Source organism: Spongorhabdus nitratireducens, from assembly GCA_947387575.1.
GTDB lineage: Bacteria > Pseudomonadota > Gammaproteobacteria > Pseudomonadales > Endozoicomonadaceae > CANDOC01.
In genome coordinates, this window is sequence record CANDOC010000001.1 from 629,984 (window position 1) to 687,654 (window position 57,671).

Here is a 57,671-nt window from a genome sequence, read left to right on the forward strand (position 1 = left end):
CAGGTACACAGCATGGAATTGCTGTACAGATTGATGCTGAAACAAAAACAGCGACTTACAAGCATTCCCGCCGCGCTGAATACGGAAACACTACAACAGGAACTCAAGTTCAAACGCTATGCCCTGTTAGAGGAGCATGCGCTTGAAACTGATACTACCCGCCAGCAGAAAATCGGTGATGCACTCGACGAAATAGAGCAGCTTATCTATCTCGGCAGAGAATTGAACCAGCTGGAGAAGGAGTTGCGGGCGCGGCAACAGCAGCTGCTGCTGTTACTGGAACAGAAACAGATATGGATGATCACGGCTCCAGCACTTGGCCCGGCGGGCATTCAATCCATGGCCCGGAATTTGACCGAACAGATTCCGGTTATTGTCCGGCTGATGTGGCAAAAAATCGTGAGTAATGGCTGGCTGTTGTTTGTCCTGATACCCGCGCTATTGATATCACGGTGGCTGGGAAAAGCCACCCGGTGCGGGCTAAGCCGGGTCAACAGGCCTGCCGATATCACTGGCAGTGAGTGGTTAAGGCTGATAACCGGACTGACTGGCAGAACAACACCGGTATTCATGTTGCTGCTGTTGATCATGCACATGGGACACCTGTTTGAAAAGCAAAATGCTGCGCTGGTGTACGGTTTGCTGCTGTTGAGCTTTTGCTGGATGCTTCTGCTTGATGCCACTCAAAAAAACGGTTTTATCGATAAGTGTCTGGACTATGACGGCGTTGACTACCTTCACCACCGACAACTTGCCATTCCCTCGCTGATAGCGCTGTGGGTTGTCGGGCTGAGCCTGCAGTGGTATGAGAATCCCTTTGATAACCGTCTGGGGCAGTTACTGCTCCTTGTTTGCAGTGGCTCCCAGTTGGGCATACTCTGGCACGCTGGCAATCATCGTCACAATAAAAGACATCACCGCTACAGCAAAGGAAACCATCGCCATAAAGAGTCTGTCACGGCTGAACTTAACTGGAGGAAGCAATGTATCAGGCTTGGCTGCATGTTTACCCTGTCGCTGGTTTTTATTTCCTCCGCTCTTGGCTACATTCAGTTATCCTGGCTTTTTTTCAGTCATCTGCAGGTTGTATTACTGGCCGGCAGTTTTCTCTGGATTATGTACCTGTTTTCGGTTCAGGCGCTTGAAATTCGTACCGCCAATCTGGTGATCCAGCAAGCTATCAAGCTCAGAAAAGAAGCCCGGCAACTCCTTTCATCACGGGATGCGCTGCAACAGTCACGCAATAATATGCACGAGATGGTCACCCAGGGCAGAGCAATTCTGTCGCTGTTGTTTATCCTGGTAACCGTGCTGCTGTTCATGCTGATATGGCACAATATCAGCCCCCTGCTTTCTCCCCTGTCAGAAGCCCGGCTGTTTTCATTTACCGGTGAAAAAACGGCTCTGACAATAGCACTTGGCGCCTTTACCGGTTTTGTGCTGACCATCGTTGTCACTTTTGTTACAGCCCATAACTTGCCGGGGCTGTTACAGATTCTGTTGTCGGAAAAAATGATGCGACAGCCCGGTACTGTTTACATTATCAACCGCATGTTGGTGTATTTGATCTGGGCGACAGGCTGCACCGTAGCACTTGGTCAGATAGGTCTGCCGTGGGAAAAGCTGCAATGGGTCATTCTGGCGATCAGTGTCGGGGTCGGCCTCGGATTGCAGGAAATTGTGGCCAACTTCTTTTCGGGACTGATTATTCTGATTGAACGCCCGATCCGGGTCGGTGACACCATCACCATTAATGAGATTGAAGGCATTGTGCGCCAGATTACAGTCCGGGCCACCATTATTGAAATTGTCGACCGCAAGGAATTTATCGTTCCCAATAAGGCCATTATTACCGGTCAGCTGACCAACTGGTCGCTCAGCTCCAACTTGCTCAGAATTCAGTTATGGTATGGCGTCAGTCACAGTACCGATAATGATTTGGTGATCATGCTGCTGCTGAGAGCCGCCGAGGAGAGCCCGATGGTATTGAAAAAACCGCCATCAGAAGCTGCATTTATAGAGTGCACCGAGCACTGCGATCGCTATGAGTTGAGGATTTTTATCGATGTCGATGACCGTTTTCAGGTTAAAAATCAGGTTAACCAGCGTGTCAGGCAATTGTTTGATGAACACTCGGTTCAAATCGCCCACTTGAAGCATGATATTCAAATAGAAGCTCTGGCATCAGCAGCGCAAGACAATCACACGCTAAGCTCGTAACTGTACCCTGTGAGTCCATAATCGGATGGTACCGATATACAAGGGACTGATCGCCAGTGACAGGGCGATAGTGGAGATTGTCATCTGATAAGAAAAATCACTGATAATGCCAGCTGTGAGAGCAATGGAGGCGAGAACGAACCCGAATTCTCCGGTTTGAGACAGCACGGCACTGCCATAAAGACTGTCTCGCCACGAAGTTCTGAATGATCGCAGGATTATCAGGTTGATCAGTGTGTTCATAACCACAGCAATCAGCACCAGACCACTGATCGCCGGCAGGTTTTCGAGCAGGAACTGCAGGTCCATCAGCATGCCGATGGACAGAAAGAAAAAGGCTATCAACAATACTTTCAGTGACTCCAGATTATGCTGAACCCAACCAGTCTCCTTCGCTGAACCAACGACCAATCCGGCCACAAACGCACCCAGTGCGGTTGATAAATGGGATATTCCAGTCAGCAATGCCAGGCTGAAGCAGATCAGTAATGCGGTGAACAACTGCATTTCCTGATCTTTTTTGAATTCCTGCAGAAAACGCAGATGAATCGTCTCCTTGACCGTAACCCACACCGCCAGCGCTGTAATGAAAATGCCACAGACAATTTGTGCCGTGTAAACCGCAGTAGAATCAGTCTGTTCACCAAAACGGCCCAGAATAATCATCATGGGTACAATGGCCAGATCCTGCACCAGCAGGATACCTAACAACCTCTGTCCCATCGGTGATGCCAGTTCATTCCATTCCTGCAGTAGCTTGATCACCACCGCCGTGCTGCTGATGGTCAACACAAAGGAAATCAGCAGAATACGCTCAATCGCCCAGTCAAACACCTGTCCCAGCAGCCAGACCAGCGCCAGGGTAAGAAAAATCTGCAACAGGGTGCCGATAACAATGACTTTCCAGATATCAGCCCAGTGCCGTGGCGAAACTTCCATGCCGGTGAAAAACAGCAGTAGCACTACCCCGATACTGCCAAACTGGGCAATCGCATCCTGATTTTCAATCAACCCTAATCCAAATGGCCCCAGAACCACACCGGCAATCAGGTAAGCGACGACTGATGGTTGATGCAACCGCCGCAGAATCCAGCCAATCACTACTACTGCCAGTGCAATCGCAACCAATACCGGCGTCAGGGCATCAAGGTGCATACTACATAGCCTCTAGAAGGAAGCCTCTTGAATTTTGCTTCTTGAACTGCCTTTCAAATCGCCACCTCAACTGCTTCTTCAACCACCGCCTTGCCAGCTTTTTGCAAGGCCCGGGTGGTATACCAGAGGCGCATGAATTCCTCAGTAATGATCTGTTCCATCTCCTCAACCTCGGGAGTCGGACAGAAAATACCGATGGTGACAACATTCTTACCCAGTTCAGAGCTTGAGATATGAATCACCGGGTCCGGGCCGGGAATGGCAATATCAAGTCTTTTTTCCAACATCTCATTGTAGCGTCTGCCAACTTTTCTGAAGTGCTTGCAGCTTTCATTAACCTTGACCAGCAGCTGCTCTTTCAGCTCGAACAGGTTGATATCCTCAGCCTCGCGCACAATGGAGAACGTGTGATAGGCAAACCGGCGGGTAAAGTTGAGGTTCTTGACGGTTCCTGTTACCAGCAGACTGTTCGGAATCATCAGGGTCTTGCCGGTATAGCCATAGTTACCGTGGGCTATGTCGACCTCATACAGCCTGGTCGACAGCATATCGATCGCCAGCACTTCTCCATAATTATTACCAATCTGTACCCAGTCACCGACGGCATAGGGTTTGGTTGACAGGTGATACAGTGAACCTGTCAGGCACTGAATAAACTCTCTTGTTGCCAGCACAAATGCAGCAACAAAAGCTGCAATCGACAGGGCGAAATGTCTCAGTTCCGGCAACCAGATGGTGATTAATAAAACGGCGATCAACAGATGACTACTGTTTCGTAACGAATTAGTGAGATTGCGACGGGTTTCGCTGTCGATATTGCGGGATCGGCGCAATAATTTCAGCCATAACATTCTAATAAGTAAAACGCTGCCGACCATCGCAATAGTGGCTAACAGTTGATTAGCCTGAAGCACCTGATCAAATTCCACCCGATTTATGACTCCAAATAAAATAAGGTCTGTTAAAGATTGTTTTATCGGTAAGGGCGAGAGAGGTCAGCCTCCAGAAATGAATACGTCGAGGCCATGAACAGGCGGGTTATATCACAAACAGATCGGCTGCAAATAGCGAAAACTGTGCCGTTTATATTTTCAGCAAAAGAGGCAAGAGAAAGGAGAACAAATACACCTGGCTAGCGACATGATCCTGTCATAACAACAGATAGATCAGGTGACAGCGCATTGCTGCCACCTCTAATTAATTTACTCCTTGACCACCTCACGCTCATAATTCAAACGCTTGGCTGCATCCAGCGTCAGCATCTGCATAAAGGTCTTGGTTTCATAGTCGTTGCCGACCGGGGCGCCATTACCACCACCGCCAAAGACGTTGGTCGGTACCTTGCGCTGGGCGTAGGCTTGAGCCCACAGCTTCTGAATCTGGATTTCAGCATCCAGCTTCTGGGCCAGTGCGTTATCCGCCTGCAGAATTACCTTCTTCTGATAGGCTTCCGCGTCAGCAAGAGTGCGCTGGGTCTGGGCTTCGATCTTGGCTTTATCCAGATTGATCTGCGCAGTTTCACGCTGAATTTGGGCTTCCGCTTTCAGCTTTTCAGCGCGGGTAATGGCCAGCTGCTTTTCGGTTTCCGCTTCAGTGGTTTTCTGGATCTGCTCTACCTTGGCCATGGCCTGACGTTCAGCCACTTCACGCTCACCCCGGGCAATTGCCAGCAACCGCTGTTCTTCTTCCTGAACTCGTTGTTCCCGAGCAATAGCACGGTCGGCAGAAGCCTTCTGTTTCAGCTGCATCCGCTCGATAAACTTCTGGTTCGGCTTCATATCGGTCACCAGGGCAGAGACGACAGTAATGCCATAGTCGGTAAAGCGCTGGGTTTTACGCATCGGCTGACCGGTCGCATCGCGTACTTTTTTAACCACGAATATAGTCTTGGAATCTTCGCCATACTCTTCCTGGTCGGTACCCAGTGCAGCATTGGCTGAAGCGCTGGCAGTCTTGTTGGTATTGACCGTTACTTCCTCCCGCTTGACCAGATAGATACCGTTACTCATCTGGTTTTCAAACTCGGAGTTAAACTCGGTCCGGCCACCGGCATAATACTCTTCCGCAGTCATCAGTGAGGCGTTAGCCTGCAAGGTTTCCTTGAAGGCTGGCAGCAGCGCGGTGCGCAGCAGGTTTTCCGGTGAACGGTATTCATGAGCCAGTTTCAGGAAAGCTTCTTCATCGGCAGGGATGGAAAAGCGAACGGTGGCCTGGGCATGAGCATCCACCTGATCCAGGAACATAATGCTCAGTGGTGGCAGCGATGCGGAAGCACTGTCCGGATCGCGCTCGGCAGTAATGGCATTGGTCTGGGAGCCGGAAACAGCTTGCACCGTCATGGCCCGTTTCCAGGCATTGTAGCGGCCGAACGGATAAAACTTGTAACCGATTTCAGTCACAACGGCTTCGTTACCGGTGACGGTTCTGACGTGGTAAATATATCCCGGCTCGGCATAGAAAAATGACTGCGACAGCACATAGACCAGCACCAGCGCAATCACCCCGCCGATAATGCCCTTGGCATTAATCCCGGCTTTGACTTTCGATACAACACCTTCATCCATTATGGAGACATCCTTTTAAACGACTAATTATGCTTATAAAGCAGCTATCTATATTTGTTAAGCAACTACGGATTTCACGGTAAGGTATTGCGGATTATGTCATTTTTTACAGGGCCGGAATATGCGCCGTATCAAAAAGTGAACGGCGATCACAAGCCTATTCTGTGAACTGCTCCATGGCATGGTTTATGGAGAAAACAGTCATTTCTGCCAATAACCGGTGACGAGGAATGACAGCTGTTGTACGGTGTCGGCTCTGACCAGTTAAATCAAATGTTTTGCTTTTGACTATGAGTGATATCAATTGGAAAGGGGTCGACCTGAATCTGCTGTTGACCTTTGATGCCCTGTTTAACCATCGCAGTGTTTCCCGGGCGGCAGAGCATATGCATCTGGGTCAGTCGGCCATGAGCTACAACCTGAACCGGTTGCGCAATCTGCTTCAGGATCCACTTTTTGAGCGACAGGGGCACACAATGGTGCCAACCCGCCGGGCTGAGGAACTGGCTCCCAGAATACAGGCGGTGCTCGGCACTATCCGCAATGATATTTTGCTGCCACTCTCGTTTGAGCCCCGGGATTATTGTGGAAAGATAATTATCGGCCTGAATGACTATACCGAAATGGTGTTTGGCCCGGTGCTGTTTGATGCACTGCTACAACAGGCTCCAGGCAGCCAGATTGTTTTCAGGGCGGTAGATAACAGCAACTATCAGCAGCTGTTCGAGCAGTGCCAACTGGATCTCGCCATCGGTACCTTCAATGAACTGCCGAGTCCCCTGACCCGGCATCAGCTTTACCGGGAGCGACATGTCTGCCTGTTTGATAACCGGGTTTTGAATGTGGAGCTGCCGATTTCGCTGGATGATTACCTGACTACTCCTCAGGCTATGGTGACCGCAACCGGTGAGCTTTTCAGTAGTGTCGATCAGCGTTTAAGTGATATGGGGTGTGAGCGGCATATGGTGCTGGGCTCTTCTCGATTTATCACGCTTCGCCACTTGTTGACAGGGCGTCAGTTGCTCTGTGTGATGGCAGAAATGATGGGACGCACCGAGTTTTTTGCCGAGAAGCTGACCATTTGCCCGCCTCCGGTTGAGGTGCCTGATTTTGATATCGAAATGATCTTCAGGAAAAGAGACAGCAATCACCCTCGAACCCAATGGCTGCATAGCCAGGTTCAGCAGGTGATCAAACAGCATATTGCCAATATTATTTCCAGGTCCGGCGAATATTGTGAGAAAAACCATAGCCGGGCTGAACAGCTTCAGCCCGGCTGATGGACTCAGACAAGGTGACAGGCAATCAGTCCCGAGTTGGCCTGAGGCTTTAATACAGGCTCTTTGGCGCTGCATTCCGGTACAGCTTTCGGGCAGCGGGTATGAAACCGGCATCCGGAAGGCGGTGCCATCGGGCTTGGCGGTTCACCTCTTAGAACAATACGTTGACGTGTACTTTCAGTGTTCGGATCGGGTGATGGTACGGATGACAGCAGGGCCTGAGTGTAAGGATGAGCCGGCTGCGCAAACAGTGGCTCAGTGTTGTTTGCTTCCATCACTTTACCCAGATACATCACCGAAACACTGGTGCAAACTTCCCTGACCACAGCCAGATCGTGAGTAATCATGATAATGGTCAGCCCCAGCTTTTGCTGCAGTTGAGAGAACAGACTGACAATCTGGGCCTGGATCGAAACATCCAGTGCACTGAGCGGTTCATCACAGATCAGAATAGAAGGTTCCAGCGCCAGAGCCCGGGCAATCGCCACACGCTGTCGTTGACCTCCTGATAACGACCGGGGCAGTCGGTCCAGTGAACTGAGAGGCAGACCCACCAGCTCGGCCAGTTCATGAATCCGCTGCCGGCGCCTGTCAGCATTGCCAACATTATGTATCAACAACGGCTCTTCGAGAGACTGGTAGACGGTCTGGCGACGACTCAGAGCCCCTAAAGGATTCTGGAATACAAACTGAACATCTTTTGCCAACAGCTTGCGGTTTTTCAGCAGGCTGTTGATGTTCTGATTGCGAATCAAAACCTCACCGGATGTCGCCTGCTGCAGACCAACCAGCGTTCGGGCCAGCGTGGTTTTGCCACAACCGGACTCACCGACCAGGGCGTGAAAGGCACCTTCCGGAATAGCAAAACTGATACCGTCTACAGCCCGTACCGGCTGATGTTTGTTTTGTCCCTGGAAATAAACAGTCAGATCCCGTACTTCCAGAAGGGTATTGGTATTAGCTGTCATTGCTTTGTCCCCATCCTTCACTAACGGCAATCGGGCAAGCGACTCTGTGCGCCTTGTTGACATCTGCCATCTCTACCAAAGCGGGCCGTTTTTCCCTGCATTGATGTTGTGCTGCAGGACAGCGTTCAGCAAACCGGCAACCTGGAAGCAGGCTGGACTGATCCGGTGGTGACCCGGGAATACCGGTAACGGGCTCTGTTCGCTGCCCTCGAAAGTCCGGCACCGATGACAGCAGGCCTTTGGTATACGGATGAATCGGACGGGTAAGCACATCTTCCATGGTGCCGTATTCGGCAACACGTCCGGCATAAAGAACAGCTACCCGGTCAGCCATCTGTGCCACCACGCTGATATCGTGGGTAATAAGCACAATGGCAATATTTTCCTTGCGCTGGATATCTTGCAGCAGTTCCAGGATCTGGGCCTGCACCGTGGCATCCAGTGCTGTTGTCGGCTCGTCAGCAATCAGGATTTTGGGGTTACCGGCCAGCGCCAGGGCAATCATGACTCTTTGCAGCATCCCGCCTGACATCTCGTGGGGGTAACAGTTATAACGGCCTTCAGGATCAGGAATGCCCGTACGTTGCAGCAGCTCCAGCGCGATCACTCTGGCCTGTGCTTTGGAAACAGCCCTTAGTCGCATGGCCTGGGAAGCCAGTTGCGGTCCAACCTTCTTCATCGGGTTAAGGGCAGAAATGGGATCCTGGAAGATAATGCCAAAATTTTCACCACGTAAGCGGGCCAGTTCCTTACCGGATCTGGCCAGCAGACTTTGGCCAGAACATTCGGCATAACCACGGATATCTACCGAAACACCTTCAGGAAGCAAGCCCAAAGGCCCCAGCGTCATCACTGTTTTGCCGGAACCACTTTCACCCACAACGGCCAGCACTTCTCCCGGGTAAACATCAAGACTGACACCGTCTACAGCCCTTACTGAAACCTGTTCGGTATAGAGATCAATGACCAGATCCCGCACGCTGAACAGAGGCTCTTCAGTGGAATCGCTCATGCCTTTGCCTCCTGTTCCAGCATATTCATTTCCTCTCTTGCACGACGCTTTTTCAGTATGCCCAGACGACGCTTGCTGAGTCCCTTGGGTACTTTTTTCAGGGCAAAGTGCTCGCCCAACAGGTTAAAGCTGGAAACGACCAGCGTCAGAGCCAGGCCAGGCAGAATAACCAGATGAGGGTATTGTTCGAGATAGTTCATGCCATCAACCAGCATCTGGCCCCACTCCGGCGTGGGCGGTTCCACGCCGAGTCCCAGAAAGCTGAGAGTTGCAATGGCCAGCACCAGAGCACCGGCATCAGCACTGGCATACACCACAACCAGCGCCAGTACATGAGGCAGAATATGACGACAGAAAATATGCAGATGACCCGCGCCCATTACCCGGGCTGCTTCGATATAAGGCTGGTGCAGCTCGGAGGTTACAACAGCCCGGCTCATACGGGCATAGTTGGCCCACCAGGCCATGGTTAGGGCTGCAATCATTGACCAGTAACCGGGACCGATAATGCCGATAAATGCGAGAGCGACAACCAGACTTGGCAGGCTGAGAATGATATCGATCAGTGAGATCAGCACCAGCTCGGTCCGGCCGCCGACATAGCCGGCAAAAGAACCCACCATCACGCCAATGATCAAGGCTGCCGCCAGTACGATGGACATCGCTACCAGTGACACTCGGGCACCGGCAATAATTCGGCTGAACATATCCCGACCCAGATAATCGGTCCCCAGCCAGTGTTCCTGGCTGAAGCCCTGCAACACCGCAGAGTAATCCTGTGCGGCCGGATCATAAGGTGTAATCCAGGGCGCCAGTATCGAGACCGCCACAAACAGCAGCACTGGCGTCAGTACTGCCCATGGCCACTTGGCAATACTCGACAGCTTGAGTGAATCAGGCATTGCTCTGCCTCCTGATACGGGGATCAATTAACAGGCAGATGATGTCTACCAGCAGGTTGACAAAAACAAAGAACACGATGAATGACAGCAGCGTGGCCTGCATCGAGATAAAGTCCCGGAACCGGATCGCTTCGATAAAGAAAGCGCCGATTCCCTTTAGTGCAAATACGGTCTCTACCACAATCGAGCCGATAATCATCAGGGTGAACTGGGCCCCGAAGGTTGTCAGATAAGGCACCGCGATATTGGGCAGTGCCTCCCGCGCCAGCACGCCGAAGCGGGTATACCCCATGGCAAAGCCGGTGGTGGCAAAAGGCCGCGACATTACTTCCTGCAGATTAACCCGCACGACCCGGCTCAGTACCGACATGGGAAACAGGGCAATCGTCAGGCTGGGCATAATCCAGGATGCAGCACTGCTGCCGGCAAAGGCAGGCAGCCAGCCCAGAGTTACCGAGAACAGCATTACCAACAGCGCCGCGACAAAAAAGTTGGGTGCAGAAGCGCCCACCAGAGAGACAGCCCGCAACAGTTTATCCAGAGGACCACCGTTACTGATGGCACCCAGCAGACCGATAATCAGCGACAGAGTAAAGGCAATCGCGCCGCCAGCAAGCAACAACAGCCCGGTAACCGGAGCCCGTTCTGCAAACTCATCCGCTATTGGCTTGCCGGTACGCAGTGATTCACCAAAGTTGCCATTGACGGAACCCAGCAGCCAGCGGCCATAGCGCACAGGCAGCGGGTCGTTCAGGCCCAGGTCATCAGCAATACTCTGTACCAGTTCAGCCGAAGCGGCGGGACCTGCTGTACGCTCGGCAATCAGCGCTGCCACATTACCCGGCGCTGCGGAGATCAGGGCAAAAGTCAGTGCCGAAGCAGCAAGAATCATGGCCAGCGCAAGCAAAGTGCGCCGGGCAATCAGTTGAAACATGGGTTATCTCCGGATGACTGATTATTCGGACAGGGTCACATCAGTACCCGGCATCTGGTAATCGGTAGCGGGAAGCTGGAAGTTCCCTACCCGACGGTTATAGGCCCAGAGTCGCTTGGGTGACACCAGCGGGCTGACAGCCATATTGGCATTAAGCCAGTTGTAGATGGCCTGCATTTTTATAATTCGCTCATCGCCCTGGGCATTCAGTGCTGACTGAACGACAACATCCAGTTCCGGGTTTGTATAAATCTTGCCATCAGGGCCACTGTCCACACCGGAGAGCAGCAGGTTGGCCAGCGTACCGTGGGGGTCATAAGGTGCACCGTATGTAGCCATAAAGGTCAGATCGTATTGAAATACCGGACGACGATCGTGAATAGTGGCATTATCAACCGATGAAACCCTGACCTTGATGCCAGTTTCGGACAGCTGACCCTGAATCATTTCTGCCAGACGACGGGAGCCGGGCAAAGCCTCTTCCGATACCATCAGTTCCAGCTCAAGCACTTTGCCATCTTTCAACCACTGGTTACCGCTGCGCTTCCAGCCGGCCTGTTCCAGCTTGCTGCGGGCGGATTTAACATCACGCTGAGGCAAAACCACCCGGTCGCCGCTGAAAGGAATAACCGTCGGGAACAGGTTCGTTGTGGGGGTTGCAAAGCCTTCGTAGATAATGGCAACGATGGCGTTGCGCTCAATGCTCAGATCTATCGCTTCCCTCACCCGCTGATCCTGTAGCAGAGGAGACTTGGGAGAGAACGTCAGTAGAATGGAAGTTGTTCCGGGTTCGGCCACCACGGCAACATTCGGATCACGTTGCATGGTGCGTGCACGCCGGGGCGAAAGCGGGGATACCCAGTCGCCACCGATAATATCCAGATCTCCGGAGCGCAGGCCATTTGACCGGGCCAGCTCATCCGGAACCACCTTCAGCTCCATGGAGGAAAAAGAGGGTTTGCTGCCCCAGTAATTGTTATTTCTTGTGAGCAAGGTGCGGCTGTTATTGTTCTCGGTTACAACCCAGGGTCCGGTTCCCACCGGTGCCGTCTGCCTGCCTTCGGCATCAACCGCGTTGGGAGAGAGAAAACGTACCGGTCGAATAATGGTCAGTTCGTAGAGCGCTGCCGGCACCGGTCTGGACAGGTTTATAGTCAGCTCATACATCCCGGTTGTTTCGATACTTTGCATCGCATCAGAGATACCAATCCAGGCAAATTCCGGTTTGCCCATCCAGCGCTCAAGATTCCATCGGGCGGTGTTGGCGTTAAAGGGTGTGCCATCGCTGAAAGCGACATCTTGCCGAAGGTTAAAAGACAGCTTTGTGCCATCTTCAGAGACTTCCCATGATGTTGCCAGGGCCGGCTCAAGCTGGCCGTTCTCGCCGTAGCGAATCAGGGGATCGAATACCAGCGAATAGGTACTGAGTGCGGAGACGTTCTGTAGCAGATCAAGATTGCCGGTTTCCTGCTTGATGGCAATGCGCAGAGGTTTTTGCTCCTGAGCAGAAGAAACTATCGGAAAGATCGTAACGACAGCAGTCAGAAGAACGGTGAAGAAAACAAAGAGTGGGCGGCGGATAGTGCTACGAAAAGTGTTAAACATTATTACTCTAAACCTGACAATCGATTAAACCATGGAAAGCTATTAAAAATATTGTGTCTGGTATGGCCGTGAAGATGGCCATGACGGCAATGGTGTGGATGATGGCCCATGGTTAACGTCCTCCGGATCAGGCGAATACAGATATGCAACAAGCCAGTCACTTGTGGCCAGTTGCAGCTGGAACGAGGCGTATTTTACGGTGAGCAATCCGAACAGTTAAATTGAATATCCAGCTTTAAACTATTGATATAACTAATAGATAAAGCATTAGCATTCAGCCCGGATTTGAGTGACCAACAGGCTGGAAAAGAGAGTGACGATCATGAATTCTGGCGATACCATTGCCGCCCTCCAACCCGTTATCTTTGGATTGATTCAGGAGAATTCCCTTGAATGCCTCGCGCATAAGAAATGCCGTTCCCGGTCGTATAATGCTGGCTGCACTGTGTCTTGTCTTTGGCAAAAGCGCACACGCAGTAGACATCGATGACAAGGCAAACGCCGTCATAAATGACCTGAAAGCGATGCTGGGTGCTGCAGAGCAATATCAAAAGGATACGGGTGAGGTTCTTGAAATTACTGCTGATACAGATCCCTCATATGGCTATCTGAAAATCGATAACCTGATCATCAATCCGGGAATCCCTGGCTGGAAAGGCCCCTATCTGCCGTATCAGGATTACTGGCTGGGAGGTGAACAATATATTGATCACCCGGTATACAATGCGGCGCAACTGCTGAGCAAGGAAGACGGTACTGAGTGGGTCCGTGGCAGCTCACCGGATGGCTGCAGAAAGTCCTCTCCTTCCTGCTCTGTTTCTGCCTGCATCTGGCTGATGCCGGGTGATATAACCCGTCGGGTCAATTTTGAAATTGATGGCATCAATGATCAGAAAGACTCGGATTCTGCCGGGAACGTTCGATACGACAATGGGTTGTTGGGAGGTATTGTCTGTCTGACTGGAGGCCAGTACCCGAAAGAAATTTCACCGGTTGATTAAGAGTCTGTTGAGCATCTGATGAGTGAGCAGCAATCACAACCCGCTATATCAACACGGCAAGCTGTGATTGCTACCTTTGAGAAGACTCTATTTAAGATCCGTATGTAAAAATATCATAATATCTGCGGCTTCACTCATGCTCGAAGAATATGAAAAAAGCATGTTCTGAAGTATGTAACCTATATTCTCCATCGTCACCACAAGGGGCTGACAATCACCCATTATCAAACCTATTTCTGCTGATTCTTCATACGCCTGACATAACGGGAATATCTGTCCAACCTCAACCGCATAATTTCTATCGTGATGAATAACTGTAACAGTTATCAGGATACTATCGCCTGATGTAAGTATTTCAGAAAGTTGTTTTTTCTCATGTTGAAACTTTGATTCTAACTCGCTGTTTAATTCCAAGCAGGTGATACTCCAAAGTTTCGTATCTGCCATTATCAGCGTTTGTAAAGACGAGGCATTTTTAAAAATACGGGCCTTTTCTTTCACTCGGAAGGATGCCTGAACGGGCCTGCTACTTTGTGGGGCTGGGTGATAACGTGCGCCTGACATAACTGCAACTGCCCCCACTTTATCAAAGACATCCTTTGGCACTGTTACTGGATTCTCTACCCTTTTAGGTGAGGCATTGGGCTTATATGTTTCGTGTGGAGCACCCATTGATCTCTTTACCGGGCCATCATCAAGGTCACAAAAAAGCAAGCTGTGACAGGGTGCGGGAGGAACCAGCGGATGGTTTTGGTTGTTAATTTTTACTGCGTGTATAACCTTCTGAGAATTTTCTCCACTTCTGTCAGGTTGGGCAGGTTTTTGAGACCTTGCAGATGAAAACCCGAATTTAACAGGATTCCGCTTACACTGACATATGGCGGCTGCCATATAAGGGGACTTATAAGGCAGGTTACAATGAGAGCAAATATCAGGGTTCATGGCTGAAGATTTATTCCATATCGTCAGCAAAAATATGGCTGCCAGTATCAGAAAAAAATATGATGTATTTTTGTTTGAAGTGATGTTCATCATTGTCTCTGTTTGGTATTACTTTTGCCGTTAATGTCTCAAGTCTATGTTTCAGCCCGAGCTATTCTTTGTTGATTGGATTAATTTGATGCTTTTAGATTTTTAATGTAGATGAAGTTTCAAAAAGTTTTTTTATTTTTGTATTTTAATATTCTTCATCATTTGTTTTTAAATAGTAGGTTGCTGTACCCGGCCAGTTAGCGAAGATACCTTCAACCCAGACCTCTTGAGCCAGGTAATCCAGCACTATCACCTGCCCCACTATTGTTACATACGATACAGCAGTGTCCCCCCCCTGCTCTGTTAATACGGCGCTTTTTGACTTTTTATTGTTTCAGAATCCGCACTGTACAGGGAAAGATGTCGACTGTGTGTAATATTTATTGCAGCCTGCTGACATTTTTATTTTGCCTCGCGTTAAAATTTTTCAGATATAAAGAATTAATAATCACAATATCATGCAGGAAGTCATGAAAAACATGGTGTGTTTGAAGCACCGCTGGAAGAAACAACTATTATTGGTTCGATCATGTTTCTAATAATCAGAATACGAAACTGAAAAATGAGACAATCTAAAGCCTTATTCAACATAAAAGAGATAAGTAAAAAATTTCAGGCATACAAAATACTTGCTTTTCTATCTGTACTTTTTTTATTTCTAAGCGGATATTCTCATAGTGCTGTTTTGCACTCCATGAATTGCCCGATGGATGCATTTATGCTGCCTTTACCCGATTACATACTGGCAGCAACCGAAAAAACACAGCTGTCCATCCACGGACTGCAAAGCTGCATGCTGGATTCTGAAAACCCCTTTGTCGAGGGGCAGATTCAGTACCAGCAAGGTGTCCATTATATACACCTATATCCTCTGCCCGGGATGCTCAGCGAGGAAGTGTCAGGGCCTCTCCAGAGCAATCCGGGCCATCGAAATATTCTTCTTAAAGCCACGTCCAGTGTTGAAGCAAAAAGGAGTTTTGGAGAATCGCGCTGTATTTTACTGCTTTCAGCACCGCTGGTTAACCTTCAGTATCACCCGCTGGGAAGTGCGGAAACCCCAGTGATGATATATTTAAGTCAGGATAGCGACCCCTGGGGTTTCTCATGGAATAAATTTCAGGCTACCGATATTACTGAGTCATCAATTGATTTAATTATTATTAATAAATTATACGATCAGACAATTCCACCTGACTATCACCGGGTGATTCTGATTACCAAAAAAGGTAAAAACAGCGCTTACTTTGAAACGACACTCAGTGAACAGGAATGCAGGGGGTTGCTAAAACAGAGCCATTCTTTTGAAGATCAATATAACTTCGAAGTCAAGCCTTTGTCCGGGCCTCTGATCGTAGTCGTTGAGTCGATACCCCTTGCATTCACGCTGGCAAATGATTCCCGCGGCCGTGTCATTCCCGTTTTTGATAATCCGAAAGATACTGTTGCTAAAACACGGTCGAATTCTGCTTTTATGAGTTTTTTCTTCTCTGTCGAAGGTATGTTCGCTTACTGGAGTGCCTCAGGCTTCAGCGACCAGCCTATCCTCTCAGGGATATCACTCCCGATGAGTAATGCACCCTTAGGTCCACCGGATATGACAGGTTTTCATTCCTATTCATCCCCTTTTGGCATGCCTCCTCCTTTTTCTACACCAGAAACCGGTTCCCTTATGTTTTCTTCGGTATCGGTTCCAGCCACTGCTTCTCCATTCTTATGCCCTCAAAGTTATCCTCCGGGCTTTCCGGGCGGCAGTTACCCACCTTACCTGGGCACCCCTGCTTTTTTTACTACAGTTTCAACGGGTAACGGAGATTCACTGACCTCATCAGGCTCTGAAGATGAGAGTGATGCACCTCCGGCAGCAAAAAAACAGTGCACCCCGGGCAGAAAGAAGTCAGCGTCAAACACACAGGATTTTACCGCAGCCAGTGACTTTGTAACGCGGCTGGAACAAAAACAGCTAAAGGAGGGTGCTAAAAATGACCTTACAACATTTATTTGTCTGGCACTAAAAGACAGCAATTTTTCAGCCCTTGAATGGGAAGATGAAACCGCTCGGAAGTTCAGGTTTGTCTGCCCCGAAGTAGTGGCTCGTGCATGGGGTACTTTAAGACAAAAACCTGACATGAATTATGAAAAATTAGCTCGAGCCATGCGATACCACTATAAACGTGCAACGGGTGGATTCAAGCAGGCTACAGGGCGACTGACTTATAAGCTTTCCACTACAGGAAAAAACAGGTTTGATGCTTCAGACGATATCAGTAGTGACAGCAATCCTGGTCTGACTGGCAAGACTTTAACGGATATGCAATGAAAGTTATTACTGTAGAGCGTTCGCAGGAGAAGTATCACCGGTCAGTATTGTCGCCATACCTCCCCCTGCCCTGTTAAAGCCAGTAACACTCAGTTCGGGATTGACGTAACTCTGGCCATTATCTCTTTACGCGTCAGGTTATTATGTATGGCAATGGACTGAAGACTGGTGTCTGACTCAAGAACAGTTAGCCCTGATGCTGCCAATTTTTGCATGAATTCCTGATCAGAAAGTTCGAATAACGGGGGAAGTGTATTTAAATCCGCCTCATACATTATATTTTCTGCCTTAAGGAAAGGAGGCATTCCTGACGCGCCTCTACCCGGTATCGATACAGATAGCACTGTTATCAGAAGTCCAGCCACAATTACCGCTGCAGAACCGGGTTTTGACAGATGCTTTTTCATACTGTTTTTATGAAGCAGCAACATGTGCAGTATTCCCATGACAACGAACACTATACCCAGCCATTCATGAGCAGGGGTAATGATGCCTGCACGCAGCTTGAAGAACATCATAACGCCAGTCACTGCCACAATAATAAAACTTGCTACCGTAAGCGGTGTGATTAGCAGCTTTACCTTTTTCATACTTGTACCAAAACATCACTAAATCTGTTGGTGACAAGAGTAAAGGCGGGATGTACCGGAATTATCTTTAAGGTGTATCAAAGTGTATGAAGAGATCCTGCCCAGCTTTGAGGAGTGGCTGGCCAGGCGCTTTGCATATTTTCCGGAAGCTGGATTTCAGGATGATGCTATCAACTCTCCTGTCTCCGGAAGAGTTGATAGCAATGGATTAACGTGATTAGCACACAAGGCAGTCTGCAGAAAAAGGATCATTATTGCCCATGACCCGGGAAAACAGCCTGCTGGCCATATCACTTTCAAACCGGATACTACCGGCACGTTCCGGGGTATGCAGCTGCCACTGACCACCGGCTTCCCTGTTGGCAAACCGAAACTGGAACGCCAGATTATCCGGCATACCCAGCCTCAGGTCAGATACAATCAACTGATTGTTCTCAATCCGGTAACGGATAAAACCGCCGGTGAAGTTTCGGTAGGCCTGCAACTGTTCAGGTGTTTCCAGCAGTGGCCAGTGCCCTCTTGGTTTTTGCACAAAGCGAACCCTGCTGTCACTGTCGAGAAAGGATGTCAGTCCTTCCCAGTAATGATCACCATCAACCACCACGATGCGCCACAACACAGTATTCAGTGGCGACGGGGTAATAAATACTTTGTCCTGCGGAATGCCCAGTGTCTGCAGGCTCTCCTGAGCCCGCTGTTCAACCAGCTGTTTTGCGACCTGAGTCCAGCCCAGGTAAGCTGACGACAATAGCAATGCAATGGTGCAATATCTGGCAGCCAGCCTGTTGTTTATCAATGCAAAACCCATTGCGATCAATAGCGGCAGGGTATAAAGCGGGTCAATAATAAACACACTGGAAAGCGAGAAATAGCCCGGTAACGGCCATAGTAACTGGGTGCCGTAACTGGTGAAGTTATCCAGCAGCGGGTGAGTAACCAGTGCGAGTGTAATCAAAGCCAGTAGTCGCCCGAAAGACCATTGCGGTAGCGGCTTGAACTTCTGGATGAGCCACGTCAGCAGCAAAGAAAACAGTGGCAGTATTAATAGCGAATGGGAAAAGCCCCGATGCTTGACGGTATTGCTGATATCATCACCATAATCAATCAGCACATCCAGATCCGGCAAGGTTCCCAGCAAGGCGCCTGCCAGTAATACCTTACCATTACATTGTCTGCCGGCAACAGCACCGGCTACAGCCGCGCCAAGCGCTGCCTGAGTTAAAGAATCCAATAGATGCCTCGTGAATAAGTCACATGCTGTCGTCCGAGATTACGCCTTAAGCAGCGTCACCGGAAGTCCGGTTTCCACGACTTTGCCACAATTGATTTCAACCTTACAGGCCCCGGCCGCAGGTCTTGATGCCACAATATTGTGGAGCTCCCCATTGATATAATGCAATGCAGCGCCATCGTCAGCAGCAATACCGGAAGCAATACGCCCTGCCCTGATATGTTGGTGATAGGCCGGCTGTCGTGCAGCTTCACCATCATAATGCGGGCAATGACTGCCCGACAGAAAGCCCAGTCCGTCACAGGGTTGCAGCGGGCCACCGAAAGAATCGGTAATTCCCTTCTCGAACCAGCAGATCGCACCGGCACTGATACCACACAGCACTGTACCCTGCTCCAGTGCCCTTGCCAGTATGCTGTCGACACCGTGCACCTTCCAGATTGCCAGCATATTGGCTGTGTTGCCGCCACCGACATAGATAATATCCTGCGATAACAGAAATGCTTCCAGATCACGGCTATCCCGCCGGAACAGCTCCAGATGGGTTGGCTGACAGTCAGTCTGGCTGAAGCGGCGATAAAAGCGGGTAATATAGCTCTCACTGTCACCGGAAGCGGTGCCGACAAAGCAGATTCGTGGATTGGTACAGGCGGCATCAATAATATACTGATCCAGCACAGGTGACTCTTCCATGGAAAAACCACCACCGCCAAGCGCAATAATCTGTTGTTTAATCATTCTAATTATTATTCTGGCTAAGGTACTACTTGAAGTATTGTCAGTACTGCATTGATTTATAAAGGGCAGAGACAGAAAAAATATCAGACAGTAATGACATAACTGTCTGATATTTTTGAAGCGAGTTTTGAAGAGGAGATACTAAATAAAACGGCAGATCAGCCCTGATATTTAATCTCGGCCTCAAATCGGGTTGCCGCCTGCCAGCTGTCTTTAACCTTTTCAGTGGCAATAATAACCAGACGGCTGTTGCCTGCCGGCTCCGTCAGCTTCACCAGCAGCAGCCCGCGATCCGTGTTTTTGATCGCTAGCAGGTTATCGACTTTGGTGCTGCTCTTGAAATCAAATATCCGCTCACTCAGATGGCCGAAGGCAGAGTTGTCAACTTCATAATCACGCGTGGCAAAACCGGACACATCCTGCAATCCGCCACCACTGATCTCAACATCCCAGCGCCACTGGTCGGTATGTTTGGCTACCTTGATCGCAAAACCGGAAAAAGCACCGGAAGCATGCGTCAGCTGCCACTGTTTGATAATCAGACCGGTGGTTTCAGTGTACTGAATCGCCTGGGTCCAGGTACGAACAACGCCCTCTTTCAGCTGAAACGGCCCGCCTTCAAACATTCCGGTAATCGCTTTCACGCCATGAAGGTTGTTGGCTGCAGCATAGGGATACTGCGCCATCAGCGCATCTGCACTGTAAAGCTCTGGCAATGCTTTGGTGTTCTTTTCGGCAAACACAACCGGCCAGCGGTCGTTCATGGCAGAAAGTTGCTGCAGAGGGTTTTCCTGTGCCAACAGCGATGACGAGCCTGCGACCATTAAGGCACAGAGCACAAACCGGGTTATTTTTGTTGTCAGTTTCATAGCCAAAACCTATGTCATATATCGATTTTGGCGACTACTTTATCGACTCGCTTCGGGGTTTGAAAGCAGTATTATGGAGCGTCCATGTTACTGGTATGTAGCAGTGCTGTATCTGTGTCGCTTTCCTCACGAAAATGCATAAACAACAAAGCCCTGCATTGCAGGGCTTTGAATTACGATCAGGTTCTGTTGAATGCCGAAGTATCAGGCATCCTGCTCGGTTTTCAGTGTTTTCAGGTAAGCATCCAGGTCAGTGTAACCACCGATATACTGCTGGCCGTGGAAGATCTGGGGAACGGTGCGAACCGGCTTGCCGACAGTTTTTTCCAGATCCTGCTGGGAAATGCCTTCCTCATGAATATCAATGTAACGGAAAGGCAGTTCTTTCATTTCCAGTACGCGCTTGGCCTGAACACAGAAACCACATCCCGGGCGACCAAATACAGTGAAGCGTTCCATTTTCGTTGACTCCTGAAGTCATTGCTAAGCTGATGGGATCACTATAATCGCCCGCTCCTGATAGGTGAAAGTAATATTTGCTATCACATTGATAGAGGTCAGCTATTAATTTTTAATGAGTTGGGGCTTCTGCTCTGGTTGCCTCAATCTGTCCCATCTCCACCAGCGAATCGACGACTGACATCAACCCACGGTTAGGGGGTATGTTGTCTATATCTTCGGGCTGGAGATTAATCTCTTTCTTGCAGTTGCTGCACTGGCCCGACACATTCTCATGTCCTGACTGTTTTTTAAGACATGCGGCACAGACATCCTTGCCACAACAGGGCATGGGTTTCGCTTCATAGCCGTTCCAGCCGAAGGATTCCAGACAGATAATGCACTGTACCGAATCAATCAGGCGCTGCATCGGGTTTCTGGATGCAGCCTTTTTATCAGCAGGAATGACAGGATTGATCTGCCCGGAGGCAGTCAAGCCAGCAACCTGGCTGGAAGCAGGTATCGAAGAGGGTGAAACCGGCGTAGCAGGCTGCAAGCTAGGGGGAGGCATTACTGCACAGCGCTTTTTCTTGCGCCTGCCCCGATCCCGGTCTGAAGCGGGCATCGGTTTAGCTTCTGAAACCCTGGTTTGTGCAACAGCCAAACCCTGTTGATGCTGGCTGCTATTACCATCAACTTCAAGGTTGTTGAAGCATTTCAGTGCCTCCCGAGTGGTTTTGCTGATGCCGGGTATTACTGTTTCCGAGCAATATTTCAGCCATTTCTCGAAGTCCTCTCTGCGAGGCTGATCGTCAGCCAGAAGAACGACAATTCCAGCTTTTACCTCTCTCTCCGGAAATACACAGCCGTCACTTGCCAACACCTGACGCACCAGAAAACAGGAAATACGCTGGAACCAAGGGGCGAGTCCACCCTTAAGTTTGCACTTGAGATATTTTTGTTGCTTGATGCCGGCGTCGATCAGCACCAGCTCCCACTGATCCGGATCGATCAGCTGAGCAATCAGTTGCCGGCAATCTCGATATGTCTGGTTGGCTTCATACTGGGTAGCAACCAAAACTACAGAGGCGCCAAGCCCCGAGTCATGATGGATACGGTGCCGCAGTTCATCCAGCGTTTCGGTATTGCTCCGAATTAGCTGTAAGATCTCTTTGGCTTTTTTCAGATTGCCTTCATTGAGGTGCGTAACCAGATAATGCTTCAGGCTTTCTAATTGTACATCCCGGCCCTGATAACCATGAACGAGCCATGTTACGTGCCACTGCTCTTCAGGTGATGCCATTTTTCTGATCATAACCTGATGTTCCCGCAGCCATGATTTGTCTGCTGCTGCCGGGTTATTGCCCTTGTTGTCACTCTTCAGAATCTGGCTCAGATGTTTCCGGTCACTCTCTTGTGGCTCAACCTGTTGACCGTTTCTGACTCTTCTGCTCTTTTTCTTACTTGCTGTTTCGGTAAAAAGGTCACCGTTGCCGTGGAGCTCGGGTCGTTTAAAACCCTCCAGCCGAGCACATATCCTGGCCTTTTGCTGCTGCAGCTGCCGGCCGGGATCAAACAGCCCTGTCTTTTTATCCAACATCTCCTCAATCAGTTTTACCGCAGGAAAATAGCCCTGTTCTGCGACTCTTATCAGCGGTTCGAGTACCGTTTCCGGTGCGGGGCTGGCCTGAGCCCTCCACAGATTGGCCGCTTCCATCACTGACTGCAGAAAACTGAAAAACAGATAGCAGAAAACCGACTCAGCAGAGTCCCCTTGTTCCCTGAAGCACCAGATATGCGGACCAAGGGCCCGGAAGTTGTCATACCCGGTATTATGGCCAGTTAATATTTGGTGAAGGCTGAAGCACAAACTCTGTGCCAGCTGCGGGTCGTCAATTGCGATGCACAGCTTTGACTGCAGCATTTCCGGCTCAGGGCAGGTTCTGGGGCCGGCACCTGGTACAAAAAACAACTTGCGGTAAACAGCCAGATCCGGCTCAGAGAAATACAACAGAAAAAGTGCATAGGCCAGCAAATGGCCATCACCTTTTATATCCGGTGAACGAATAAAACTGTCACGCATCACGGATATCAGCCTGCTGCAGTCGGGATTACTAAACTCAAGTAATGCCCCCTGATACAATGTCGTCGTGGCTGCAGCGGCAGATTTTTCCAGCACCCGGGTGTGCAGACTGACCCGGGTTTTTGGCCTCAGACCGCCATCGTCAGGAAGCATTCGCGCAATGGCTTCAAGTGTCTTCGAATGCGCCGGAATACACTCCTGTTCTTTCAGGCCGCCACTACTGTTTCCACTCCGCAGTGCCTTGCTACCGATCAATACTCCGCCGGGATACTCTGCGGTGGGTACGGTACATACCTCTGCCCCCTCACAGGGGACACTCTGATCGAACTGGTACAGCGTCTTCATCACCCGGGTCATCATCAGGTCTGCTTTCTGTAGCTGCTGTTCAGCCGGTGACATTTTACTCACAGGCAGGATGCCGGTTTTCTCGTCCAGCATGCTGTCGATCAGATCAATCGCCGGAAAATAGCCGGACTCTGCAACATCAATCAGCGGTTTGATGACCTGGTGGGGGCGCTGACTTTTATACGTTGAACTGTGAAAACGGCGAGACGTCTCACACACGGCGTTCAGGAATGAACAAAACAAATACACCGGTGAGTCCGCTGGCAGGAGATTTCTGATCTTTTTCAAGCCCAGTTCGAGTGCAGCAACGTTGCTATCAAATCGGCTGTTGACTGCAAGCATAACGAACTCACATAACGCAGTTTGAAGGGCTTTGCCTCCATCGTGGCTCGATAGATTAAAAAAATCTCTCTTTGGTTCGCTGGTCAGGGGGGAATCCCAAAGACTATGCTCCGGGCTGGCAAAGAAAACAGGGTAATAGTACTCCCATGAAGGTTTTTCAAAAAGCAGGGCCAGCAGAGTGTAATGCCAGCGGATATCCTCATGGTGAATGTGTTTGGTCACATTCAGATGCAGTTTTACCAGTTTGGCGGGAAGATTGGGGTAAATCCCCGGGTACCGTAGCAGAGGGCTGTCAAAGCCCTGCTCGCTCGGTCCGGCACAGCTGATTTTTTTCCAGCTGCTGTTGATTTCAACAAGACCCTCTTCAGTCAGACCGCAAGGAGAAAGCTCCAACGAGACATAGTTAAAGGGTGTCCCCGAGAGAGGCGCGGCGGGAGAATAACAGGCCGTTAATTGTTCCAGCAGATCAGAGATTCTGTCTTCGTTGCCCTCTGACTCTGACAGCTGTTTGATGTTGTCGGTAATTTGATCCGGCGTTATAGCCATCCCGGTACTGTGGCTGTCTTCAGTTGTCGTGGAAATCTCTTTCCGATCCAGGCTGATATTGTAACCATAGTATTTCAACCTTACGGCCAGCGCCTGAATTTCCTCTGGACGGGGAAATGGCCCGGGGCGCCCATCATTGAACAGCTCGGTAACAAGCGGAACGCCGCCAGAGCTGTAGACCTGTTCATCAATTCTACAGGTGTCATGCAGCACCGCCAGGGCCTTGAGTTCCTGCAACCGTTCCGGGTAAATAATCCGAAACCGTTCACATCCGACCTCTAGCTGCCGTTTTATTCTTTGTCTTATTGCGGTAACGATACCCGCCTGTAACCAGGATGCATGTTTTTGATCACCACGGCGTAGAATGACATTGGTTTTCTGAATTGCATACAGTAGCGCAGGAATATAGCCGCTATCAGCAAGATCCAGAAGCTGCAGAACATCACCCGATGTGGTCTGGCATTCTGTTTTTATTGAAAGCTGCGCGACCTGACGAACAAAATCAAGCATCTGGGCTGTTGCCGTGACGATACCGTGATGTTTGGCCTCAGTATCCAGCAACTCACAAACCTGCTCACATTCAACCGCCCTGTTGTTTTTTCTGAGCAGCATAATGCCCGCTAAAGCTTGTTGCAGGGTATGAACCAGTGATACTGATGTGAGCTGCTGAATATCCGGCAGCACCGTTCGCCACTCTCGCCACAGCTTCAGCAATACCCGCTCGCTTAAACCCTCAACCATAACAAAAGCACTTTCTGGTCGATCAAGTAGCAGGCAGAGTATTCTGAACCGGAATTGCACCTGGGTCGTAAATTCCGCACTACCCTCCAGTCTGCCAGGGCCGTTCAGCATGCTATTACAGAGCTGCCATGCATCAGCCGCGGCATAACACCCGGCCTTATCAGGGTTGCTGTGCCGGGCTTGTAACACAAAGTACACATAACCCCTGGCCACTGGCTGGCGGCAGGCCTCTTCTAAATCCAGCGGATAGACTTCCGAGAATGGCCCGGAATACTCCCAGCGAGTCAGCTTCTTACCGAACTGTTCGGTAAACAGCCGGTCGTAATCTTCAAATGAGTAGTGTCTGTCACCTCTCCCGGTCTTCCCCCTGCGCCTGGGGCCGACCTCCAGTGAGGCTGCACTTTTTTTGCATACACAGGGATACTGGCCGCAATCGGAACAGGGCGATGCAACCGCAATAATGGCCCAGCTGGAAACAATCAGGAAAAAAACAAATATCTTCAAGCATCATCGGGCAACTTTTCGCCACCCACCCTGTTTCAGTTTGATTGGCTTTTATTCTTGGTGATATTCAGTTGGTACGCTTGTTGGGTGACAAGAGGTGTTATATGGCGTATGAAAGGTAATCACTCAATCTGTCGTAACAAGAGATATAACATTAAATCTTCTACAGAGTGATGCTCATGCACTGTCCCTGTGCCTTGTTCCAAGTTCTCTTGAGACAAAACATGAGCACTTGTGAAGCTTGGCAGAGTTACTGCTGCCGGCATTCCGGGGGTAATGGATCCTGTTGCTCTGGCGGCTGACCTACAGGGCCAAACAGCTCCAAATGAATCCTGTCTGTATCATCACCTACATAAGTTACACTGCCCTGATATTCAACCTTTCCCCAGCGCATAGAGGCGATGATGAAGGCTTCTGCACACTCGGGTGACAATGTCTTGATCGATAGATCCCCACCCAGATGATAAACATTATAAATGTGACCACCTGTTTCCTGGTCTGGCAGGATTGAAAGGCCAATGCTGTGCATAAAATATAGATAATGCCCGGGAGGCAACTGGCTCATATAACCTGACTCCGGAAAAACGATGGTAAATTTGTCATGTAGCGAAGGAATATCATCTTCCGGAGTTCTCAAGTAGGGCATCCAGACTCGCAGCTTTTTACTTGACTCCCGAGGCATTTGATTAAGATTCAAAGTCACCTTGGATGCTTTAGCTTCTTTGGGCCGGGAACAAGGGTTTTCGAATACAACCTGATTCAATTCAGTAATAAAGTCCGGTGTAATCTCCAGAATATCGCCGTAGGGTCTGCGCTGCTCAAAAGCTATCCAGGTTAACATGGTCGAATAAAATGTGTTCATCATATTGAAGCCCTCTTGTTCATGGTACGTCTGACCAAATATTTTCATTGAGAACTCCATGCCGGGTACCACACGTTTCACTACCAGGTTGGGAGAGCGTTCACACGCACAGACAATAAGTGCTTCAAGTAGTATCGGGTCTTTCAGTAACAGCGAAGGCTTTTCCTTAACTTCGACCTCATCACGTTCTGCCAGCGTCTGCTGTTCATTAATCGTTGTAGTCACACTATCCATGTTTTCTGCTGACGGAACAGGAACCCCCTTGCTTATATCAAGTTTATCAAGATCCGGCTCAGGGCCACTCATATCAACACCTTGTTGAAACTCCGGAGGCACAATATTGACCAAATTCTTGAATGCCTCAAAGGCTGCTCGCTTGCTTTCAATGGCTTTTCTTTGCGCCTCCTTCATCAATTCCTTTGCCTTTTCAATGGTTTCATCTGCCAGTCGCGACGGGTCAAGATCGATAGCACCCAGCGGCGGCTCAGGATCTACGACTTCTGCCGGTTTTAACATCTCCTGCAGCAAATTTACAAACCGTGCTCCAGCAGCACCTGGAATCGGCTTACGTTCGTCAGCCTTCAGCACACCGGGGTTCAGCAGGAGCACAAGGACTATCAGACATAACTGCCAGTTAGACTGCATTTCAATACCATTCATTTTTGTATTAGGTAATGAAAAAGTAGTCGGTATTTAACTTTAAAGTTGTTTTAAATTAAGAACATAACTAAGTATTATGACATCCGTTTTAGAGAGATTATCTCTGCTCTCGTTAGAAAAAAGTAATATATAAAGTCAGGAATGATTATCCTTAATCTCTTCAGGCGGTACAGCAACGGCTCCTTCTATCTCAAGCTCAATCCTGTCCAAATGAGGCTCATGTATGTCAACCTGATGCTGCCGTTCTACCGGTACGGTGTCTTTAAAGTTCTGGATGTCCTCTTTTCTTTTTGTTTTCTTTTTTTTATTCCCTTTTATTCTTTTATCTGTCTGGATTGTATTCTTGGTGATATTCAGTTGGTGTGCTTGTAGGGTGAAAGGTATTAACTCAACACTCTGATAATCAATGTCAACTGTGGTAGAGACTTGTCAGCAGCGACATTACGTCAAGCAGTAAAAGCTGACTATATTTACTCTGTTCCTGAATAATCATCATGATGCTAAACCTGTAAAACTGAAGGCTCTATCCATGACGTCCTGTCTTCGAATGACTTTCAGGATCGTCTTGATTCTTGTTTCAGTCATACTGGCGCTGGATGATGCTGCGGCGGCAAGAACTAAAAAAAAGCTTCTCAAGGCAACCGTATCCGCTGCAAATACTTCCCAATCTGTTCGTAACAGCAAGCAGGAAAATCCATTCCTCAAACCCGCGCAGGTTACCGATGCTGATGAAGATGTTGAGGCCGGAAAAGAGCTTTTGGTGTACCAGAAAACCTCCGGTGCTTCCCTGCCCCGATCAGGTGATGATGACAATGCAGCCCTTGTAGTTGAAGGTCATTCATTAGAATCATTTACCCATTGCGAGGTGATTGATCTTCATTCAGTTTGCCTGTTCACGACGATGAGTGATGATAATGAAATCGGTCATTATTGCTTGCACAAAAGCATTTGCTGTAGTTGCAGGAAACAAATCAAAGCTGTTGATGTTCCCGTTATACGATGCCCCGATTGTTACTGGCTCAACCGCTGCAAAGCCTGTTTTATAAGACAACTGGGCTCTCAACTGAGATCCTATCGTCTTCCTGCCTGCCCCCGCTGTACAGAGGTCTGTACGCCTGAAAGAGTCGAGCGGATACTCAAGAGTCGCGCGATGCGGGATAGGACTGAGCTCCTGTCCCGCAAAGCAGAGCTGCTGGACTCCGGACTCTATTATTGCTGCAGTCGGGAAAACTGTCGTTACTTTGATCAAATACCTGACGGCCCTGCAAACAACGGAGCCATTATTAAATTTTGCCCGGTTTGCAAACAGAAACTGGCCTTTACTCAACGTGCCAACGGCAGTTATCAGTATCTCAATACAGCCCACTGTCTGCAGTGTGATCGACAATTATCAGGTGATGATATTACCCGTCATTGCAGCTACTCCTGCCAGCAACACAGCTACTGCAATGAATGTCTGAAAAATCAGATCGACATTGCTCTGAGAACCCGGCAGCTTGCAGCCTGCGCAGAGTGTGGTCATATATATACGGAAAAAGATCTCAGATTATTAAAGTATCCGCCCAAAGAGCAGCGAAAAGCCAAATACCTTCTTATTCGCGCGGGCCGTTATATTTCAGGCAAAATTTTATTTTGTACGAATAAAGCTTGTTTGTACGCCTGCCAATGGCCGAGTTATGGAGAAGACAACTGGTATTCCCAGAATTGCCCGGAATGTAGAGTGACGATGTTGCTTGTGAGAGATGTACAGGTAGGCACAGAGATTATCGTCAATGAGCAGGAATGTATGGTTTGCACGCTTCCTCTTACAGAGACCGATATCCTGCTACTTACCCGCCTTCCATGCAAAGCACATTATTACTGCGGATCGTGTTTCAAATCCAATGCCGAGACCTGCCTCGAACAAAACCATGAAATATCCTGTATGGGTTTTGGGTGCAAGGTCATTCTCCACCCCCGGCACGTGGCACTGGTATCAATACACCTGGGCAAGCTGGCTCGCTATTTTGAAGCCAGAATACTGTCATTTAAAACCAGAGCTTATTTCGTCTGCGATACCTCTGGCTGTATTTATGCCGGAAGATCACCTGTTATCGAAGGTGACAGCTACTACACCACCCAGTGTTCCGAGTGCGGACAAGTACAGGTTTTTTACAGAGGGCTCGAAGATCATCATTCACGGCTGATCTCGAAAAAAAATCGTACCAATCTGGAAAACCGGGATTTGATCAGAAAAAAAGTCAGGGCGGGAAAGTGGAAAGTATGCCCCGCCTGCGGCAATGTGATAGAACGCAACGAAGGTTGTAAATATATGCGCTGCAAGATTTGCAGGTACAAATTTTGCTGGCATTGCCTCGAAACTTATGAACAGGAGTTTGGTGATACCCGGCACAACGGCTGCAATGAACATAATGATATCGGACTGCGCGGACATATCGAGTTGCCCGCGCCTGATTTTGAATATCAACGCCCGCGTAGGCGGTGCTGTCCATGCACCCTGCTTTGATATCGGAAGATATCAAAGCAGCTTGATAGAGATATTTATTACTGTTGCCTGCATTCCGGCGGCATCAGATCCATGGGTTGCACCGGCGGACCTACAGGCCCGAACATGTTTTCATGTAAGCCTTCAGCAACATCATCAGTGACGTATCTTGCTTCACCCTGATATTCCGCCTGTCCCCACCGAACAGAGGCGATAATAAAAGACTCGGCACATTCCGGAGACAGGGTTTTGATAGAAAGATCTCCGCACATATGATAGACAGCATAGGTAACAATAGCTGTTGTCCTGTCCAGAAGTACAGAAAAGCCAATATTATGCAGAGCTATAATATAGTGGCCGGGAGGAAGGGTGTTCATATAGCCTGATTCGGGAAAAATTATTGTATCGGTACAGCAACCTTTCGGTATATCATCCTCAGCTAGCTGCTTATATGGCATCCAGGCCTGTAGCTTTATCACTGTCTCCCGCGATGCTTCATTCATGTTCAAGGTGGCACGATGTCCTTTATTTTCCCTGGGGCGCGGGAATGGGTTATCAAATAATGAATAGTTTACATCAGCAAAACTGTCGGGTGTGATGTGTATAATATCACCGCAATTTCTGCGCTGCTCGAAAGCTAGCCACATCAGCAGGGAAGCGTAACACATGTTAAAATAGTGGAAGTGTTCCGCATTGGCGTGATCTCTGACAAAACATGCCACAGCGTTCTCCATTCCTGGCATAACGCGTTTTACGACAAGGTTGGGTGATAATTCATTGGCCCGGGCAATAAAACCGTCGAGAAGCATGGGGTCTTTTAGCAACAAGCTTGACTTTTTTTTAACCTCTACGTCTTCTTCCGCCATGGCCTGTTTCTGATTCACTTTGTTTGTAAGTCTATCCATAGTCTCTACAGACGGCACTGCAACGGCTCCTTCCACTTCAAGCTCAGCCCTGTCCAGATGAGGATCATGCATATCAACCTGGTGCTGTAATTCTGCCGGGATGGAATCTTTAAAGCCCTGAATGTCATCTTTTACTTTTTTCATAAAGGCAACCTCCATTTCCTTGCTTTGTTTTATTAATTGTTTTGCTTTCTCCATCGCTTCATCTGCCAGTATTGATGGGTCAATACAAGCAGCGGCAGCTGGCGGTTCGGGCTCGATATCTTTTGGTTTGATCATTAATTGCTGGAACTGCTCTCTAATTTCCCGTTCAAGAGCTGCTGGCACCGATTTTTTTTCATCCGCTCTCAAAATACCGGCGTTAAGAAAAACAACAAACAACAGGAATAGCTGCCAACCGAATCGCATTTTTAATACCAATAATTATTTTGTTAGGTAATCAAAAAGTAGACTGTATTTTTAATGAAATCTGGATTTAATCAAGAACAGCATAAATTAATAAGTTATTTTCAGGAGCAATCAATTTTTACTTGGTTATATAATAATGCAAAGGTTTCTTTAGATTGTTTCTCGTCATTAAAGTTGTAATAAAATACACTTCAATATAAAACTGTATCAAATTGAAAAAACTAACACCCGTCAATTGTTCTATGCCAGGCCAGAACGTGAAGCAGAATAAAGTTAGATATTTGTTTGCTAGTGAATATCAGCTTTTGTATCTAAATGATGAAAAAAACCTCATGTTTTTTATAAACACACATAGAGTCAGTTAACACATAACTCTAATTATTAAGCGCTAAAATAGACCCATTGAAGCCACTTCTGAATACTTCTTGATGATATCTTTTGGTAGTAAATTTATATTTAAAAGTCAGTTTTGCTTTACGCTGTTTATTATCAGTTCATTGTGTATCATGTCTTCAAATGTCTATCCCGGCAAAAAAGCCATTCTTGTTGCCGGTGAGAATAAACTCGAATCGGTCATAGCCTCGCTTTCGGAGTCAGAGCAGCCCGCAACCGTGTATTTTTGGGGTAAACAGATACTGGAAAGCCCGTTATTTGTTACCGATATAACACTCGTTGGTTTTGCTGTTCCTGAAAGTTATAGCTACTGCAGGGAAGCGCCTCTGTTTCCGACAGAGGCTTGTAAATGGACACCTCTGCTGGCTGACTCTGAGAAGTCTTGCCTCGAACCTGCAACGGGAAACCCTGCTGCATATCAGCTACCGCCCGATGCCATTATGCTGCCCTGCATCACTGCCGCTGAAGGCTTCAGTATGCAATGCCTGATCGCTTTTGAAGGTGACTCCAGCTGCCAAAACGTAGTGCTCGATAATATCAGGCCGGGAGCGGCACACCTGGCAATTGTGAGTACAGATACAACAGTATTCCGAGGCAATGTATTTATCACTGCTACTACCTCTGCGGAAGAAGTATCAGATATTTCACCCGCTGCAAATAGGTATAGTCAGTCGAAGAATGGTCTGACGAATACAAACAAGAAAACTGCAACACTCCGCAAGCCGGCACCGGTTTCAACTTCGCTGGTTTCTCTCTCAGTCTGGAGCAAGACTCAGCTAAGCCCGGTACCTGACTCCCCTTTTCTCCGAAGGCCTGATCATGAACCCAGTAAATTCCCGGCCTTCAGTGATACCAGTGCACCTCCGGTGACTATGTCGGTAATGGATCGGAGATACTCACTGCCAACATCGACAGCAACAGGCAGTGGGAGCAATATCGGTCATATTGAGTTTGAGGAGTGTCTAAAAAGAATTGCGACTATTAGCGAAAGAGTCCGAAGACGCAGCGTAGATATTGAAGGTTCTGAGGAGCATAAAAGGTTGATGCAAAAACCGGAAATAGCCAGATCTGTCAGCTTGCCTGCTCCAACCCCGGGAGCAGGCTCAGTTAGTCCACATTCCCCCGGTACTCACTGGACTATGAGCGATTGGCAACGAAACAGATCTCCTGCCACCCGATCCGGTACAACCAGTCCGTATTCTGGCTCTTCATCCGCATCACCGGTTCAAAACGGCTTAAACAGCCGAAATTACAGGCAACACTATCATCAACTCTATAAGGCAAGTAGCACCAGTGCCATTAACACAAGAGGTGATGACCGGTTAAAGTATAGCGGTCCCACTGAATGCCCTGCACCTTCAGTACAAGACTCACGTGTCCTCGCTACAGGGCTGTAGATACCACAGACATTTAACGTGTGTGATCATGAGCTACTCTACTGCTTTCGCTCTGCCTTCTTACTGATTTCTGGACAGCTTCTCCAGCTCTTCAGCGGAACAGTTTTCACCGGTTTCAGCCTGACGACACAGGGCAACCACTTCGTGCAGTCCACCCAAATTGCGAATATCGGTATAGCCCATGGCTTCCAGTTGGCGTTTGGCAATCGAGGCCCTGCGGCCACTGCGGCAGTACATTAATACCGGCTGGTGTTTGTCACTCACCATGGAACCCAGCTGCCGGGGAACCAGCCGAAAGTCCAGATTGATGGCACCGGGGTAATGTCCGGCATTAAATTCCTCCGGAGTGCGCACATCCAGCAGTAAAGGCTTGCCATCACTGATCGCCGGCGCATTTACGGTATTGCTGCTTGCCATGGGTAAAGTGGGTAGCAGTAATGTAATGGCGAAGATTATTTTTCTGAAAAACCGCATGGAGCTACTTCTCTTGTTATGTTTATACGAGGTACGTTCGCATTCTGCAGCCTTTTTAAACTATTTAAAGGTATCGGTATAGAGTCCTGACTGTTGCTCTTACTGTCTCAGCCACATTTTTGCGGTACGCGGCGGAATATAAAACCGGTGCCACTGACTTTTAACCTCAAATTTATCTGCAGGATTCAGTACATCAACATAGGGCTGGTTCCAGAAAAACTTGTGTTCATGAGTATTCACCCAGTATTCCTGGGCACTCTGGCATTTATTGATACCAACGACACCGGCAGCATCTGAATGGCCGCGTGAGAAAAGCAGAAAACAGTCACCGGAACCGATGATTTTCATGGGCTGCCCCTGCACCGCATTATGAAACGAGATCATCGCTGTGAGTGGTGTGGACTTCCAGGCATCGACCCAGCGCTTATCACCGCTTTCATTATGATCGGAGTACACCAGCGGCACCCCGCCATCCCGTCCCAGAATATAGGCATAGCCCAGCTTTTCATCGGCCGGGTCCATTATCAGATAGCGAAACCCCTGATTATTGGGAATATCATGGGTTGTTACAAAGGTGATAGCTCTGGCAGGCTGCAATGCCTGACCATAGGCCAGCGGGTCAACCAGGGTTTTGAGTGAGCCACCATAGTCAAAGGCATTGCGGATACTGTTAAACAGGGGGAAGTCGTAGGCGCCGAAGTCAGACCGCTCCAGAAACGGCTTCAGGAAGTTAGTGTATTCGGCATTACCGGCGCCACCACTGGTAATAATCTCCCCGAAAACATGCATCCCCTGCCCGATATCACCGGCAATCACCCGCTTGATATGATTCAGCGACATGTGTTTGGCAGCATCGACCCGGAATCCCCTGACCCCCATATCCTTCAACGCTTGCAGATAGTGTTGCTGCTGTTCAATAACCCAGCTGTTATCGGTCAGGTCAGGCAGCCCGGTATCGGGCATGGCACCGCACAGCCGCCAGTTTTCCACTTCAAACACCGAACTGTAGTTATGAATACAGCGGGAAGGATGAAAGTCAGCCGCTGAAAACAGGTTTTTGGACAGATCACCAAACAACTTGAGCTCATTGTACCGGTTCCAGCTAGACGCATACTGATCCAGGATCTTTTTCCCGGGGTAGTTCAGGTCGCTGCGCTCGGCGGCTTCATTGGCCATATGGTTCAGTACGACATCGGCGTAGACTGCCACACCATGCTTGCCGAGGGCTGTAACCATATTGCGAAAATCATGGGTATTACCCAGCGGGCTTTCAATCACCCGGTAATCCTTTGGCTGGTAACGAGCCCACCACTGATCGCCAGTACTTTTCAGCGGCGGTGAAACCAGCACGGTTTTATAGCCCAGTCGGGCTATTTCAGCCGCCTTGCTGCTGATATCCGGGTATGTCCAGTTAAAGGCATGGAGAATGGTGTTTGCTGCTGCAGTGGGGAGATACAGCACAGCCAGCAAAGCCAGCCAGAAGCTACGACGGAGAGCACTTTTTACGGGAGAGTACATAGCGGCATATTCTGGATCGAGGAAAATCGGTACCCGAAACCACGCGGGGTCAGCAGAAGAATAGCCGACAGCCTGCCTCTCCTACCAACGTCTGAAGCTCTCTCAATGAACTTAACGATTGCACCCTCGTCTAAATTTGCCGAAAGGATGAATTTGGTTGGGGGATGGAGTGTACAGAATAATAATCAGCCTGGTCACTTTACTGTTGATCTGGGGCCCGGTTTACGCTGGCAAGAGAAATCAGGGGGATATCGAAGCCCAGTGGTTACTGGCGCCCGAAGAGCCGGCTGTAAGCCCTCTTGTCGACGAATACTATCAGGCCAATACCAGAACTACGGTTTTACTGGAAAGATCCCCCTATGAAGCCGCTGCCACAGGCCAGAACTACAATGAACAGGCCGAAGAACTGCGCCGTCATGCCACCCGACTCAACCGTTTTCTTACCTTTGGCAGCTACATAAGAGCCTTGTCAGACCTCGGCAATACAGAGGCTGCTATCAGACATCAGCAGGCACGGCTGCACGTTGCTGTCACTCACCTCGATATGTTGCACAAAGGTGACTTTCGCAATGAGGACCAGTGGCGAAGGGGCCATCAGGTAGAACTGGAAGCTGTCTTGCTGGCCATTCGCCGTGAATTTCAAAGGTTGTCCAACAAATCCGGCGGTTTGTCCGAACGTAAGCAGGTGCTGGTCGATAATCTGCTGGAACTACAGTCGGAAATTACCCTGCAACTGAATGAACTCCCCATGCTGGAGCCCAATGGCGACAGGGAGCATATGCAGCGGGAGCTGAAAAACTATCAGAAGTCGATGGCGAAAGAACTGAAAACTTCCGGAATGAGTGGCCGGGATGCAAAACGCCTGATGGAAGAAGCCCGCAAGGATGTGCTGGTCGAGTTACCCTGGGAAGTGGTTCACAAAACCGTGCCAACGGCCAGGGGCGATAAAACCATCCTGATCAGTATGACCCAGACTCCCGCCAGTAAAATGCGTTATGACATTGGTCTGCCCGGTCATCACACCCCGTTTGAAGCCGGCTATAGCCGACTGCCATATGCTGTCGGCCCGGATGTGGGCGGAATCAGTTCGATGATCAGGGATGAAGCCTATCATGCGGCCAATCTCTGGTCGGTCGATGTCAGAAATGAATTCAATGATCCCCTGTTCCTGGGGGTTCGTTCAGGTACCCTGTGTGCATTCGGAATCAAGAATGATCGTGACCGGTTGTTGGCAAATCAGCGTCGTGCCCGTGAAGTGATCACCGCGGCACTGTTACAGCAGTTTGCTGCTAACCCTCAGCTGGCTCGTGATGCTGAAGCAGGTAAAACCATTAGGCTCAGGTTGATGTCCAATGCCCTGCTTTCCACTGATTTTATTCGCCATTTTACCGGCTTTCATGATGATGAGCTGTCGATGTTCCGGGAACAGCTGCAGGCGCTTCATGATGTGGTTGCCCAGGGCTTACCGGTAATATTGCGGGATGCCAGCGGAGGCATTCATCCGGTGCAGGTTGATATTCAGCTGGCCGTTTTCAATGTGGGCGTCAACGGAATCGCACTGGGACTGAAGGGACTGGCAGGTCGAATGGATGGTACCTGGTGGGAATCCAACCGCTACAATAATCCGGCACTGACGACCCTGATTGGAAATCATATTCCGGGGCATAATATTGGTGGCTGGGCAGGAGAATGGTTGTTAAGTAACCCGGGGCATCCGGATGTCGCTACCGTGCTCGAATTAATCGCTCAGATCCGTGATATCTGGCACTGCAAGGCCTATCAGCGGGAAGGCAACAATGCCTGTAAACTGGCCGAGCGTTTGATTTATCTGGCCTGGAAGATTGGTGCAATACCCCACTGGAGTTGTAAGAGCGGTAAGGATCGTACCGGTGAAGTTGCTGCCTCGGTTGCCTGGTTGGCTGCTGAAACAGAACTCAGCCGCCGGGTGCCGGACTGGAGATCACCACTGACCCGCGCCCAGAAGACCAATGCCCAGGGCATGCTGGTTGAAGGCGGTCAGATGGAGATTACCCAGGATAATATCGGCCGGCCACTGCTGAAGACAGGAACCGGTAAAAAGCGCTTTGGTACGCCTGTATACCGTATGATCCGGAAGTAACATTTGAGGGAAAGCCTTGCTTCTCTCAAATGTTTAAAATTCAGGATACAAGGTGACCAGAGCATCAGGACGGTCTTCGTTTGGAACGAATATTCTTAATAGCAGTTTTCAATACAACTTTGGGGATAGAGTGATTCTCTTTGAGTCCTTTGTATGTTCTATGCATAGAGTCAGAAATATACTCCGCATTATCTTCATTCTCGTAAAGTAAAATAAATTGTTGTTCAAGATCTCCCTCCGGGATAAAAACATCGGGATCACTCCGGTGTTCTTCCGGTGCTGTATTTTCTGCAATCTGAACAAGCGTATACCCTATTCCGAGGAGCACTACTTTTATGACCCAGGAGAGAAAGGCTGCAAAAATAGCCCATGCCGTAGCAAGCGAGTTTGTCATTACAACAAACATCACGAAACCTGTTATGAGCGAGAGAATAATAACAATTTTTAGAATCGTATCGACAAATTTCAATGCCTTGTAGAAATCTCGAACCTTTTGCATGTAATACTCACCCAAAGCTGTTTATCGAGCTAGCCGAGATGCAATCAGCCTGATACCCAAACATTATAGTAGGTCATGCATGTTCAGTTACTTCCAGCTATATACCGACTCACCTTCTTCCACTTCTCTCCGGAATAGCGAGTCGTCAGCTTACTCCCCTTATTAACCCAGAAATGCTCGCGGTTAAACATATATTGCGGGTGATAGTCGATATAGAGCGATGCAACCGGATAGGGTTTATTACGTCCCAACCCTGACTTCTGAGTGGCTTCCAGCAGATACTCCTTACCATCCCGGAACAATATGACCCAGGCATGGCCATTGCCATCAACATCACCGATGGCGACCCGGGCATCATGTCCCATTTCAATCAGCCAGTCGGCCAGCGCAATGGCATGATCTTCACAATCGCCGCGGGGATATAAAAAGGCCTGACGACTGGTCTGCCACACTTCAGGCCGGCCGTCGTACTGCTCTTCATCCAGCACATAAGACTTGCGCTGGGACAAAACATAGAGCGGCATCATTACATTTTCGACGGCAAATGGCTGGTAACCTTCCAAAAAGGTATTGACCAGGTAATGAGACTGATCAGTGCCCTGGGCGGACATGGTGTAGGGGCCGACGCCCCGGTAGGAGTAAATATATGCCTGACTTTTGCCGTATGAACGCTGCAGCAGCGATTCGATTTCCGCGTCTGATACATAACGACCTGCCGGCAAGATCTCGAGTGACTGTTCCCCGGGAGCAGGATTCAGATCTTTTCCGCTCAGGTCATCCAGCGCTACTTCGATATCAGCCCGAATATCCTTGTTGTCACGATACTCCTGCAGACTGGTCGTAATGATCGCAGTAGCCACCATGACGATGGATACAACAACCCGCAGGCTATTGTTGCTCATCCCTTGAATCCAAACGCAATCACTATCGCCACAAACATCAGAATGGCGGATGAAAACACGGCGACCGCCATATTGCCCTTTCTCAGCTCCTCTTCAATATCAACCTCTTTCAGTAGCTTTTTGTCGACCCATAGCAACGCATAGACACTGACAATAATGGCAATCAGGGAATAGCCGAGATTAATAACCAGATTAATCAGGGATGCTGAAAAGAATTCCAGTTCCACAACATGACTCCTTCTTGAGTGATCCATTCAACCTGTGATGGTCACTTTGCTGTTTTCTTATGTGGGCTGGTGCTTTATGACATAAAAAGACTCGATACAAAAGCGCTGGCTCAGGGGTAACGTCGTATATCGGGCCGGGTCCTTATTCTTATGGGTCTCACGCCCGCCTCGTCAGCCATACTTTTGGGAGTGAAGGTTGCAGACATGCTGATATAAAAATCGCCAGCTTCATCAGTTCTGGGAAAAACATAATAGTCAGTACCGACAGGACCAAATATGGCCGAGCAGCTTGAGTTTTGATAATTCTTTATAACTACCTGCTGCCCGTTCTTAAGGACCGGGGTATATGATTCCCGAACCCTGAACGTAGCCGTTTGAATATATCCGTTTTCAATCTGCTCTGACTCCAATTTCCCGAGAAAAGCGACATCGGAGCGTGATACATAACCTTGAAGGGTTCGGGCCACCTCGCGCAGTGGGCTACTCGGACAGGCCTGTGCAGGCGCAGTGAGAACAATCAGTAGAATGCCAAGGATAAGGGTTTTCATAAAATAAGCAGGCTGAATATGCTGGTAGTGTCAGTAGTAATTATTACGATATCAGCCAGCTTAAGTACACGGTTACTGTCGGAGTCAGGCTGTTTGCGCGCTTTTCTTTCTGGAGTTGTGATTGTGCATCACAACCAAACCGAAAAAGATGGAGAAAAACAGTCCAATTTGCTTTGCTGATGTTCCCCCGGTTTCCAGAGCCTCGATCGAGATATGCTCATCGGCAAGCACTCTTCCACCAACCTCAAAGCCAAGCACGTGATCTTCGAACATGCTGAATATAGCGACTCTGTTGACTGTATCGGCAGCAGCAATACCTTTACACCCATCTCTGCTTGAGAAGTAAACATCAAGATAATCGGGTTGGCCGTCGAGTTTTATCCTTGTACTGTAGCTGGCAGAGTGTTTGCCGGGATGGCAATCAGCCGACTGAACCACACCTTCAAACCTGTTAATCTCTGTTCTGCTAACAGGAATATCACTGGTCAGAAAAGAGAGCAGTAAAGGTATCAATGCCACAAATACTCCGGCGCCCAGCCGCCATTTGTTGATTAGCTTTATGTAGGGTTCCTGGGAAACCGGGTGCTGAGTGCTGACTTTATATCTCACGCTTTAACTGCCTTAATACCTGAACTATCTGATAACCATCACTTTGCATGCCGGCATACCCGCTTAAGAATCTTGGGTACTGCATCGGCAGTGCCGTCATCAAAAACTGGATAGCGGATGACACCGCAATAAATGTGGCAAGGGAATAGACTGCTGAAGCGTAACCCGGGGTAAATATCAGGCTGAATGCTGCCAATGACATCGCCAGCGATACCAGCGGCCCCAGTACAAGTGCCAGCAGGGTTAACCTGGCAGGCATATCCCGCTCCCAGTAGCAATGCCCGTTAAAGAAAGACAGCCCGGCTATCCTGATCTGCAGGTTTTTCAGTTTTAGAGTAATTCTGTAGTTACGCTCGCCCAGCAAGATTTCTGCTTTGCCGCCGGAGGCCAGCACCGGTATTGCGTGCCCCAGCTCATGCAATAATGTCAGTATCGGGGCAACGAGCAGGCCGCATAAAGCGGCCATCAGGAAAAAGATCATTTTGTATTATTTTTATAAATGTTAGCGGAATCATAAGCCTTTATTATTGGTCACGGAATAAGCTGCCAGCAGTTTACTTTTCCTCGCGTCTATTGGTGTAATAGAAGAACAAACCTATAGAGCCCAAAAGGTACAGAGCTACCCCGCCAGTCCACTTCCCGGAGTCGCTTAATCCGATGCTCAGGGCTCCAAAAAAGAACAGGCCAAACAGCCAGAGCAAAACGGGGCCGAAGAATCCCCAAAAACTTTTGGGTGAGACAAACATCCAGAATATTGCCAAGAATCCCAGCAAAGGTATCAGCGCTTTCATTGTCTATATCGAAACCAAACCCCTGATGATTCAGGAATCAGGGGCCGTCTTCAATACGATATTTTACTTCATGCAACGATGATATACGCATCCGATCAGGATAAAGAAAGATAGCCCCGCTATCCTGCACGCTTACCACCTGCCCCTTCTGATCTGGATAAATCCCGGTGTCGGATTATGCTTGATATCCTTGACGGCCGGGATAGATAGCCCGACCTGCAACAACAATGATTTTCATACATAACGATTTAATCAGCGGAGGCCGTTACCAGGCAAGAAAGGCTTAGCAGTTTTTTAAGAGCCAGTGTTGTATTTAATTGTTTTGCCAACTGGATATTTCTGTTTTGTAGTTTCTATCAGAATCGGTTGATGCATGCGACAAAATCATAAAATACATATTGTTATCATTTTGTTCTTTCTGTCCTTGGTGTCGCTTCAGGCATTTGCTGCGCCTCGCAGTATTGGTCAACGTCATTTGATTGACCAGATACTCAAAGACTTCAGAGTAAAAGTGCCCGTCAGCACTCAGAATGAACTTCGGCCACTGCTGTTCTCTGCTGTTGCAGTGGCCTATCAGAGCAGCTACTGCATTCATCCCTCGATTACATTTACCTTACCCGCCACACCGGACAGCTTTATTGATGTCATCATCGAAGATTACGAACACTCTCCGATTATTGTTGATATCAATGGTGCCGTCTTCCGGATTTACCCCGAACATCATAACAACTGTGAATACCTGGGCTATCTGTATCCGAATTACTATATCCTGACCTACAGCGTGTCCCCGCCGATGGCATTTTCAAACTTTGTAATCACTACCGAAGCCGGACTCAATCAATATGATGCCCTTAATCAACAGTCGGGGCTGGAGGGTGAATATCAAGTAATAACCCATGTGGAGAGCGAGACGCCCTGCGGAATCCTGTCATCTGAACATCAGCTGCGCGAACCATTAAAAACACACTATAAAACCGGCACGCACCCTGCCCCGATCAGGCTGAGTGACTTTATGGGCTCCTCAGGTGTCCGCCAGAAAAATAAAGGCCGTCAGCAGACAGTGGATGATCGCACCAGTATTACCGTACTGGATCGGGAGAGAGAGAAACATATTCCCCGGCCAGACGATATTACATTACCGAAAAAAGTCCCTGAATCTGATACTAAAGCGATGCCTCATAGTCCGAAAACATCGGGTCAGGTAAGACAAAGGCCGTCAAACTCACGCCGTAAAAGGCAGCGAACACAATTACAGCAGACATTTCCGGTAACATACAGAGCATCGCAAGCCCTGGCTCGTTCAGACGATTCAATACAAAATCCTGCACATTCGAGTGAAGTTATCATCCCCGATGCGCCGACAACAGCAAACCCTCCCATTGCTGAAGTGTCAGCGCTGCCGGATCTGCCCGCAACCGATGCCAGCCATGAGGAAACCAGACGGCATGGCAGAAGCCGCCAGCTCTGGCAACCTCCGGACAATGGCAGCTGTGCGGAATGTCTGATGTTATGCAGTTTGTATATCGGGCCATGCTGGAAGTCCTGGCTGCTGGCCACTATTGACAGGTTTGAACAGACCGCCCTTGAGGTACCTGCTTCATTACCCCGACTGCAGTTACAGCTTGTCTATCTGAAACTGGTTTTAAACCTCTACTGTATGAATACAGTGGCCAGCCTGAGGTTTGGCGAAACATCGCGATCCCAGGTTTATCAACGGCTGGTGCAGTCAGATCATGCACTGATGAAAAAGCTGCGCAGTCGTGATTTGCTATTCAAGGCCGGGCTTGTGCTGTCGCTGGGACACTGGCTGGAAGGCAAGCTGGTTTCGGGAAACAGCAGCAACATCGACCTTGTCTTTGCCATTCATAAAAATGAACTGGTGTACGAAGCCGTCTGCCCGGCCCTGCGCCCGATCAGCCAAATACAGAATCCACAGAAACTACTGGAGTGGCTATACCAAAAGGATTCAGGACGCCCGTTGCCGAAACAATACCGGACATTACTCCGAAACAGTATTGAAAAGTCATCAGTCGAATTTGTTCAGCCCGGCGGAGAGAGTCACAAGTTTGTTATGTGCTACCACTCAAACCGGCTACAGAAAGCAACCCGTCCGCAGGTTGTTGCGGCCCTGAATGCGATGGGATTTGGCGCTAATCTGAACCAGTGGATTCGGCATCAGGCCGGGGCCGGATTACTGAGAGGTGATTTAGCCACCTTCTCCTGCCTGCGCTCGAGTTGTAATGATGAAGTCTTTTATGACCTGTTTCATGAGCTGGTACCCGAAACCGACAGCAATCCTGAGCTGACACAGTTGGCACATATTCTGGACGAACTGGCGCATATTACCGGAACGTATGCTTCAGGCTATTTTACTGATGCTGCATTATCTCAATGTATTCTCAATCAATACGGCTATCGCGCTATTGAACTGATGCTGGCCAGCCTGCTGTTTGAAACCGAGCTGGTAGTTGTGATTGATACCACAATGGCAGCAATCACAACGGGCCGTGCCCCGTCCTGTAAAACACCCTGGGCTCAGTTATCCCTGGGAATAATGGTGACAGGAAATTACGGCTCGGCGATAGAAACTGCCGATTATATTCAGGGAGACTGGCTTCCGGAGTCAGATAATGAGCATAAAGCACCAGCAACCATGAAACTGATCACCTTTGATATGCGCCATTTCCGGCGTGCGGTCCGAAAGCCGGAGGCTCAATAGAGCAGCACAGTTATTATATTATTGCTGATCCAGCTCTTCTGTTTTTGGCACCGCACAGACAAACCGCTTGATCAGGTAATAACCGATAGACACTGCCAGAATAAGCAACGCCAGCGCCATCAGCTGGCCACTGTCATATTTTTCCAGATCCAGCACAATCACTTTTTTGGCAACAGCAATCAGCGCGACTTCCAGTACGATCTCAACATGGAAAACCTGCTCGATAATATAAGCCTTGATGGTCTCCAGTAATTCAACCCCGATCAGGATAATCAGGAACAGGCCGAAAATATCGAATATCTCATCAACACCCAGCAGTAGTACCGGTGGGCTCAGTACGTCTCTTATAATGGCCCAGGCCAGATCAATGGTGGCCAGCAGGACGACAATGACCATCAGCACCGCAAGGCAGATGGCAATATAGCGTTCAAACTTCTTAAGAAAATTCACCATGATCCGGGACTCTCTTTCATTTGAATATTGCTATATTGATCCCGTAATCATGGGACGCCGTCAACTGATAATCCGCAGCCTCCAGCTGATCAGGGCTCTGTCTCCTACCTTGGTCTAATACCTTGCTCACTGCTTATTACGTATAGTTTTAACCAAGTGCACAGGATAGTGCGACTAACACATACACAGGGAGCAAGCTTATGATTACAGCAACCAAGACTCTTCACCCGAATGCTTTATTTGCCGCTAACAAGACCACGCCCAAGAAACCTTCTGCACTCAAGCGCTTTGGCTTGCGACTGGTTGCCATACTGAAAGGCACCGGAAATGGCTTTGTTAAGGGACAAAGAACCCATTGGACTCTGGTTGCTGGCCGGACCAGCACGACTGATCTGATACGTAACTTTAAGTCCAGACCGGCTATCAATTCATTAAAGCTGGCGCGCAAAGGACTGGCTGTTGTCCCCCAGGTATTAACCGGAGCCTATATCGGATCTGCTGCAGGTATGATTTACGGAGGCACCAAAGCAGCCGTAACGGGGAAGGTGTGCAGTGTGTTTAGTCCATTCGAAAAGACCAGTTAACAGTTTTCTCTGTGATTTGCGCCCTGAAATCAGGGCGCATTTTTTCTTCCTAATGAGGATGATCTGTCCGCAGTGATATTCTGATTAAATACTATTACCTTGGAACAAAGAAAGGAGGTCTAGGGTAAACTCCGCTTTCAATAAACGTACTGTAAACATCTATATGTTCAGGTATCGGTCTAAAGCTGCAGTCCCATTTAGATGCACATTTAAAAATTTCGATTACTTGAGCCATATATTCCAGTCTTGCCGCTACAGAGCTGCCTTTGCCATCATGAGCACAGTATTTTCGAATAAAACATTCTGCATCTTGTCGAGCTGAAACCGGAAAGGTTTTCGACAGTTTTTTCAGCATCTTCGGGTCTTCGGCAAGATAGAGAAATTCTTTGGGAAACTGGGTCAGTCTGTATAGTTGTAAGAGCTCAGGCCGGAAAACATGTCCGGCGTCATCGGGTAAAGGAACTATATCGAGTAAAGCTGTAGCAGATATCCTGAGTTTTATTTCTTCCAGGGGGATAGCAGATTGTATCGGGAAATCACATCCGTTAACGGTTAAACCAGAATTCCACAGGGTTAACGTTTCACTCATGATGGGATGCCAGAAACTACATGTTAACGGGCGTACAGGCATCCGTTTGTAACCTGAATTTGGCACCATTGGTTGATTGAGCAGTATCTGAATATCTCTTACCAGCAATGAACATCTTGAATGGACTGCGTGGCAGCGCTGAAATGGTAAACAATGAAGTTTTATTTTATCGTAATGTACCCTGCCCTCTTGTCGGTTAACAATATCTACGGCTGACATTAATACAACTGAAAGTCGTCCAAGTGCACCATAGTTTAATTCTACATTGGTTGGAAATATAATAAGGGTGTTTGCTGAACGCCTGATGCAGACAGCTATTATAGTGCCCTCGTCTATTTTCAGAGTGTAAATGCACCATGCCTGATCTTTCATTTTCTCAAGCTCACAGACGAAAAAGCGAACCAATGGCAAAATTGGATAGCTGAATTTGATATGGTGCTCAAACCATGCAGAATATTCCCTGCCAACTTTTACTCTGAAAAGCTTCTCCTCAAGACTTTTATTTTTAGTTGAATGTTCTCGATTATGAAGTTTGATTTCACGCTCAAGTGTTGCAATGTATTTCTTATGTGCTGGCTCCGGAATGAAATCATGAACTGAAATATCTTCATATTGATTCGGGTCTTCAATGTCAATATGAATCAAACTGCCATCTCTTACAGCTCGAGGGAAGCGGCTTTTTAACAGGATCCATGTGGCACTCTGGGATAATGGGTATCTAGCATATTCATCAATATGTATAGGAGAAAAAATATGGTGCAGGCATTCATTTTCTCTGGAAAACATATATGCCAGCCGAAAGAACTTAAGTACTTTATATTCTTGTCTCTCTGTTTCATATCTGTCTAAAACATCCTGCCTGATAGCTTCCAGTCTAGCGATCATGTCTGTTAAAGGTTTCTTGTCATGATCAGAAGCGGATAAACACCCAGAAACAAGGATGAGGAGCAAGATTAATACTCTGCATAAAATCATATGATTAATATCAATTTCCAGAGAAATAACACTGTTGGAATTTATAGTTCACAACTGAATGAGTATCTAGAATCAAAGATGACTTTTATCTCAATTAATTAATGATGGTTCACACATACTAATTTTGATTTATTAAGATAAATTTGCTGATTACATTATCTTGAGGCTCAACTGATTTTTAGAAGCAAATTGTTCTTCGTGTCAGTCTTTTCAGTTACGAACCTTTCACAAATCATTCCGGCAAGTACCTACTGCACACCCTGAATATCAACTGCTACAAAACTACTTACCGGCAGGCTAGAAGAGATAATGATACCAGCAGTGCCAGCAAGCCGGGTTCAAACCTGAATCGCTGGCACTACTGAAGCCTCAATCAGCCCAGCGTGTGAGAAGCCAGCACCTTCTGTAAATCGTAAATATTCACTTTCTGGTTAAATTTCTTTTCAACCGGTTCAGTATCACTGCCAATCCAGATTTTAAGCTCTGCATCCAGGTCAAAATGGCCGGCCGTTTCAATGCTGAACTTGGAGATGCTCTTGTAAGGGATGGAAAGATACTCGGTTTTACGACCGGTCATACCCTGAATATCGACCAGGATCAGTCGCTTATTGGTAAAGATGAAGGTATCCCTGATCAGGATAAAGCCGATATCAACCTGTTCCCCATCAATAAGCAGGTTGCTGTATTTTTCCTGCAGCTCTTCCGGCGATACGGTGCCTGCATTGCCCAGCAGGCCTGAAAATAGTCCCATTTTGAACTCCTTGATGAATACGGGATATTGATACCTGTCGATAAAAGAAGTGAGCTTCAGTCACTTATCTTGGTATCACGTAGGTTTTGGAGATCAAGTCACCCAGCCGCTGTCTCTTTGGTGTAAAGAAAGCAAAGACAAACGCAGGTATTGCAACCAGGAAAAAAGGGTTTACCTCGACCGGCCGGGTCACTGTTCTCAAAAATACCTGCCCGACTGAAGGATAATTGCCTTCAGCGTTTACAACTTTGATCTTCATGGCGAATTTTCCGATGGTGCCTCCGAACCTGACCTCCATTACCCAGTAGTAAAGCACTACGAATGCCGGAAAAATAAAGGCCATGTAGGTGATGCCTTCAGTCCTGGCACCGTAAACAATGGAAAGGGTCAAGGGCGTATAAAACAATATGATAAAAATAATAACGTCGATTAAGGTGGCATAGAATCGTGCCCAGAGAATTGAGCGGTCACCATCCATATATTTCTCTACATCTTTGTGCATTGGGTTCCCTGTTATTGTTAATTTAAAAAATAGAGCGAGATAGCCTTATTACTACTGGTATTATTCGCACTGCCTGTAAGTTGCTGCGTACTCACAGGAAGCAGATACGCTACCGCCCTCACCTGCAAAATATGCCTGTGACTGGACCGAAGCCAGTATTGACCCGGGTTCGTAAACCTCAATTACTTAATGAGCTATCGTACTCACTCTGAAGAACACAGTAAACGACACCGGATGCGCGAGCGTGAAAACCACTTTGAATCTCTAATGGATCATTTTCCTACCCCTAGGGGTGTAGCAATGACGGGTAAGCAAAGGCTCTCGTCATCAAGGAAGAGAGCCCTGGAGGGGGGCTGATAAATTGACCGGAGTTAGCGGAACTGAAGCCTGAAATGATAACCCTGACGGCCCACAAACGGAGCCCGGAAATCATTGCCGATAAAATAGTAAATGCCCTGTTTGGTATCATTTACGATTTTGTAGCAGTTCCAGCCACTGCCAAAATCGGAACAGTATCGGTTTTTTTCCGCTTTCCACTGCCCCTCGGAAGGGGCTTTATCTGTTTCAGCAGCCCAGAGTGTAAGGCCCGATTCAGAGAAATACTGATTGGTTTGCTTCTGATAGTGAACACCACTGATGGTATTACCGCTGAGCAGCTGTTCTATTTCTGCTGTGTTGAGGTCAACCTCTTCAGCTGCAGCAGGTATCGATGCAAGTGCCAGCAGTAGTGAAAGCACCGGAATATTTCGCGTCATAATGTGTAGTCATCATTGGTCATTGAGGAACTGACTTATACGATGAGACTTCACACCGGGATTCACCCATTTCCGGATTCATTACACGCCGGGCGCAAAAATATCGGCAAATGCATCAGCATCCTGCTGAAATTCATAACGTTCACGTCCACAACCCCTGACGAAGTCGAAACATTTGCAAATTGACCGGATAACCTCAAAACCTTCCTGATCCGTGGTTTTAAAGCGGGTGCTTCTGATACCGGTGCTGTTCATTCCGGCGTTTATCATCATTACAAACATTGCAATCTGATGCTCAGGACTGGCCGTAGCAAGATAAGAGTCACACATGGTCATACAACGGTCACGGACAAGCACAAGGTTGGTAAATATCTCTTTGATGCCGAACTCGATAAAGCCCCGTGATTGTAGCGCGGGTAAACAGCCCGGGCTCGAGGAGCCGGAGCCAAGATGCAAAATATCCAACCCGACGCCGGGCTGAACAGTATGCAGAATATAACTACGCAGCAGTGTGACCAAGCGGGTAGCTTCAGTCTGATTGTTTCTCATCAATATATCGCAGGCTTTAGCCCTCGCCTGCGGAGTACACTGAGCAGTAAAAACTCGAATCATTTCTTTGCAGAACCCTGCATATCTGCCTTGCTGCTGTGACGGTAATGATGACACCTGCGATGCGCGATGATTCATATTGCCTGTAGTATTGTCATCTCTCTGAAGCCCGACCTGAAGGGTTTCAACCTGAACAGCCGCCTGCCCATAGTTATACCCCCCCGGCTGTTGCTGATAGGGTGGCAGATTGACTGCTGCAGGCCCAGTAATGTTCATTGTTGTATTTCGATTGATACCTGGGCCCGGTTGATATGTTGTTGTCATCGCCGGTGGCGCAGAGGGAACGGAGACAACATAAGTTCCGGTGGTAAATGGCGTGTGCATTTGAGCGGTCGTTGTTACAGCCACATGATACGGGGGCGGCTGATCTGTCAGCTTGCTGCCTGTGCTGGCCGGCGGATTGCACTCTTTTTCCAGTGTCGCGACAAGTTTCCCCAGCACCGGACTAAGATCATTGAGGGCCTGTAGTGTCTGCGACCAGGTATGTGACTTTTGTTCCCAGAGCACCATTACGCTTTCAACTGACATTGAAAGGTTCTTGTTACTTTCCCTCATATCGAGCGCTTTCTGCCGGCCCAGCAACTTATAAGCAAGTACATAATCAAGCTCACTCCAGTCTGCTGCCAGACGCATCTTGAGATACCCGCGGTGAGTCTCGGCGATGACGTCATTAGCCCTTGTCATACTGGTTTGAAGTTGATGATAACTAACGGCCGAACCTCTTGAGTGCTCCCAGGCATCACGTAAAGGTCGCAAATCCCATCCCAGACGTGAAAAGACAACACCCAGATCGCGCCAGCTTTTACCCCGGAGAATGGTAATAATGTTTTCCAGATTCTCTACACATGAATTCTGCGGCCTCATGTTCGAGGTGATATATTCACGTGAACCCATAATGGCCGGAGCGACATCCTCAAAGCCATTAACCAGATCCGGCTGGTGTACGACAACAGACAAAATATCATCAAGGCCGATGACTGTTCCACAAGCTGCAAGCTCACTGTCATGCTGCCCAAGTGTGCTGTATTCAGCGGCCAGATCAGCAGTGTAATAAGGCTTGCGCCCGGGCAGATTAGGCAACAACATAGCATTGATCGTATGAGACAACTGCGGTGCAGCATACATCAGTGCCCTTAATACGGCATGATAACAGCAGGGTTGCACCTGATTACCCAGTGTGCCCCCCAACCACAGCGTTAAAACATTTGTCAGCTCATCACTTTCGTTCCCCACCGGGTATCTGACGATGGCATAGTCACCACCATAGGCCCATGCAATATGGCGAGCCGATGCAGCCAGTCCATCAACACTGTATAGCGTTTCCATATCTGTACTTACCAGCTGGTAATTGTGACCTTCCAGATAGCACCCCTCGATATTGATGCAATGCTGATAAAGCCCATCCAGCTCGGCAATAAAGGGTCCAATATCCCGTATCAGAGCCCCACTTTCCTCACCCGGTACTTCCAGCAAACGCTCGGGAATGTGACCCCAGTTAAAAGGGGACATCGGAGGCAATTGCACTCTGTAACACTCCAGCAGCATTAAGACCTTCTGCCCGGGTGTCAGCCTGGCCTGATATCGCATCCAGTATGCACCAGTCCCACCGGACTTATATGCCTCAAGTTTTTTTGCCATATGAGCGATCAGACAATCTGCATGCCGCTGCAGGGTTTGGCTGCTATTGGCGATAAAGGCCATCTGCTGCACCGTAATCTCGGTACTGTTATGTCCCCAGGCTTCCAGCTTCTCCCTGTTGCGGTCAGCCTTTGCTCCACTCGAACCTGTACAACCACACAACACCAGCGGTTGGTTTTGAACTTCAGTAGCATGCCCTGTCGATGACTGAGTATTCGCACCCGCCATTGATGTAATAACAAAAAACAGTCCGATGAGACATCCAGACAACAACCTGCAAACCGGCATTACACACATAAACACCTCTTGCATTGCTTGTGGATCGCTTGCTGTTATAACCGCCCTCATGCCTTCTCTTAACAGGCAAAAGAAAACAGCTACTGTGGCAATACTTTTATGTTTTAGTCATTTGAGAAGTAATATTAGTCACACAGATATGGGTTATGTGAAAAGCGACTGTACCTGATGATGTGGTAGTTTTACCGAAACACTGCCTGTTAGTCAGTGCATGTGTAGTGCTGTTATGATTCAGGCGGTATGACAAATAACAGCGCGTGCACCATCTCCATAAATAACCGAAGCGCTGTCATACTGGACAACCGGTAGTCAGTGTCATTCCAGTTTTTGAATGAGCTCAACATTCCGGGCTCACTGTGCTCCAGGTAATACCCGATCCTGAAGGTCTTATAACGTGTATTTTCGGTCATTCGGACCTGACCGTTTTTGGTTAAGGTATGAGTCACCGGGCTGCATGCCAGTGCAGGGAAATCACCCTGAATATCCCCGTGATGTTCCGCCTTTATCTCAAGCACCTCAAGCACCTCAAGCGTCAGGGATAGCTGAATGATTGTGGCCAGGGCCGGCGGGATAGCAGTAATCAGATATTCATTAAGTGTGACATCAGGCCTGAGTTGTAATGGCCTGACGCTGTAATGATCCTGTCCAGCCACGTTCAGGCATAACGCAATAAAGTCAGACTCGATGCGATTCCTTGCAGACGCCATCATGGCATTCAGTTTGCCGTCGCAGCCAGAAAAACAAGCGCCCTCAAGTGGCTTGTACACACCCACCTGTATAGCTTGATGGGTAGCAAAGCATTCCGAGCAATCGTCAATGTCAGACAGCCATCGCAGCCAGTGATAAAGCACGGCGGCACAACATAATCCGTCACGTTGCAGTGGTAAAGGTAACAAATAAAAGGCGACGTCATTCCATGGCAGAGTTTTATGCTCAGCCTCCCATCGGGCCAGAAAAGCCTGGGTAATCTCAAGCATCGAATTGCGGTGTAAATGGGTTTTGCTGACGGTATTCTGCAGCAAGGGGGAATACCACATCTCCCTTCCTGTCGACATTGAGTCAATCAAGTACACCGAGAGTTTGTTGCCGGAGCTTTCGAACCTCAGTGCGGACAGATGCGGATAACCGGGATACTTGAACACGATGGTAACCGGGCCTGTGGCAAGCTGCTGCAACCAGCCGGTGACTACGGAGTAGTCATTTTTCCCGTCACGGGGGCTCGCGATTGCCGGAAAACTATTTTCGGCCTGTTTGATGTGACCAAGATAAAAACTGCCTTCACCATAATCATTCAGCAGGTCAGGTAACGGCAGTTCGATGCCTTCTATCTCTCGTTTGGTATAGCGCCGCAGTAATTTTAAAATGCCTTCAAGATTTGGCGCCAGAAAGGACTGCTTTACCGTCTCATCGGTGACCATGCTGAGACCGAAGTCTGTACAGGTCTTAGGTGAGAGACGTTTAATCTGTGCCATGAAGCCTTCGTTGATCTCTCTGATATGATCGCCATTCAGGCTGACATCCAGGTCAGTTATGCTGCGAATTTTCCGTTCCAGATCCCATTGGAGGTTCGCACTGCAAACAGCCGGCAGGAATACTGAAATCGACAGCAAAAGCACACAAATAACGGTATGAAGAGGCGCTTTTTTGCGGTTATTTTTTATCATCAGCATAAATTGATTTCTCAAGACACAATTTATTTTTTATTAATACTAAAAAATCTGAATTATGCTGACGTAGTCATTTTTGGGATCTGCAAGAGGGGGCAGGTACCACTATTCGGACTTTGTACAAAGTGTCGCGCTCTTGCAGATTTTATTGTGTTTTTTAACACTAAGATGGCGCTTTACTTATAGCTACATCCCTTTTGAACCCTAGAATTACGTATTAATTTATACCCAGCTTACTCGTAAAATTACCGTCCCTGTCTTAGTACCTCTGGACCAATAGAAGTCCCTGATTCATGAAGAAGTTAATTATTAGTGCCGTTTCTACTGTTGTTCTCCTTTCCGGATGCGCTAGTAATTCTGATTCTTTCAAGGAACGTCTGGCTCCGGAAGGTGTGGCCTACACCGAAGATCGCGTTTATGGGTATGACGCGCTTATTGTGGCCTATCGCACCGAGCGTAAGCTCAAGCAACAGGCACCGGTCAATGTCTGTCTTGATGTCGAATTGAAGTCTGTGCAGGCCAGCTTTAGCGGTACCAGTACCGTGGTGGGCCCCGCTACCGGTAATCTATACACGACCAACAGCAAAACTACTGCTGATGCCAATAACCGGGTGAGAGGTATCGAAACTTTCAGCACCGGTACCGAGCAGCTCAGTATTTCAGCGCCGGATGCCATCGGTCTGATGAATCTGACTTTTAACCTGAAGCATCAGGTGACTGTCCGCTATGTGGATGGTGTTCTGAAATTTAAATTCAGCAACCTGAATTACGTACAAAGCAATGCCGGTTACGCCGCTGCAGGTAAATTCACCAACCAGGGCTTTGCTTCCTGGATTCCCAGCTTTGAAACAACTGCACTGCAAGTCTACAACGCCACAGCCGACCGGGTTGCGGCCTGTGTTGCCGGTGATCTCTGATCATATTCAAACCGAAACAAGGCCCGGACAAGTTCGGACCTTGTTAACCGCCCTTATTTAAAGGACGTAATGATATTCATCATTTGCTGCCTTTTCTCAACGTCCTGAATTTTCAGGGCAGCATCCAGTGCTTCGTTGACATAATATTCGCGGGTATCCGGCGTACTGCAATGTCTTAATTTTGGCAGGATCTTGTGAATCTGGTTAACCAGAAACTCATCGTTTTCCCCGTTTTCATTTTTTGCTGTTTTAACCGCATCATCACAAAAATTTCTGACCGGGCTGGTAATGGCATCAAGGATTTTATAGAGATAATAAGCAAGGGGAATCAGTAGCGACAGACCGCCCGAAACGATCAGGAAAACAATTTTAAAGATTGAATTAAACGGGTTCCTTGCATAGGACAACAACAGCTTCATGCACTTTCTCTTGCGGGAACGGATATCAGGTGAAAAGACCTGACAGATTATACGCCCTTCTATTTCGGCAAAAGAGTGCGGTAGCCACGTATCTTCACCCTCTTATCTGCGAAGATCCGAAGACCCGGGATTCCTCGCAGATGTGGCGCCAGGGTTTACAGGCCGCTTAAATCAATATCCACACTGTCACCCAGCCAGTAGGCGTACTCGGTATGATCCTGCAGATCATCACCGGTAACCGGGTGAACTAATATCGATAGATCCTTACGTTGTTGGTCCAGCCAGGGTATCACCTGGTCAAACTCCTTGTGACTGAACAGAAGCTGACAGCTCCAGCGGGTATGGGGGCCAACCAGCTTCTGATGCAGTCTGCCGACTTTCACATTTAAAGCCTGCTCTGCATCACTGCGCATCCGGGTCGCATGCTCGAGCGTTTCAGCATCAAAATAGATATGAGCGTGATAGGCCTTGTGGATATTGACGGGTCTTTTAGGGATTGTCATTTTAACATCCTTAATAAAATGATTGATGTTCTTTTTCGGTGTCCGGGGAGCGCTTGTTATTGTATGTAGCCACCATAAATACAGGGAGGCTTGATCATCGCCCCCTGCAGCGATACTAGCGAAATGCATAATCGGATACCACTGCACCGACTATCGAGTCATCATCAGCTATTTCTGCGTCAGAATTAATGACGAGAAGTAAATCATGACCGAGCCCGACAATCGCTGTACCCAAAGCCCGACAGCCGATTGTTTGGAGGATGTTTTGATCTTTTCGATGGCATAGGTCATGGCCACAAACCAGGTAAAAATAATCGCTGCATGAATAGCAACCAGCAGGAACGAATCCACAAACGAAAACGTGGCCGGATCGGTAAATTGCGGAAATGCGGCAAGGTAAAACATTGAAACCTTGGGGTTGAGGATCTGGGTCAGAAAGCCTTCGGAGAAGAATGAAAGTCGAGACCTTTCTTCTTTTTCCCTTACAGCCTTGAAGTCAGTACCTGAGTTTTCAGGCTTCACTTTCCTGAAGGACTGAACAATGGCCTTGACCCCGATATAAAACAGGTAGCCGGCCCCCAGAATCTTGATAATGAAAAATAACTCGGCAGATTGCAGCAACAACGCCGAAATCCCGAAGATCGAAAACATACCGTGAAAAAAGGTGGCTGAGGTCAGGCCCAGAATATTCAGCAGTGACGGTGCTTTACCATGCGCCGTTGCCGTCTTCAGGATCAGCACACTATTGGGGCCGGGAGAGATCACCAGTAACAGTGCAATAAGCGTAAATGTCAGGATTTCGTTCAATGATCTCTCCCTGTTAGCTGGCGGGTGACGGAATGTTTATAGCCAGAACCATAGCAGATCAGTGCATCTATATGCACTGCATGCTTTGGATGCTCCTCATATGGCACCCTTTCTTTCCTCCTCTAACCTGGCCCGATACCCGACTACTGATTTCCCCATATATGTGACTTTCAGCTTAAGAACAATCTCGCTTACATCTATTTTATCAAGTGTTTCTTTGGGAATGTTAATGGTGGGGCTGCCCCAGTCTTTCGAGTCGACAAAAACAGAACAGGCATCAAAGCCAGGCTTTATGCTCAAGCACTCAGATCCTTTGATTCTGACTTCCAGCACACTATTATGGAAAGCTACAGGCGTGAATTTGTGGTACATACCTGAAATACCGTAAAGCATCATATACAAAGTACAGCCTATTGAAGAAACCACAATTAGCGCACTAAACGCTTTCAATCCCAGCGTTTTTGCCAGGCTGGTTTCTTTCCCATAGCTCAGTGTTTCTCGAGGAACAATAGTACACTGCTGCATTTCCTCTTCATGCTTTAGTTTTGCATGTTCGTTCTCTTGAAATTTAATATATTCCTTCCTGAGCACATAAAGCACTAAAGAAATAGGTGGAAAAAAGCTGATAATAATCAGAATCCATGAGTATGATGTGCTCAGCTGAAAAGAAGAAAAATAGGTTATGACTGCAGAGTGGCAAGAGAGTGCGGCAAAAACTCCTATAGGAAAGTAGATCACATAATTCTTATTCATTTTGTAATTTATCTCGCATACTTCTGGGATCAAAGCGTGAGCTTATCAGATACGAATACTAAGGAAGGCCACCTGTAGCATTTGCAATAAATAATAAGGCCTATATTGAAATTGAGCACGGCGTAAAGGATGATCGTAAAAACTGACAGCCAACTTATCACATCAATCAGTAACAAATTATAAATGACTGTCAGCTACTGCTATTGAGAATATGGTTTGCTCCTGAGTTCAGCTCACCCCCTACTCCAGCGTAATACCCAGCGCCTCGGCAACGCCTTTGCCATAACTTTCATCCGCCTGCAGACAGTTATTAATATGCCGCATCTGTATCTCACGGGGAGCAGGCCCGATCGACCGCGCGGTATTATCGAACAACTGTTGCTGCTGTTCCGCTGACATCAGCCGGAAAAGATCGCCGGCCTGGGCAAAGTCACCGGTATTATCACTATGACGCCAGTGACCAGCGTCACCGTCCAGTTTAAGGGCCGGTTCTGCATATTGTGGCTGTTCAGCCCACTCATTCTGATCATTCGGCTCATAGCCCAGGGTTCCACCATGGTTGCCATCCACTCGCATGGCTCCATCCCGGTGATAACTGTGGACCGGACAACGGGGTGCATTAACCGGGATCAGGTGATGATTGACGCCTAACCGATAGCGTTGTGCATCGCCATAGGAAAACAGCCGGCCCTGCAGCATTTTATCCGGCGAAAAACCGATACCGGGCACAATACTGGCCGGGTTAAACGCCGACTGTTCCACTTCAGCAAAAAAGTTCTCGGGATTGCGGTTCAGTTCCAGTTCACCCACGGGTTGCAGCGGATAGTCTTTATGGGGCCAGATTTTGGTCAGATCAAACGGGTTATAAGGCACTTTGTCGGCATCGGCCTCCGGCATAATCTGCACCTTCAAGGTCCATTTGGGAAAGTCACCTTTCTCAATGCTGTCGAACAAGTCACGTTGATGGCTTTCCCTGTCCTTGCCAATCAACGCCTCCGCTTCCGCATCGGTAAGATTCCTGATCCCCTGCTGGCTCTTGAAATGAAACTTGACCCAGAACCGCTCATTATCAGCATTGATAAAACTGAAGGTATGACTGCCAAAGCCATGCATATGGCGATAGGTGGCCGGAATACCCCGGTCACTCATAACAATGGTCACCTGATGCAGCGCTTCCGGCAGTGACGTCCAGAAATCCCAGTTATTTTTGGCGCTGCGTAAATTGGTTTTGGGATCTCTTTTAACCGCATGATTAAGATCGGGAAACTTCAGCGGATCGCGCAGGAAAAACACCGGAGTATTGTTGCCAACCAGATCCCAGTTGCCTTCCTCAGTATAAAACTTCAGCGCAAAGCCACGGATATCCCGCTCGGCATCAGCGGCACCCCGTTCCCCGGCAACCGTGGTAAACCGGGCAAACAGCTCGGTCTCCTTGCCGATCTTTTCAAACAGCTTTGCCCGTGTAAAAGCGGTTATATCGTGGGTTACAGTAAACTTGCCATAAGCCCCCGAACCCTTGGCATGCATTCTTCGCTCGGGGATGACTTCCCGGTCAAAATGCGCCATTTTTTCCAGATACCATACATCCTGTAACAGCTGCGGGCCTCGGGCACCGGCGGTCAGCACATCCTGGTTATGTGCAACCGGGCATCCAGATGCCGTAGTCAGGTTTTTGTCCGCCTGTTTTTTATCAATCTGGTTTTTATCAACCATAAGATCAACCTCAGGAAATATGCTCTTTTACAAGTTGCTTTTTCTATCAGCAAAAAGCAACTTGTAGCTCAGACCAAATTCGAGATCCGGGACGTATGGGTCAGGCTTTCAGTGCCTGTTCAAAGGGCGATAGCGTGACTCGGGTTGAAACCGCATGTAATGCGATGTTGTGAATCATTTCACTGATGGTGGTACAACAATCGGGCAGAATCGAAACCTTATACTTTTCAGCTGCTTTTGAAATCGCGGTATGGGTAACACAGTTTTGAGTCATCATGCCGCAGATGAGCAACTCAGAGATATTTTTCTCAGCAAGAACACTTTCAAGCCGGGTTTGTTCAAAACCATCGGCAAATTCTTTAACAACCACTTCGGCGTCAGGCGCCCGCGCCATCACTTCAGGGTGAATTTCAGCGCCTGTCGTGCCTTTATTGAAAAACGGCGAAATGCCCATTTCAGGGTTGGCTATATGCTGGATGTGAATCAGCTCCACACCCTGCTCTTTTGCTAATGAAATGGCCTGTTTAATGTTTAACAAAACCGTATCAGTATTCCACAGGGGGAACTTGCCTTCAGGAAAGTAATCATTTTGAAGATCAACAAGCAGAAGCGCTTTATTTTTCATCATGATTTATCACTGCGGGGAATGTGCCTTCAACATACAACAGTGGGCCTGAAATCTATGGCTTTTTTTAGATCAAAAGCTTCTTAAAATTTGCGCCCACTTCTCCAGAAGCCGCTTTATTTCACCGGCAAGACCTCTGCAATTTCATTATCCAGCATATCCAGAACACAGCTGAAACCGT

49 protein-coding genes (2 of these 49 running past the window's edge) are annotated in these 57,671 nt (G+C 48.4%); 11 read left to right on the forward strand and 38 right to left on the reverse strand.

Annotation, left to right across the window (positions count from 1 at the left end):
- Positions 1–2,220, forward strand: partial view of a mechanosensitive ion channel family protein gene (locus ACYZZ0_RS02920; protein WP_461535076.1) — the 3' portion only. It extends 735 nt beyond the left edge of the window; only the last 2,220 of its 2,955 coding nucleotides appear in the window; the start codon falls outside the window, past its left edge; its stop codon occupies positions 2,218–2,220.
- Here the strand turns inward: ACYZZ0_RS02920 and ACYZZ0_RS02925 are convergent.
- From ACYZZ0_RS02925 to ACYZZ0_RS02935, 3 genes are all read right to left on the reverse strand, one after another.
- Positions 2,209–3,375, reverse strand: a complete 1,167-nt coding sequence (locus ACYZZ0_RS02925; protein ID WP_461535077.1) for a cation:proton antiporter domain-containing protein — start codon at positions 3,373–3,375, stop codon at positions 2,209–2,211. The two genes, ACYZZ0_RS02920 and ACYZZ0_RS02925, sit on opposite strands and share 12 nt — an antisense overlap.
- Positions 3,376–3,428: 53 nt before the next feature.
- Positions 3,429–4,304 carry a mechanosensitive ion channel domain-containing protein gene (locus ACYZZ0_RS02930; protein WP_461535078.1) on the reverse strand — a complete coding sequence of 292 codons (876 nt, stop codon included), beginning with the start codon at positions 4,302–4,304 and terminating at the stop codon, positions 3,429–3,431.
- Between the two features lie 273 nt (positions 4,305–4,577).
- The gene (locus tag ACYZZ0_RS02935) at positions 4,578–5,939 is read right to left on the reverse strand and encodes an SPFH domain-containing protein (protein ID WP_461535079.1); all 1,362 of its coding nucleotides are present in this window, start codon (positions 5,937–5,939) and stop codon (positions 4,578–4,580) included.
- A 290-nt stretch (positions 5,940–6,229) separates the two neighbouring features.
- Here ACYZZ0_RS02935 and ACYZZ0_RS02940 point away from each other — a divergent pair, with 290 nt between their 5' ends.
- Positions 6,230–7,219, forward strand: coding sequence for a LysR family transcriptional regulator (locus ACYZZ0_RS02940; RefSeq protein WP_461535080.1), 990 nt, complete (start codon positions 6,230–6,232; stop codon positions 7,217–7,219).
- Positions 7,220–7,224: 5 nt separating this feature from the next.
- On the opposite strand, the gene ACYZZ0_RS02945 is transcribed toward ACYZZ0_RS02940, so the two are convergent.
- From ACYZZ0_RS02945 to ACYZZ0_RS02965, 5 genes are read right to left on the reverse strand one after another with little or no spacing between them, the layout of a single operon-like run.
- The gene (locus ACYZZ0_RS02945; protein WP_461535081.1) at positions 7,225–8,187 is read right to left on the reverse strand and encodes an ABC transporter ATP-binding protein; all 963 of its coding nucleotides are present in this window, start codon (positions 8,185–8,187) and stop codon (positions 7,225–7,227) included.
- The gene (locus ACYZZ0_RS02950; RefSeq protein ID WP_461535082.1) at positions 8,177–9,199 is read right to left on the reverse strand and encodes an ABC transporter ATP-binding protein; all 1,023 of its coding nucleotides are present in this window, start codon (positions 9,197–9,199) and stop codon (positions 8,177–8,179) included. The genes ACYZZ0_RS02945 and ACYZZ0_RS02950 overlap by 11 nt, the downstream gene beginning before the upstream one ends.
- Complete coding sequence (locus ACYZZ0_RS02955; RefSeq protein ID WP_461535083.1) at positions 9,196–10,101, reverse strand: ABC transporter permease; 906 nt, start codon at positions 10,099–10,101, stop codon at positions 9,196–9,198. Before ACYZZ0_RS02955 ends, ACYZZ0_RS02950 begins: the two co-directional genes overlap by 4 nt.
- Complete coding sequence (locus ACYZZ0_RS02960; protein ID WP_461535084.1) at positions 10,094–11,035, reverse strand: ABC transporter permease; 942 nt, start codon at positions 11,033–11,035, stop codon at positions 10,094–10,096. Before ACYZZ0_RS02960 ends, ACYZZ0_RS02955 begins: the two co-directional genes overlap by 8 nt.
- Before the next feature lie 21 nt (positions 11,036–11,056).
- A complete protein-coding gene (locus ACYZZ0_RS02965) occupies positions 11,057–12,640 on the reverse strand; it encodes an ABC transporter substrate-binding protein (protein ID WP_461535085.1) in 1,584 nt (527 codons plus the stop codon).
- 389 nt (positions 12,641–13,029) lie between these two features.
- Here ACYZZ0_RS02965 and ACYZZ0_RS02970 point away from each other — a divergent pair, with 389 nt between their 5' ends.
- Positions 13,030–13,641 carry a type II secretion system protein gene (locus ACYZZ0_RS02970; RefSeq protein WP_461535086.1) on the forward strand — a complete coding sequence of 204 codons (612 nt, stop codon included), beginning with the start codon at positions 13,030–13,032 and terminating at the stop codon, positions 13,639–13,641.
- A gap of 87 nt (positions 13,642–13,728) precedes the next feature.
- On the opposite strand, the gene ACYZZ0_RS02975 is transcribed toward ACYZZ0_RS02970, so the two are convergent.
- Positions 13,729–14,676, reverse strand: coding sequence for a hypothetical protein (locus ACYZZ0_RS02975; RefSeq protein ID WP_461535087.1), 948 nt, complete (start codon positions 14,674–14,676; stop codon positions 13,729–13,731).
- Between the two features lie 559 nt (positions 14,677–15,235).
- Here ACYZZ0_RS02975 and ACYZZ0_RS02980 point away from each other — a divergent pair.
- A complete protein-coding gene (locus tag ACYZZ0_RS02980) occupies positions 15,236–16,990 on the forward strand; it encodes an ETS domain-containing protein (RefSeq protein ID WP_461535088.1) in 1,755 nt (584 codons plus the stop codon).
- 89 nt (positions 16,991–17,079) lie between these two features.
- Here ACYZZ0_RS02980 and ACYZZ0_RS02985 read toward each other — a convergent pair whose 3' ends face one another.
- The 7 genes from ACYZZ0_RS02985 to ACYZZ0_RS03015 all read right to left on the reverse strand — a co-directional run bounded on the left by ACYZZ0_RS02985 (position 17,080) and on the right by ACYZZ0_RS03015 (position 26,924).
- Positions 17,080–17,580 carry a DUF4405 domain-containing protein gene (locus ACYZZ0_RS02985; RefSeq protein WP_461535089.1) on the reverse strand — a complete coding sequence of 167 codons (501 nt, stop codon included), beginning with the start codon at positions 17,578–17,580 and terminating at the stop codon, positions 17,080–17,082.
- 217 nt (positions 17,581–17,797) lie between these two features.
- Complete coding sequence (locus ACYZZ0_RS02990; RefSeq protein WP_461535090.1) at positions 17,798–18,811, reverse strand: metal-dependent hydrolase; 1,014 nt, start codon at positions 18,809–18,811, stop codon at positions 17,798–17,800.
- Positions 18,812–18,850: 39 nt separating this feature from the next.
- Positions 18,851–19,549: a Type 1 glutamine amidotransferase-like domain-containing protein gene (locus ACYZZ0_RS02995; protein ID WP_461535091.1), complete on the reverse strand. Its 699-nt coding sequence runs from the start codon at positions 19,547–19,549 to the stop codon at positions 18,851–18,853.
- A 158-nt stretch (positions 19,550–19,707) separates the two neighbouring features.
- A complete protein-coding gene (locus tag ACYZZ0_RS03000; protein ID WP_461535092.1) occupies positions 19,708–20,418 on the reverse strand; it encodes a hypothetical protein in 711 nt (236 codons plus the stop codon).
- Positions 20,419–20,622: 204 nt separating this feature from the next.
- The gene (locus tag ACYZZ0_RS03005) at positions 20,623–20,877 is read right to left on the reverse strand and encodes a GrxA family glutaredoxin (RefSeq protein WP_461535093.1); all 255 of its coding nucleotides are present in this window, start codon (positions 20,875–20,877) and stop codon (positions 20,623–20,625) included.
- Between the two features lie 112 nt (positions 20,878–20,989).
- A complete protein-coding gene (locus ACYZZ0_RS03010; protein ID WP_461535094.1) occupies positions 20,990–25,417 on the reverse strand; it encodes an RING finger protein in 4,428 nt (1,475 codons plus the stop codon).
- Positions 25,418–25,667: 250 nt separating this feature from the next.
- Positions 25,668–26,924, reverse strand: coding sequence for a hypothetical protein (locus ACYZZ0_RS03015; RefSeq protein ID WP_461535095.1), 1,257 nt, complete (start codon positions 26,922–26,924; stop codon positions 25,668–25,670).
- Positions 26,925–27,853: 929 nt separating this feature from the next.
- Here ACYZZ0_RS03015 and ACYZZ0_RS03020 point away from each other — a divergent pair.
- Together ACYZZ0_RS03020 and ACYZZ0_RS03025 are read left to right on the forward strand one after the other, a co-directional pair.
- Entirely contained in the window at positions 27,854–27,985 is a 132-nt protein-coding gene (locus ACYZZ0_RS03020; protein ID WP_461535427.1) for a hypothetical protein, read from the forward strand.
- Positions 27,986–28,863: 878 nt separating this feature from the next.
- Positions 28,864–29,445, forward strand: coding sequence for an Rcat domain-containing protein (locus ACYZZ0_RS03025; protein ID WP_461535422.1), 582 nt, complete (start codon positions 28,864–28,866; stop codon positions 29,443–29,445).
- Between the two features lie 38 nt (positions 29,446–29,483).
- Here ACYZZ0_RS03025 and ACYZZ0_RS03030 read toward each other — a convergent pair whose 3' ends face one another.
- Positions 29,484–30,737, reverse strand: coding sequence for a hypothetical protein (locus tag ACYZZ0_RS03030; protein ID WP_461535096.1), 1,254 nt, complete (start codon positions 30,735–30,737; stop codon positions 29,484–29,486).
- A gap of 506 nt (positions 30,738–31,243) precedes the next feature.
- Here ACYZZ0_RS03030 and ACYZZ0_RS03035 point away from each other — a divergent pair.
- The gene (locus ACYZZ0_RS03035) at positions 31,244–32,527 is read left to right on the forward strand and encodes a hypothetical protein (protein WP_461535097.1); all 1,284 of its coding nucleotides are present in this window, start codon (positions 31,244–31,246) and stop codon (positions 32,525–32,527) included.
- 60 nt (positions 32,528–32,587) lie between these two features.
- Here ACYZZ0_RS03035 and ACYZZ0_RS03040 read toward each other — a convergent pair whose 3' ends face one another.
- Complete coding sequence (locus ACYZZ0_RS03040; RefSeq protein ID WP_461535098.1) at positions 32,588–33,001, reverse strand: rhodanese-like domain-containing protein; 414 nt, start codon at positions 32,999–33,001, stop codon at positions 32,588–32,590.
- Positions 33,002–33,100: 99 nt separating this feature from the next.
- Positions 33,101–34,519, reverse strand: coding sequence for an alpha-amylase family protein (locus ACYZZ0_RS03045; RefSeq protein ID WP_461535099.1), 1,419 nt, complete (start codon positions 34,517–34,519; stop codon positions 33,101–33,103).
- 169 nt (positions 34,520–34,688) lie between these two features.
- Between ACYZZ0_RS03045 and ACYZZ0_RS03050 the strand changes: the two genes are divergently transcribed.
- The gene (locus ACYZZ0_RS03050) at positions 34,689–36,638 is read left to right on the forward strand and encodes an inositol phosphate phosphatase SopB (protein ID WP_461535100.1); all 1,950 of its coding nucleotides are present in this window, start codon (positions 34,689–34,691) and stop codon (positions 36,636–36,638) included.
- A gap of 64 nt (positions 36,639–36,702) precedes the next feature.
- Here ACYZZ0_RS03050 and ACYZZ0_RS03055 read toward each other — a convergent pair whose 3' ends face one another.
- The 5 genes from ACYZZ0_RS03055 to ACYZZ0_RS03075 form a co-directional block, all read right to left on the reverse strand.
- Complete coding sequence (locus ACYZZ0_RS03055; protein WP_461535101.1) at positions 36,703–37,137, reverse strand: hypothetical protein; 435 nt, start codon at positions 37,135–37,137, stop codon at positions 36,703–36,705.
- A gap of 83 nt (positions 37,138–37,220) precedes the next feature.
- On the reverse strand, positions 37,221–38,039 hold the full coding sequence (locus tag ACYZZ0_RS03060) for a hypothetical protein (protein WP_461535102.1): 819 nt from the start codon (positions 38,037–38,039) through the stop codon (positions 37,221–37,223).
- Positions 38,036–38,266: a DUF350 domain-containing protein gene (locus ACYZZ0_RS03065; RefSeq protein WP_461535103.1), complete on the reverse strand. Its 231-nt coding sequence runs from the start codon at positions 38,264–38,266 to the stop codon at positions 38,036–38,038. Before ACYZZ0_RS03065 ends, ACYZZ0_RS03060 begins: the two co-directional genes overlap by 4 nt.
- A gap of 632 nt (positions 38,267–38,898) precedes the next feature.
- Entirely contained in the window at positions 38,899–39,423 is a 525-nt protein-coding gene (locus ACYZZ0_RS03070; protein WP_461535104.1) for a hypothetical protein, read from the reverse strand.
- Entirely contained in the window at positions 39,413–39,889 is a 477-nt protein-coding gene (locus ACYZZ0_RS03075) for a hypothetical protein (protein ID WP_461535105.1), read from the reverse strand. Before ACYZZ0_RS03075 ends, ACYZZ0_RS03070 begins: the two co-directional genes overlap by 11 nt.
- A gap of 698 nt (positions 39,890–40,587) precedes the next feature.
- Between ACYZZ0_RS03075 and ACYZZ0_RS03080 the strand changes: the two genes are divergently transcribed.
- A complete protein-coding gene (locus ACYZZ0_RS03080) occupies positions 40,588–42,933 on the forward strand; it encodes a hypothetical protein (RefSeq protein WP_461535106.1) in 2,346 nt (781 codons plus the stop codon).
- Between the two features lie 18 nt (positions 42,934–42,951).
- Here ACYZZ0_RS03080 and ACYZZ0_RS03085 read toward each other — a convergent pair whose 3' ends face one another.
- The gene (locus ACYZZ0_RS03085; RefSeq protein WP_461535107.1) at positions 42,952–43,386 is read right to left on the reverse strand and encodes a phosphate-starvation-inducible PsiE family protein; all 435 of its coding nucleotides are present in this window, start codon (positions 43,384–43,386) and stop codon (positions 42,952–42,954) included.
- Between the two features lie 200 nt (positions 43,387–43,586).
- Here ACYZZ0_RS03085 and ACYZZ0_RS03090 point away from each other — a divergent pair, with 200 nt between their 5' ends.
- Positions 43,587–43,970, forward strand: coding sequence for a hypothetical protein (locus ACYZZ0_RS03090; protein WP_461535108.1), 384 nt, complete (start codon positions 43,587–43,589; stop codon positions 43,968–43,970).
- Positions 43,971–44,064: 94 nt separating this feature from the next.
- On the opposite strand, the gene ACYZZ0_RS03095 is transcribed toward ACYZZ0_RS03090, so the two are convergent.
- The 6 genes from ACYZZ0_RS03095 to ACYZZ0_RS03120 form a co-directional block, all read right to left on the reverse strand.
- Positions 44,065–45,444 (reverse strand): hypothetical protein, encoded by a 1,380-nt coding sequence (locus ACYZZ0_RS03095; RefSeq protein WP_461535109.1) that lies wholly within the window; start codon positions 45,442–45,444, stop codon positions 44,065–44,067.
- 463 nt (positions 45,445–45,907) lie between these two features.
- Positions 45,908–46,285: a PH domain-containing protein gene (locus ACYZZ0_RS03100; RefSeq protein WP_461535110.1), complete on the reverse strand. Its 378-nt coding sequence runs from the start codon at positions 46,283–46,285 to the stop codon at positions 45,908–45,910.
- 64 nt (positions 46,286–46,349) lie between these two features.
- A complete protein-coding gene (locus ACYZZ0_RS03105; protein WP_461535111.1) occupies positions 46,350–46,787 on the reverse strand; it encodes an RDD family protein in 438 nt (145 codons plus the stop codon).
- A 371-nt stretch (positions 46,788–47,158) separates the two neighbouring features.
- Positions 47,159–47,542 (reverse strand): hypothetical protein, encoded by a 384-nt coding sequence (locus ACYZZ0_RS03110; RefSeq protein WP_461535112.1) that lies wholly within the window; start codon positions 47,540–47,542, stop codon positions 47,159–47,161.
- An 81-nt stretch (positions 47,543–47,623) separates the two neighbouring features.
- Positions 47,624–50,059: a hypothetical protein gene (locus ACYZZ0_RS03115; RefSeq protein ID WP_461535113.1), complete on the reverse strand. Its 2,436-nt coding sequence runs from the start codon at positions 50,057–50,059 to the stop codon at positions 47,624–47,626.
- A gap of 251 nt (positions 50,060–50,310) precedes the next feature.
- Complete coding sequence (locus ACYZZ0_RS03120) at positions 50,311–51,756, reverse strand: hypothetical protein (protein WP_461535114.1); 1,446 nt, start codon at positions 51,754–51,756, stop codon at positions 50,311–50,313.
- A 290-nt stretch (positions 51,757–52,046) separates the two neighbouring features.
- Between ACYZZ0_RS03120 and ACYZZ0_RS03125 the strand changes: the two genes are divergently transcribed.
- The gene (locus ACYZZ0_RS03125; protein WP_461535115.1) at positions 52,047–52,670 is read left to right on the forward strand and encodes a hypothetical protein; all 624 of its coding nucleotides are present in this window, start codon (positions 52,047–52,049) and stop codon (positions 52,668–52,670) included.
- 53 nt (positions 52,671–52,723) lie between these two features.
- Here ACYZZ0_RS03125 and ACYZZ0_RS03130 read toward each other — a convergent pair whose 3' ends face one another.
- The 7 genes from ACYZZ0_RS03130 to ACYZZ0_RS03160 form a co-directional block, all read right to left on the reverse strand.
- Positions 52,724–53,089, reverse strand: coding sequence for a hypothetical protein (locus tag ACYZZ0_RS03130; RefSeq protein ID WP_461535116.1), 366 nt, complete (start codon positions 53,087–53,089; stop codon positions 52,724–52,726).
- A gap of 155 nt (positions 53,090–53,244) precedes the next feature.
- Entirely contained in the window at positions 53,245–53,592 is a 348-nt protein-coding gene (locus tag ACYZZ0_RS03135; protein WP_461535117.1) for a DOPA 4,5-dioxygenase family protein, read from the reverse strand.
- A 168-nt stretch (positions 53,593–53,760) separates the two neighbouring features.
- Entirely contained in the window at positions 53,761–54,399 is a 639-nt protein-coding gene (locus tag ACYZZ0_RS03140) for a LysE family translocator (RefSeq protein ID WP_461535118.1), read from the reverse strand.
- Between the two features lie 96 nt (positions 54,400–54,495).
- Complete coding sequence (locus ACYZZ0_RS03145; RefSeq protein ID WP_461535119.1) at positions 54,496–55,152, reverse strand: hypothetical protein; 657 nt, start codon at positions 55,150–55,152, stop codon at positions 54,496–54,498.
- A 240-nt stretch (positions 55,153–55,392) separates the two neighbouring features.
- Positions 55,393–56,865, reverse strand: a complete 1,473-nt coding sequence (locus tag ACYZZ0_RS03150) for a catalase (RefSeq protein ID WP_461535120.1) — start codon at positions 56,863–56,865, stop codon at positions 55,393–55,395.
- Between the two features lie 100 nt (positions 56,866–56,965).
- Complete coding sequence (locus tag ACYZZ0_RS03155; RefSeq protein WP_461535121.1) at positions 56,966–57,493, reverse strand: cysteine hydrolase family protein; 528 nt, start codon at positions 57,491–57,493, stop codon at positions 56,966–56,968.
- Positions 57,494–57,606: 113 nt separating this feature from the next.
- Positions 57,607–57,671: the 3' portion of an NAD-dependent epimerase/dehydratase family protein gene (locus tag ACYZZ0_RS03160; protein ID WP_461535122.1), read on the reverse strand. Its footprint extends 820 nt past the window's final position; only the last 65 of its 885 coding nucleotides appear in the window; its start codon lies beyond the right edge, outside the window; its stop codon occupies positions 57,607–57,609.

Coding starts and splice junctions, on each gene's coding strand:
- ACYZZ0_RS02925 (WP_461535077.1), bottom strand. CDS start 3,375: ATGCACCTTGATGCCCTGACGCCGGTATTGGTTGCGATTGCACTGGCA.
- ACYZZ0_RS02935 (WP_461535079.1), bottom strand. CDS start 5,939: ATGGATGAAGGTGTTGTATCGAAAGTCAAAGCCGGGATTAATGCCAAG.
- ACYZZ0_RS02940 (WP_461535080.1), top strand. CDS start 6,230: ATGAGTGATATCAATTGGAAAGGGGTCGACCTGAATCTGCTGTTGACC.
- ACYZZ0_RS02945 (WP_461535081.1), bottom strand. CDS start 8,187: ATGACAGCTAATACCAATACCCTTCTGGAAGTACGGGATCTGACTGTT.
- ACYZZ0_RS02950 (WP_461535082.1), bottom strand. CDS start 9,199: ATGAGCGATTCCACTGAAGAGCCTCTGTTCAGCGTGCGGGATCTGGTC.
- ACYZZ0_RS02955 (WP_461535083.1), bottom strand. CDS start 10,101: ATGCCTGATTCACTCAAGCTGTCGAGTATTGCCAAGTGGCCATGGGCA.
- ACYZZ0_RS02960 (WP_461535084.1), bottom strand. CDS start 11,035: ATGTTTCAACTGATTGCCCGGCGCACTTTGCTTGCGCTGGCCATGATT.
- ACYZZ0_RS02965 (WP_461535085.1), bottom strand. CDS start 12,640: ATGTTTAACACTTTTCGTAGCACTATCCGCCGCCCACTCTTTGTTTTC.
- ACYZZ0_RS02975 (WP_461535087.1), bottom strand. CDS start 14,676: ATGATGAACATCACTTCAAACAAAAATACATCATATTTTTTTCTGATA.
- ACYZZ0_RS02980 (WP_461535088.1), top strand. CDS start 15,236: ATGAGACAATCTAAAGCCTTATTCAACATAAAAGAGATAAGTAAAAAA.
- ACYZZ0_RS02985 (WP_461535089.1), bottom strand. CDS start 17,580: ATGAAAAAGGTAAAGCTGCTAATCACACCGCTTACGGTAGCAAGTTTT.
- ACYZZ0_RS02995 (WP_461535091.1), bottom strand. CDS start 19,549: ATGATTAAACAACAGATTATTGCGCTTGGCGGTGGTGGTTTTTCCATG.
- ACYZZ0_RS03000 (WP_461535092.1), bottom strand. CDS start 20,418: ATGAAACTGACAACAAAAATAACCCGGTTTGTGCTCTGTGCCTTAATG.
- ACYZZ0_RS03005 (WP_461535093.1), bottom strand. CDS start 20,877: ATGGAACGCTTCACTGTATTTGGTCGCCCGGGATGTGGTTTCTGTGTT.
- ACYZZ0_RS03015 (WP_461535095.1), bottom strand. CDS start 26,924: ATGCAGTCTAACTGGCAGTTATGTCTGATAGTCCTTGTGCTCCTGCTG.
- ACYZZ0_RS03020 (WP_461535427.1), top strand. CDS start 27,854: ATGAAATCGGTCATTATTGCTTGCACAAAAGCATTTGCTGTAGTTGCA.
- ACYZZ0_RS03025 (WP_461535422.1), top strand. CDS start 28,864: ATGGGTTTTGGGTGCAAGGTCATTCTCCACCCCCGGCACGTGGCACTG.
- ACYZZ0_RS03030 (WP_461535096.1), bottom strand. CDS start 30,737: ATGCGATTCGGTTGGCAGCTATTCCTGTTGTTTGTTGTTTTTCTTAAC.
- ACYZZ0_RS03035 (WP_461535097.1), top strand. CDS start 31,244: ATGTCTTCAAATGTCTATCCCGGCAAAAAAGCCATTCTTGTTGCCGGT.
- ACYZZ0_RS03040 (WP_461535098.1), bottom strand. CDS start 33,001: ATGCGGTTTTTCAGAAAAATAATCTTCGCCATTACATTACTGCTACCC.
- ACYZZ0_RS03045 (WP_461535099.1), bottom strand. CDS start 34,519: ATGTACTCTCCCGTAAAAAGTGCTCTCCGTCGTAGCTTCTGGCTGGCT.
- ACYZZ0_RS03055 (WP_461535101.1), bottom strand. CDS start 37,137: ATGCAAAAGGTTCGAGATTTCTACAAGGCATTGAAATTTGTCGATACG.
- ACYZZ0_RS03060 (WP_461535102.1), bottom strand. CDS start 38,039: ATGAGCAACAATAGCCTGCGGGTTGTTGTATCCATCGTCATGGTGGCT.
- ACYZZ0_RS03075 (WP_461535105.1), bottom strand. CDS start 39,889: ATGGCCGCTTTATGCGGCCTGCTCGTTGCCCCGATACTGACATTATTG.
- ACYZZ0_RS03080 (WP_461535106.1), top strand. CDS start 40,588: ATGCGACAAAATCATAAAATACATATTGTTATCATTTTGTTCTTTCTG.
- ACYZZ0_RS03085 (WP_461535107.1), bottom strand. CDS start 43,386: ATGGTGAATTTTCTTAAGAAGTTTGAACGCTATATTGCCATCTGCCTT.
- ACYZZ0_RS03090 (WP_461535108.1), top strand. CDS start 43,587: ATGATTACAGCAACCAAGACTCTTCACCCGAATGCTTTATTTGCCGCT.
- ACYZZ0_RS03095 (WP_461535109.1), bottom strand. CDS start 45,444: ATGATCGCTAGACTGGAAGCTATCAGGCAGGATGTTTTAGACAGATAT.
- ACYZZ0_RS03100 (WP_461535110.1), bottom strand. CDS start 46,285: ATGGGACTATTTTCAGGCCTGCTGGGCAATGCAGGCACCGTATCGCCG.
- ACYZZ0_RS03105 (WP_461535111.1), bottom strand. CDS start 46,787: ATGCACAAAGATGTAGAGAAATATATGGATGGTGACCGCTCAATTCTC.
- ACYZZ0_RS03110 (WP_461535112.1), bottom strand. CDS start 47,542: ATGACGCGAAATATTCCGGTGCTTTCACTACTGCTGGCACTTGCATCG.
- ACYZZ0_RS03120 (WP_461535114.1), bottom strand. CDS start 51,756: ATGCTGATGATAAAAAATAACCGCAAAAAAGCGCCTCTTCATACCGTT.
- ACYZZ0_RS03125 (WP_461535115.1), top strand. CDS start 52,047: ATGAAGAAGTTAATTATTAGTGCCGTTTCTACTGTTGTTCTCCTTTCC.
- ACYZZ0_RS03130 (WP_461535116.1), bottom strand. CDS start 53,089: ATGAAGCTGTTGTTGTCCTATGCAAGGAACCCGTTTAATTCAATCTTT.
- ACYZZ0_RS03135 (WP_461535117.1), bottom strand. CDS start 53,592: ATGACAATCCCTAAAAGACCCGTCAATATCCACAAGGCCTATCACGCT.
- ACYZZ0_RS03145 (WP_461535119.1), bottom strand. CDS start 55,152: ATGAATAAGAATTATGTGATCTACTTTCCTATAGGAGTTTTTGCCGCA.
- ACYZZ0_RS03150 (WP_461535120.1), bottom strand. CDS start 56,865: ATGGTTGATAAAAACCAGATTGATAAAAAACAGGCGGACAAAAACCTG.
- ACYZZ0_RS03155 (WP_461535121.1), bottom strand. CDS start 57,493: ATGATGAAAAATAAAGCGCTTCTGCTTGTTGATCTTCAAAATGATTAC.